Source organism: Flectobacillus rivi (assembly GCF_030056655.1).
Classification (GTDB): Bacteria; Bacteroidota; Bacteroidia; order Cytophagales; family Spirosomataceae; genus Flectobacillus; species Flectobacillus rivi.
In genome coordinates this window covers 230,687-288,357 of record NZ_JASHIE010000002.1, presented here as the reverse complement: position 1 = coordinate 288,357, position 57,671 = coordinate 230,687, and the positions used below count along the sequence as shown (strand labels likewise).

Below are 57,671 nucleotides of genomic sequence, written 5' to 3'. Positions count from 1 at the left end.
TCATTACTGTAAATGGTACTTTTTCATCGTAACGATCATACATACTGTTGATTTTGTTACGAACCATATTTAAGTATTGACCCAATGGAATCAAATCGTACATCACTTGCATGTGACCAGCTGCATACTCGGTCATACCTTCGTACATCCACAAATGTTTTGACATTTTTGGCTTGTTGAAGTCAAAGTCTCCAATTTCTTCAGAGTGAATGCTTAGAGGAGTTACAATATGAAAAAACTCATGCGCACAAACATCCTTAACTGTTTGAGATAATTCTTCAGCAGAAGCCTCTGGCAAATAGTAGAAAGACGAGTACGAATGTTCGAGTGCGCCATAGCTACCATTTTTCAAATTGTCTGACAAAATAATCAAGAAAGCGTATTTTTTGATGGGCAAAGTGCCTCCCAAATATTCTTTTTGAGCTTCTAACAAAGTTTTTACATTGGCTGCAATCTCAGCAGAACTTGCTTTTTTGTTGGGCGAATACACTGAAATCAAAATATCAGCACCACCTACTTTCAATACAGTGGTATCTGGTTTTGAATACATGATTGGCGCATCTACCAAATCATTGTAATTACCTGCCGAAAACAAATCACTGCTTGCATCGCTTTTGCTTGCAATCATAGACGTGGCACCATAAAAACCCTTTGGTTTCGAGAAATTGACGTTGTAGGTTACATTTTTCAAATTGTCGAAATAGCCAAAGAAACCGTGTGTGTTAACGGCAAACAAAGTATCCTTTTCAATATCTGTTCCCGCAGGTTCAAACACATATTCACCACTGATTTCTGGAGAATCCCAAGTGTCATCTACCAAATAAGTGATTTTGTAAAGACTTTTAGCTTTAGCAATCTTATAACTGTTTTTGTCAAGCTTTTCCACTTTGAGGGCTTTGCCAGCAGCGTCAAAAGCTTTGAAGTCTGTAATGTAACGACCAAAGTCATAGTTAGCGTAAGTCCCTGGAACAATCTTTGGAAGGTTATACGTGATTTCGTCCTTATTGATTTTTGGTGCAATTAATGATACTTCTAGTTTATCATTTTTGACGGTAGTTAAGTCAACAAAGAATTGATACGAAGCATTTTGGGTAACTTTTTGCGCAAAAGACCCAACACACATAACGAGTGCGCAGAGCGTCAAAATAGTTTTTTTCATTGAATAAAAAATTAAAGTTCTTGAAGCGAACAAAGGCTCAATTTGTTCCTACAACGGAATTTGTATGTGCATGTTGTATGAACTCAGAAAGTATTAGCCAAGGGCGCTTTGCTCAAATATACAAGATTCTGGGCGTTTATTGCTTTTTGGATACGATAGATTGTGTCAAAACGTCGTATTGTATGATGAGTGGAGGAGGGTTTTCTGAGGAAGTACTCAAGTATGAAGTTTTTACTACAAAAAAAAACTGCGCTAGTGTTTTGGACTTAAACACTAGCGCAGTGGGTATTTCTAGAAAATCTATCTCAATTAGTTTTGAACAAATTCGCCGTTTGCTTTCAATTCGATTTCGTCGCTAACTACTGCTGTAGGAGTTTTGCCACCAACACCAAAGTCAGAACGTTTGATAGTACCTACTACTTTGAAACCAGCTAATTTTTTCTTCTGACGGTTTTCGCCAAGACCATTCAACGTTACATCAAAAGTTACAGGTTTTGTTACACCGTGCATGGTCAAGTCGCCAGTTACTTTCAAGGTTTTTGCTCCTGATTTTTGAACAGAATTACTTTTGAATGTGATACTAGGGAAGTTAGCTACATCAAAGAAACCGTCGCCTTTGAGGTGACCATCTCTCATATCGTTATCTGTACTGATTGTATTTGCGTCGATAGTAAATTCAAATGTAGCATCAGAAAAATCATCTTTTGAAGATGTGATAGTAGCATCAAATTTTTTGAATGAACCGTCTACATCCGAAAGCATCATGTGTACAACACTAAAGCCAACTTTAGCGTGTGCTTTGTCTACTGACCATTTTTGAGCAAATGTGCTTAATGAAGCTACTAAAAGAAAAGAGAGGATAGTGATTTTTTTCATGGTAATAAAAGTTTTTGGGGTTAAAAAAAGTATAAAAAGAAAATAATTCGTACTTGAAAAAGATAATTAAACAGCTCGCAAGAGGGAATCTGCTCAATTGTGTCCAACTTAAAAAATTAAATTTAAGTGTTTCTAAAATTTAGCTATAAGCCTAGAATATCGGTATATACAGCGATATTTTTCTCATAGTTGACAAATAGGCTTAATAGATTATAGCGGCTAATGAATAACAAATGCTATACTATTTTAGAAAATCTTGAAAGATCAAATGGTTAAACGAAAAGGAGTTACAATTCTGGCTGAAAGCGTGATTAATAACTTTATAAATGAATCTTGAGAGTGAAACAGAATAGGATTAATGGGGTTTAGAGGAGGTATTTTATGTTATTTGAAGTCTTGTAATCAAACGCTATTAACTAAAAGTACTTCAATCGTTTGGTCGATGAAAATGATATGAGAAAGAAAAGGCTCGTCTCGAATAGGACGAGCCTTTCTAGATTATTATCCAAAAAACACAATTATATAGATTGTGTGCCCTAGATAAGAGGATTAGAAAACTCGTAGTTTGTCTTTCCTGGGGTTATATCATTACTTGAAGATTAGGCTTCAAGAATACAATCGGGTTTCATTTGTTCAAAGATGAAAGAATCTGAAAAAAGTCCAAAATGCTTTTATCTTTAAAGGATTTTTTCCTAGAGAACAAAGTCAGAATTAAATCGGTTGCAAATTTACTAATAAAGAGTAATATTACCGAATTATACTCAAAATTATCTTGGGCGATTGCCACTATTTCCGCCACTTGCAGGAGCAGCCTGTCCACCACCGCTATTATCGCCACCTCCGTCGCCTTTTACGTCGTCGTTACTAACCGACTTGGTTTTTTTAGGGCTAGAGAAGCTCATTTTGCCAATTTTATAACTGAATGTTAATTTAACGCTTGAGTTATATATTTTATTTTCACTCGTCTGCTTAAAAGTTTCTGAATTCAAATTCGTCGCCATAACAAAGCCATTCGTCATGAAATTTTCGGCTGCTATCCCAATACTTCCCTTCTGATTTGGTAAATCTTTTTTGATACCCAATGAGTACATTCTAAATCCACTCTGCGAACCTTGAAGTTGTATCTGTGGTCCACGGAAAAATCCAAATCCTTGAATGCCCCATCCGTTTGTCAACGATAACGATGTCATGATACGTCCACTTACAACAAATCCTGAGTTGCTAGTTGTATAAGAGGTTCCGCTTAAGCTCTGCGCCTGACCTTCGAGGTAGGTATGCAATAAGTCAACACCGCCATTTAAACTCCACTTTGGTGTGATAAAAATATTGGCAAATACATTGGCACCATAGTTTTGTTGTTTACCAATATTTTGAAATGTCGTAATCAAAGCTCCCGACAAAGTATCTGACAATACTCTGATTTGTGAAATCGAATTATTGGTTTGACGCGCAAATAATGAGGCATTGATATACGTCTTATTAATGTTGGTACTTGCTCCTAATTCAAAGTTATCAGTCAATTCAGGACTTAAGTTGGGGTTACCAATTCTAATATCTTGTGGGTTGGCTGCATTAAAGTTCGGGTTTAACTGCTGTAAACCTGGGCGCTGAATACGACGATTGTATGCAGCTTTTAACGTAGTACCAGCAAAGGTTTTTGAAACATTGATACTTGGTACTAAGTTGCTATAATCTGGTATCGAAATGGTACTCTTTGCATCATTTGCGGTGATACTTGTGTATTCGTAACGGCTACCTACTTTGAAAGTATACTTGTTGTCTGTCGTATAGGTATAAGACAAATAACCTGCTGCTACATTTTGTTGATAGTTCAACAAACCTGCTGGACGAGTCGCATCGTTATAATATATAGAAGAGTTACCAGTGGCAGCTAAATACTCATAATTACTGTTTACTTGTCTAAAAATTCCTTTAACGCCGAATTCTAGTAATTGATTCTTAGTCAGTGGAGTAGTGTAGTCTGTCTGTACCGTAAACTCTTTATTGGTATTCAAGTTGATGTTTTTCTGACGAGAAAGAATATCGTTACCTGTTCCCAACAAATCCGAAGTAAAGTTGTTGGTCAAATTGTTCTGGCTATACTGCGTCGAAATCGACCATTCTTGTTGTGGCTTGAAGGTATGCAGGTAGTCAATGTTTAAGTCTACAGAGTTTGACAAGTCTTGAGAATTGATACCTCTCAATGCAGTACTTTTTAAGGCTTCATCGGCGAAAATAGAAGTTGCTTGTGTTTGGTCACGTTTGAAGTTTCTAACACCAAAACGAACACTTGCTGATAGAGATTGATTTTTGGCTAAATCATAATCAAAACCTAAGGTATATTGTCCAAACAAACCGTTGTCTTGTGCATCAGTGCTTTGTTTTGTCGTAATTGTAGAGCCTCCTTGTAAAGTAGATTGTGTCAAAGTACCTGAAGCAGGGTTATAAAATGCACGTCCAAAACCACTCAAACTCACGCCTAATTTTCCTTTGCGGTAGTTGCCATTCAAGCCTAAGTTGGACGAACGGTTACCTACACCAGAATCCACATTGAGTGTAAGGCCTTCTAATGTTGTTTTCTTGGTAATGATATTGATAATACCTCCCGAACCTTCAGCATCATATTTGGCAGATGGAGATGTAATTACTTCAACGGTTTTAATCATATCAGCAGGGATTTGCTTCAAGGCATCAGCCACACTGCTAGCCATAATTGTTGAAGGTTTGTTGTTAATCAAAACTCTGATATTTGAACTACCTCTCAACGATACGTTACCATCCAAATCCACAGTAAGCATAGGTACTTTTTTCAATACATCCGAAGCATCGCCACCTTTTGAGGTTAAATCTTTTTCAGCATTAAAAACCAAGCGGTCAACTTTTTCTTCGATGAGTGCTTTTTGACCTGTTACTGTTACTTCCTGAAGCATTTTCATTTGAGGTGTCAATTTGATAACGCCCAAATCTAGGTCATCACCTTTTTTGATTTTGATACCATCAATGGTTTTATTGATAAAGCCAACAAATGAAATTTGAATTTTGTAATCACCCGCAGCCAAACCTTTCATCGTAAATTTACCTTTATCGTCGGCAACGGCTCCATCTACAATTTTATTAGTAGCTTTATTAAAAAGAGCAATGTTGGCAAATTCAACAGCTTGTGTTGCTGCTGAGTCAATCACATAGCCTGTGATTTTGGCATTGCCTTTGGGTGCAGGATTTGCCACAGCATTATTTTCAGTAGCAATACGCTGGCGACCTTGCCCATCAGAGCCTGGTCCTGGAAATTGCGCTTGTGCCAATTGGATGGTGATGACAAACGCTAGGAAAGTGAATAATGATTTCATATTTTGAGAGATTAAAAATCTGCGTGCCTTTGTGTTTTTTGATGGAACAAAACAAATACAAAAAATCGGACTAATTTTTTGTATTATACCTTTCCGACAATAGACTCGACAACTCGGTGTATTCCTCGATTTTACCGAATGATGGAAAAAATAAGGGGGATTGTCTGACACAAAAGTCAAATTGTAGAATAATAGGGCTTGTTTAAGGAGATTATATGCTGAATCTTTTAACTTTCTGTCGAGATTTGAAAATAAAGGTAAAACAGACTCGCAGAAGAAGAGAGCAAATGAAGTTTTTTTCTAGCCTTTATAGTTCAAATGAATTGACGAGGTACCAAAACTATACTTTATTATAATGAATCCACAGAAAAAACAACGAATACTATATATACACATCGCATTTTGGTGCGTGTATTTTTCCTTTTTTTATTATCAGTTCACTTATCCTAAGCACGGACAAGAACCTGATTTATTAAAAGCATTTTTAGATGCAGGCTTTCAGGCAGTTTGTATTGCTGTGATTGCGTATTTCAATTATTTCGTGTTGTTACCCAAATTTTTGGCTAGCAAAGATTTATCCTCTTATCTGCTTAGTATTATACTTCCTTTGTTTGTGAGTGTCGAAATATTGGTTCATGGCAAGCGATGGATCGTAGATGGGTACGCCCATGAAGCATGGTTTTTATATACTGATAGATTTTGGGTAAGCTCATCTCTTTCTACCTTGTTTATTGTGGCATTTATCAGTATGTTAAAATTTGTAGAAGATTGGTTTGAGTTAGAGGCAAAAAAGAAAGAGGTTGAAAATGAGGGTCTTATGGCAGAGCTTCGTTTTTTGAAAGCACAGATTAACCCTCACTTTTTGTTCAATACCCTCAATAATCTGTATTACCTTGCTTTTACCAACTCACCCAATACAACCGAAGTAATTGCCAAACTTTCGCAAATGATGCGATATATGATTTATGACTCCAATCACCCGAAGGTGTCTTTATCAAAAGAAATCGAGTATATGCAAAACTATATTAGTTTGGAAGAACTTCGCTTAAATAACGACATACCGATTCGGTTGGAGGTGAAAGGCGAAACAACAGGCATTATGATTGTGCCACTGATTTTGATTACGTTTCTTGAAAATGCCTTTAAACATGGTGTAAGTAATAATGTGTCGGATTCGTTTGTATATGCAGTTCTTGAAATGAATCGTCAAAGCTGTACTTATATCGTAGAAAACCCTAAAATTCCCAAAAATACCAATAACGAAGAAAAATCAGGGATAGGTCTACAAAATGTAAGACGTCGTTTAGAACTAAGCTATCCCAATCAACATGAACTTATCATTGAGGATACCCCAACTCATTATCGTGTACATTTAACCCTCAATTTGGCATGAATATCACCTGCATGATTGTTGAAGATGAGCCATTGGCACGCAATCTTTTGACCGAATACGTAAAAAAAGTACCCTACTTAAACTTGTTAAAAGCATGCTCAAATCCTTTGGATGCGATTGAGTTTTTGAGAGAAAATACAGTAGATGTGCTATTTTTGGATGTGCAAATGCCCGAAATTACAGGTATTACTTTGCTCAAAATTCTACAAAAAAAACCATTGGTAATTCTGACAACCGCCTATTCTGAATATGCACTAGAAGGATATGAGCTCGATGTGATGGACTATCTACTCAAGCCTATTACTTTCGAGCGTTTTTTGAAAGCTGTCGAAAAAGCTAGTCAACGATTGGGTGGTAATGAGCATACGAATACCCAGATACCCACAACTGTCGAGCGAATTATTCATGAAAAAGTGCCTATCATGGATCATAGCCCAGCGTATATTTTTGTAAAAGATGGTACAAAATTGGTCAAAATAAGACTTAATGAAATCCTTTATGTAGAAGGCTTGAAGGATTATGTAACTATTTTTACCAAAACCCAAAAAGTGGTCACCTTACAACGTTTGAAGACTTTGGAGGAACAATTGCCTGAACAAAAATTTATTCGAATCCATAATTCATACATCGTGTCGTTGGATGCCATCGATGCTATTCACAAAGAAAAAGTCCTAATAGGGCAAACGTATTTACCTATTAGTGATACCTATCGTCGAGCTTTTAAGGAGTTTATCGACAAAAATCAGCTAGGCGAAATGTAATGGTTGAATTAGAGTATGTTTGAAAATTTTATTTGGTTCTCATCAGAAAAACGAAATTTCCCTTCGCCACACCTTACTTTTCTTGTCTTGACACAAGAAAAGTAACAAAAGAAAGTCAAGAAATCCTAAACTCGCCTATGGCTCAAACAATAGGATTTCAGAAAAATAAATATAAACTTATTTATTTTTAAGGACTTATAGAATGTAAACATGCTCTTAGAGGATTTGAAGATGAGTCATGTACTGTGACAATTTTTCAAATCTTTTTCATTCTCCAACCTGAAAATTACCTGATGTTACTGCTTCCTTCCAATATATTTTCAGGTCTATCCAGTCACATCTCCTCATTTGCTTGTACTTTTGTATTATGCAATTAGATGATAAAATTCAATCGCTGTTAAACAATTTAGAAATTGAACAGCTCAATCAAATCCAAGAGGATTCTTTCCGTAGTATTCAGAATCGCCCTGATACCCTGTTACTTGCGCCTACGGGTTCGGGTAAAACGCTTGCCTTTTTATTGCCAATTTTTACCAAATTAAAACCAGAGGAAAAACGAGTACAATGTTTGATTTTGGCGCCTTCGCGTGAGCTTGCCTTACAAATTGAACAAGTTTGGCGCAAAATGAGTACAGGTTTCAAAGTCAATATCTGTTATGGAGGTCATAACATGGCTGTCGAAATTCAGAACTTGAGCGAGCCTCCTGCCGTACTGATTGGTACGCCTGGGCGTATTGCTGACCATATTACCCGCAAAACTTTTGATTTGTCAGGTATTCAGACATTGGTTTTAGATGAATTTGATAAATCTTTGAGCTTGGGTTTTCATGACCAAATGGAGTTTATTTATGGGCATTTGCGTAAACTCAAAACAAGGGTATTGGTATCGGCAACATCCAAAATTAAGATTCCTGAGTTTACGAAAATTACGCAACCTTGGGTGCTGAATTTTACCAGAGAAGAAGATGAAAAGCCAGACTTAAAACTCTATAAAGTAATTTCTGAATCAAAAGATAAAATTGATCGTCTGTTCGAATTGATTTGTCATTTGGGTTCGGAGCCGAGTATTATTTTCTGTAATCACAGAGAAACTACCATGCGAACTTCCGATTTACTTTGGCAAATGGGTATCGAAAACGCTTATTTTCATGGAGGAATGGACCAGCTAGATAGAGAGAAAGCGCTGATTCGTTTCAGAAATGGCAGTGTGAAATTTTTAGTAGCCTCTGATTTGGCAGCTCGTGGCTTGGATATTCCTTTTGTAAAACACGTAATCCATTATCATTTGCCACTCAAAAATGAAGATTTTGTACATCGTAACGGACGTACCGCTCGTATGAATGCGGAAGGTTTTGCATATTTACTTTTACATAGAAATGAGCATCAACCAGAGTATTTGAACCAAAAAATAGAAGAATTTATTTTTCCTGAAAATACTACTCCACCTGCGTTTTCTGAATTTACTACCCTGTATATCAATGGAGGTAAAAAAGATAAATTGAGTAAAGGAGATGTGTTAGGCTTTTTGGCCAAAAAAGGTAATTTACAAAAAGAAGATATTGGAGTGATTGAACTCAAAGATTTTATGGCCTTTGTAGCTGTAAAGAAAAGTGTCGTAAAATCGCTCATCAATGCCATTCAAAATGAAAAGCTGAAAGGCAAAAAGTACAAATACGGTATCGAGTCTGAGCAGAAGTTTGCTTAAGGATAGGTTCAAAGTAACAAAGGCAGAGAGGCACAAAGTGATTTGTTTTAAACACTTTGTGCCTCTCTGCCTTTGTTACTGTTCACTTAATATTTTATCTCAACCCTTTCTGTGCTTTTTTGGGATCTACAACAGTTTGTGAAAAGCTTACTGCTGATGTACCAAACCAACCTATAGCTTTTTTGTTTGAGCTGCTGTTTACGTTGTTGACATTGGTTGGAATATTGGCAGAAGGTCTTGCAAATAGACCGCCGTTGTTTACTTCAAGTCTAGCTTGTGTCCAAAAGTCAAAATGTCCTTCAGTAATCGAACGAAGCTCAACTTTAATCGTGTCGCCTGCTAAGTAGAGTTGTGGAGAAATCGTCGAGCGTACAGGTAAGCTAAAGATTAATCCATCTGCGGCACCACTACTTTTCTGGATTGCAGCATCATAAGCAATAGCTACAGTATTGCTCATTTCGAGCATCTTTCCATTTTTATAAGCTATAATTCTGTAACAGTCGCCAATACCTGTAAAATCACGTGCATAAAATTGTGCGTCATATCCTTCCTTGGGATATCCTTTGTCATCGTCTCTTTGATTTAATCGAGCTTCGTCAAATTGATAGGCAATCGAATCGATTTTAGGCACTCTTTTGAGCGCTGAAACTGCTTGGTAGGTTTCACCATTTGCAGTGATTTTAAGCGTGTACGTTTTCCCAACCTGACCAATTTTAGGCTCTGAAGTGGTTGGAGTCCAAACATACTTGCCATCTCCTTTGAGATCTTTGAAGGTAAAAATCTTCCCATCGCTGTCAGTCACAGTAACCGTAGCTCCCAAAACAGGTTTGACAGTACCATTTGTAAAATAATCTTGAGATTGCGTAAGCGTAATGACTTGATTAGTAGATACATCGGTTACATTTCCGTCCACTACCAACATCGACGGAGCATTGGTAATACCTTGTAAATCAATGACATCTTCACAGCTTGTGAGGCTCAAAGTACCAAGTGCAATCAAAGTATTTAAAATATATTTTTTCATGATTTAAGTACAAGTTAAATTCTCTAAACATCATTAGGTATTAATGCGAAATAAAATGGCATTAATACGCATTAGGCAAACATTGTATTAGAAATACCTTCAGCTTACAGTATATATCCTAATGCCTATTGCGGGTAAAATTATTTCAATTTTGCCCACTAACTTATTACCTTCTCCAAGTTGGATTAAAGGTATTTTCATGATTAAAACTTAAAGTTATAAGTTACAGCTGGAACGAAAGAACCGATAATAGACAACTGAACTGCCTCTGTTTGGGCAGGGTTCGTTTCGTTTGGACGGGTGTAAATCGAGAATGGATTACGACGATTATATAGATTGTAAATCGAGAATACCCACTCAGATTCGCCTTTTCCAAATAAAGCTTTTTTGTTTTTCTTGGTAGCCGAAACGTCTAAACGGTGGTATGCTGGAACTCTGAAATTACCACGTGTACCTGCTGGAATATATGGATAAACTTGCCCTTCAACCACAAACTGCTGTTCGGGTAAGGTGTATGGTACCCCTGTGATATAGGCGAAGTTTGCTCCGAATGACCATTTTTTGTTGATTTCGTACTGAGCCAACATATTCAATGTATGAGTACGGTCATAACGACTGAAGTACCAGTTTCCATTGTTAAGGGCATCTATTTTCTTCTCCGAACGTTGTAGCGTGTAGCTAATCCAACCTGTCAACTTACCACGATTTTTCTTCACAAATAGCTCAAGTCCGTATGCACGACCTTTTCCAAACAATAAATCCTTTTCGAAATAAGGATTCAAAAATAAATTGGCGCGGTCAGCATAGTCAATTTGATTCTGCATCTCTTTGTAAAAAACCTCCGCTGAAGCTTCATACATATTGTCTCCAAAGTTTTGGAAATAGCCTAATGCAACTTGATCTGCCACTTGTGGTTTAATGTTATTCGTACTTGATGTCCATACGTCCAAAGGCGTAGACGCCGCTGTGTTAGACATTAAGTGAACATATTGTGCCAAACGGTTGTAACTAGCCTTGATTGAGCTGTTGTCACCCGTGTTGTAGTTCATAGAGAAACGTGGCTCTAGATTTTGGTAAGTCTGGATTGTTTTTCCTTTTGTATTCGGGATATATGTCAAATCATATCCTGAAGGGAAATCAGCACTTACACCTACATATTTTCTCTGATAGTAAAAGTCTTCTTGGCTCGAGTAGTCATATCTTGAAAAACGTAAGCCATACTGCACTGAGAATTTTGGTGAAATTTTCCATTCATCACCCACATAAATAGAAGACTCAATACCATTTTTACGTTCTTGACCAAACGAACGTGATTCTCCTTCTGAGGTTGCTGTAGCTGCGCCAGGTTTGAAATTATACGTTAATACTTGCCCACCAAAAGTAAGAGTATTATTTGGAGAGATATAATACGTAAAATCTGGCTTAATACTTAAATTAGTAATATTAGAAGACCATTTAAAAGCATTATTAGGACGCTTATTTTTCAAGTCGGAATCTAAGGCATAGTCGTAGTTACTATAAAATGCCGTAGTATTCAAGAATAACTTATCGCTAAATACATGGTTCCAACGACCAGAAAGCGTACTGTTACCCCAGTTAAAACCAAAATCTTGTCCAAAAACATCACGTCCAAAATAGCCTGAAAGGAAAACCGTATTTTTATTGTCGATATTATAGTTGACTTTAGCCGTTAAGTCATAAAAGTTAAAACTCGAACCAGCATTGTTTCCTGTGAGGAATGGTTTAGCTAAAATATCGATATAAGAACGACGAGCCGCTACAATAAAAGAGGCTTTATCTTTAACAATTGGAGCTTCGATAGATAAGCGGCTAAAAATGACACCAATACCACCATTGATTTCCAACTCTTTGGCATTACCTTCCTTCATTTTTACATCCAGAATCGAAGATGCGCGACCGCCATATTGCGCTGGAACACCCCCTTTGATGAGTTTTACGTCTTTTACAGCGTCGGGATTAAACACCGAAAAGAAACCAAATAAGTGTGATGAGTTATAAACTGGAGCATCATCCAATAAAATTAAGTTTTGGTCGACACCACCTCCACGCACGTTGAAGCCCGAAGCTCCTTCACCGACTGTTGTAACGCCTGGCAAAAACTGAATCGCACGTACTAAGTCTACCTCACCTAAAAGTGCAGGGATTTTCTTAATGGTTTTCATTTCGACCTTGTTCACCGACATTTCCATCGATTTCACGTTGTCATCTTCTCTTTTTGCTTTTACAACAACTTCTTCTAGTTCTTGTCCATCCTCTTGTAGTTCAAGATTAAGGCTTAAGCTTTGTTCTGTGAGTTTAATTTCACGGATACTTTTACGGTATCCTACCGAGCTTACCACTAAAGTATAGTTTCCTTTTGGTACTGTGAGTGAGTAAAAACCATACGTATTGGTGGTAGTACCCGTCATAAGTTCTTTTACAAAAACAGAAGCGCCGATAAGACCTTCTCCGTTTTTAACGTCCTTGATATAACCGCTGACAGTTAATTTTTGATTTTGTGCCTGTAGGCAAAGAGGAAATAATAAGAGGACTACCCAAATGTTTCTTAAAAATGCATTCATGGATAAGTGTTTAAGTGATTGATTGTGTAAAGAAAGTAACATAAAGAACGGATAAAAGTTTTTATGTTCAATTCAATGAAAGTGTGATTTATGGTTCAAAATTATACTAAAATGTATTGATTATGATAGAATAACTACCAAAAAGTAATTTTGTTTTCTGTTTTCGAATTTTTTTTCAAATAATAATTTTCAACCCTTCTTTATTTTTGACAAGCTAAAAACACAATGCCCCTATAGAAACCGTATTTATATATTTATTTTCCGAAAACATAATATTGAAATAATTTTATAGGTAAAATATTGCCGATTTTTATTTTTTAAAATAACAGGCTTAAAATACGAGCACCTAAAAATCGTATTTTTAAAAAATCACTAGAAAAATATTACTGATTAAATAAGGGGTAAAGTGTCTTTTAGAGAGATATTTGAGGGTTTTATGAAAAATATTTTAAAAATTTTAATGATTCGGTAATATAATACTTATTAAAATTTTTTATTTAATATTTTGTTTCTATATTTGTCATGAAATAAGTAATATATTATCAAGTAATATGAACTTCGAACAATTAGGCCACATAATCAGAGAAAGACGCAATGAACTTTCCTACAGTCAAGAAGTGCTGAGCGATAAGAGCGATGTTGCTATCAAGACAATTCATTCAATTGAACTTGGCAAAGCCAACCCATCGCTTAAGACCCTCGACAAGGTACTTGGTGTATTAGGACTGGAGCTAATTGTAGTAAGCAAAAAAGATTAAGAAGAACTATTCCCAATTTTCATATAAAAATATTTAAGTACGAAAACCAACCACGGCATCAAGTCGTGCAGCATAAACAACTATGGAACAGGCCATCAGCTACGAACGTATCCCTACAAAAATTTACGCAAACTCAGACGAAGCTTCTCGCTCAGTAGCGTTAGAAATTGCTTCCATCATCCGCCAAAAAGCTGGTGAAGGCAAACCTGCTGTGTTAGGTTTAGCCACTGGATCGTCTCCTAAAAAAGTGTATAAAGAATTAATTCGTATGCACAAAGAGGAGGGTTTGAGCTTCCAAAATGTAGTGACATACAACCTTGATGAATACTACCCAATGGAACCTGATGCAGTACAAAGTTATGTACGCTTCATGCGCGAGCAATTGTTTGACCATGTGGATATTCCGTCAGGCAACTGGCACTTACCTGATGGTACATTGCCATTAGAAAAGGTAGCAGATTTTTGTCGTGACTACGAAGAGCAAATCGAGCGCTATGGTGGTTTGGATTTTCAGTTGTTGGGTATTGGTCGTAACGGTCACATTGGTTTCAACGAGCCAGGGTCATTGGTAAATTCAAAAACTCGTTTGATGACACTCGACCTTACTACTCGTATCGATGCTGCTGGTGATTTTGGTGGTTTGGCAAAGGTTTCGAAAAAAGCCATTACCATGGGTATCAACAAAATTATGGAAGCGAAGCGCGTAATTTTGTTGGCATGGGGTGAGCACAAAGCCGAAAACGTAGCTCGTGCAGTAGAAGGTTCAGTATCTGCTGATGTACCCGCTTCTTACTTACAGCACCATACCAATGCAGCTTTTGTATTGGATAATTCGGCTGCTTCTCAATTGACTCGCATCCGTACTCCATGGATGGTGGATGCCGTAACATGGGATCGTCCAATGGTGAAAAAAGCCGTTACTCACTTGGCTTTACAAGTAGGCAAACCTGTATTGAAGTTGACAAACTCAGACTATAACGAAAATGGTTTATCTGATTTGTTAGCATTGTATGGTCAGGCTTATGATATTAACATCGAAGTATTCAACTATTTACAACATACTATCACAGGTTGGCCAGGTGGTAAGCCAAACGCCGACGACTCTAACCGTCCTGAGCGTGCTTACCCAGCTAAGAAACGTGTGATTATTTTCTCTCCACACCCAGACGACGATATCATCTCAATGGGTGGTACCTTCCAACGTTTGCATGACCAAGGTCACGATGTACACGTAGCGTACCAAACTTCGGGTAATATTGCAGTGGCAGATGACGAGGCGCTTCGTTTTGCGGAATTTGTGGTTGACTTTAACGAGAAATTTGAAGCAAACAATCCAAAAGCAAATCGTATCTATCGTGAAGCGGTGAAATTCTTGAAAAACAAGAAGGATTCGGAAGTAGATACTTCGGAGGTACGTTACATCAAAGGGTTGATTCGTAGAGGAGAAGCTAAAAATACTTGTCGTTATGTAGGTATTCCAAAAGAGAATGTACATTTCTTGGATATGCCATTCTACGAAACAGGTAAAGTGCAGAAAAACCCAATTGGTGAAGCTGACGTTCAAATCGTAATGGATTTGATTGAAGAAGTTAAGCCTCATCAAATTTATGCAGCTGGTGACTTGGCTGACCCACATGGTACTCACAAAGTATGTTTGGATGCCATCATGGACGCTGTAACACGTTTGAAACACCGCGAATACATGAATAGCTGTTGGGTATGGTTATACAAAGGCGCTTGGCAAGAGTGGGACATCGACCAAATCGAAATGGCGGTTCCAATGTCACCAGACCAAGTATTGAAGAAACGTTATGGTATCTTCAAACACCAATCACAAAAAGATGGTGTGCCGTTCCAAGGAACAGACTCACGCGAATTCTGGCAAAGAGCTGAAGACCGTAATGCGAGTACAGCAGAGTTGTACAACAAGTTAGGTCTAGCAGAATATGAAGCAATGGAAGCTTTTGTACGTTGGAAATTCTAATAAGAAAAAGCTTGGCGTCAGCGCCAAGCTTTATAAGTTATTGAGGGTGCAAAAGAGAGTTTCTTGAAAAGAGTTTCTTTATTGAGCATCCGAATTTGGAAAAAGGAATTGATTATAGTGTTTGATTATCAGGCCTTGCGCCTGTGAATTTAGCCGTCGAACTTTGTTTGACGGCTACTTTGTTTTTAATAGCCTAACACATTGGTATATTTGTCCAAGTTTGAACTATTAGCTATATTGTTGACTAAAATATATATTGAATCTATGGAAAACTTTAGAATAGAAAGTTTAGAAATAAGTCAAGTTGGAGTGTTTAATAATTTAAAAATAGATTTTCCTGAGAAAAAAAATGCAGGATTAGCAGAGATACATATTCTTACGGGGGAGAATGGAACAGGGAAAACTACAATATTAGAAATGCTAGCGGAGTTGGGTTCTTACAGAATTTCAAAACTTAAACATGGGTCATCTTTGATAGAAAAGCTCAACATTAGCGAAAGTTCATTTCAAATTAAAAGTAATTACACAGATTACAAGTTAGTTATAACTCAAAAAAACTATAATAAATCAGGAGAGATAAATAAAGTAGGAGTAAGTCTTAACAAGGTTCTTACTAGGGGAGGAAAATTTTCATTTGCTATTTTTTCTTATTCTGGATATAGAAGAACCTCAAAAAGTACTGAAGTAAACTCAAGAGCAGATATTCCATACAGTCAAATATTGGAAGATTCAACCAGTTTTGACAAATCTATTAATACTGAAAAATTTTCAAACTGGATAGGTTCAATTTTGATAAAAGAGGCTCTTTTAAAAACAACCAATGAGATAGATAAATCTTTGGAGTACAGACGATACATATCAGTCATAGAAGAGGTATTATTTCAAATCACAGGTCAAAACTTTAGCTTTTATCTAAATCCTGAAACCATGTATCTAAATATGGTTCATGACGAGCAACGTATCGGATTAGATACATTGCCAGATGGAGTCAAAAGTATTGTCTCGTGGGTTGGTGATTTGATTATGCGAATGAGCCAAATGCGATGGATTGATGATTTGGATATTTTTGATAGAAGCTTTATTTTATTGCTCGACGAAATAGAAGTTCATTTACATCCAGCTTGGCAACGTAAAATATTACCAGTGATTCAAAAACTTTTTAAAAATGCGCAAATATTCATTTCTACACATTCACCTTTTGTCGTAGGATCAGTGGATGGAGCATGGATTTATAAATTTAAAAGAAATGATAATTTTGTAATTTTAGATGGGTTACCAACTTTATCAGAGGATGCAAAAAGTGTTAGGCGTATTCTGGATGAGGTTTTTGATGTAAAGCAACAATATGGTGTTTCTGTTGAAGAAGACCTCCAAAAGTTTAGAGAGATACGAAATAGAATTTTAAAAGGGGAATCTTATAATCTCCAAGAATTTAGAGATTTAACAAATAGCTTAGCGAGTCAGAGCACAGAGCTTTCACACTTATTAGGAAGTGAAATCAATCAACTTCAACGAATTTTAAATAAAGAGGTATTCTAACACTTATGCGTAAATTTCTTAGAGTAAATAGCCCTATAATTTTATTAGAAAACTATTCAGCTGCTATTCCTAAGCCTAGGTGGCAAGTATATGGAGAAAGGTATGCAGAACGAAGAGCAATTAATAAATCATTCGAATTTACTTGGCCTCAATATCAGAGAAAACCACTGAATCAACTTCTGATGTCTTCCTTGATTCAGCAAACAGACTCACACTGTTCTTATTGTGACGCTTATCCTCTCATGAGTGCTGATAATACAATTGACCACTTTAAGCCAAAGTCAAAGTATCCTATAGAAGTCTGTAAATGGGAGAATTTATACGTTGTTTGTGCTCACTGCCAAAAAGAAAAAGGAGTAAATTATGACGAAAAGCTTCTTCGACCTGATGAACAAGGATACGATTTTTATCATTACTTCTATTATGATTTTACTACTCATGAAATAAAAATATTATGGGGTTTACCTGAAGAAGAAGCACAACGAGCAGAAACAACCTTACAAATAATGAACTTTAATCATCCTGCTATGAAAGAAAGTCGACGTTTGTCGTATGAAGGTTTTGCAGACAGACCTGATTTTCCACCTAACCATAAAACTCATAGATTTATGTTTGAATAGCAAAATGGAAGATTATTAGTTACACCAGCCTACACTCAATTGTATAACTTCTTTTATTTTTGAATCATCTGAGTATATCTGAATTTAAAAAAGCTCTTGTTCTTAGCGTGTTTATTCACCAATTTTCAGAAATTATCAATTCTATTTTTATCCCCATGAAAAAAATCCTATTTACTTTGTTGACTTGTTGTGGCATGAGTCCAATATTTGCTCAACAAAAAGCTCCTTCACCTGTCTTACCTGGCGCTTTTGCCGATCCGCACGTAGCTGTTTTTAATGGCAAATATTATATCTATCCAACTACCGATGGATTTGAAGGCTGGTCATCTGACTATTTTACGGTATGGTCTTCAAAAGATATGAAGAAATGGAAAAAAGAAGGGACAATTCTTGACTTCAAAAAAGACCTTACTTGGGCACAAAAACGTGCTTGGGCACCCGCAATTGCTTTCAAAAACAATAAATACTACTTCTATTTTTCGGCAGATACCAACATCGGTGTAGCGGTGTCTGACAAGCCAACCGGACCTTTCAAGGATGCACTTGGCAAACCTTTGATTACAAAAGGACAATACCAAGCGCAGATTATTGACCCAATGGTCTTTGTAGATGACGATGGACAAGCCTATATCTATTTTGGACAGGGGAGATGTTATATCGCCAAGTTGAATCCAGATATGATTTCGATTAATGAAGCATCAATCGTTTCTTACAAGCCTGAAGGTTATAATGAAGGTTCTTTTTTGATTAAACGAAAAGGGAAATACTACTTGATGTGGTCAGAATACGACACCCGTGACCCACGTTATTCGGTAGCTTATGGCGTTTCGGATTCACCAATGGGGCCTTTTGTGAAAGCTCAAAATAATCCAATTCTAAAAGGGCATGATGAGGTAAAAGGCGCTGGTCATCACTCGGTAGTACAAGTACCAGGCAAAGATGAATGGTATATTGTTTATCACCGTTTTATCATTCCTAACGGAAATGGATATAACAGAGAAACTTGTATTTCGCCGATGAGATTTGATGCAGAAGGCAACATCTTACCTGTAGAGGTTTACGAGAAAAAATAAAAATACACGATAGGGCTTAGGCTATGAGTCATCGCTAATTGCGTGATTAGTTTAATTGTAGAGACGCAATGCTTTGCGTCTTTAGCAGAATAGTATCAAAAAAGCGGTCGGAAAACAATTTCCGACCGCTTTTTTGATAAAAATGGGAGACTCATCCTAATCCCGACATTCGGGATGAATCATATGTATATTTTTAGTACCTACAAGCCGAAAGCACAAGGTAAAGAGTTTTAACATTTTATAGATATGTTTTTGCCGAAAGCGTATTGCTGAAAGTCGAAAACCCATTCTTTAGCATACAACTTAAGGCCTAAAGCCTATTGCACATAACACACCTTATTTAAAAAAACCTTTTGCTATCAAGTAGGGGATAATCAACCAAAGAAGCCCTTTGATGAGAAAAAAAAGAAAACCTGCCAAGCCCAATTTCTTGAGCCAAGATTGAAATTTATTAGGATTTTGAGGTGATTGATTCATTTTTGTATGGGCAATTTCTTTAATGTATTAGGATGCTTTGGGCACAATGCTTACGGATTGATTGAAACACCTCTTTTAAGATGTACTATAAAAACGATTTTTGGGGCTATTTAATTTCTTACCTACTAAATTCTAATTCTCTTCCTATTTCGCCTCAAGCTAACTCTACAACGCAAAATACTGAAAAAAGGGTCAATTATTCTTACTTTGGCATAAATTTGGCGCAAGTATTTCTGGTTTATGAGTAATACTTTTCACACTATGCTGTAACCAATATTTCAATTCCAACTCATTTATTTTCAATCCGCTGATGGCAAAATCTAAAACTTCTAAAACCAAAATTCAACCCGTCTCCGAGCCTAAAGAAGCCCCTAAAATTAGGTCTGAAGTCATTTCAATTTTTGATAAAATTTCTGACTTGCAAGGGTTTGGCTTATTATGGGGCTGTGTGCTTCTGATTTCGGTTATCTTGTTTAAAGACTATCTTTTTCACAAAAAGTATTTCCTTTTTCTCGATCTCGGTGCCGATTCTATCAATATCATTTACACCAACTTGATGCATTATGCCGATTATATCAAGTCGGAGGGCATTCCCGCTTGGTCATTTAAGGCAGGAATGGGACAAAACATCAATCCATTTTGGTTAGATCCAATTGCAACTACTGTCTTGTTTTTATTTGGAAAAGAAAACATTGCTGGTAGTTTAGTATTGGTGGTAGTGATAGAGATATTTTTAGCAGCTACGTTCTTTTATGCCTTTTTACAAAGCCTTCATTTACATAAGTTTGCCTCAATAATAGGGGCATTAAGCTATGCTTTTTGTGGCTATTTGATTGTTTGTAGTACGTGGGATTTAAACAAATATCCTACCGAAGTATATCAAGCAGCGTTCTTACTTTTTGCTTTGGAACAATGGATAGGGAAAAGTAAATGGTATTTTTTCCCGTTGAGTATCGCCCTGATTGCTATTCATCAGCCTTTTTATTTGTACTTGTACGGAGTATTGATTTTGATATATGCTTTGGTGCGTCATTTTGAAGATGCTTCAAAGCCTGTATCTCAACTGTTGTGGCAACTGCTCGGTTTGATAGGATTCGGTATTTTGGGCTTGGCTTTGGCTGGTTTTATTTTACCAAGTAATATTTATCAAATTATCGAAAGTCCACGTGTGGCTGGAGGCGTATCTTACTTTGATACTCTTTCGGCGGCTTCCCCATTCGATATGTCGGATGGCGTACAGACGGCCTCGGCATTCCTACGCTTTTTCTCAAATGACCTTTTAGGTACAGGTTCGGATTATCGAGGATGGCAAAACTATATGGAGGCACCTGTTTTATACTGTGGCATTTTGACTCTGGTGGCTGCACCACAGGCATTTGCCTTAGCCAATCGCCGACAGACAATTATTTATGGTGCTATCACCTTCGCTTGTTTTCTGATACTGACTTTTCCCTATTTTCGATATGCTTTCTGGTTGTTTTCGGGTGATTACTATCGCACAGCAGGCTTTTTTATCGTAATATTCTTATTGTTTTTGGCATATCGTGGTATTTCCCAAATTGTACAAAAATCAGAAATCAACCTTGTGGTATTGGGTGCAACTTTGGTGGTTTTACTTTTTGCATTGTACGCGCCGTATGAAATTCCTAAAGAAAATATCAATAGCCGTTTGCGTACTTTGGTGAGCTTTTTTGTGATTTTGCAAGCGGGTATTTTGTATTTGTTGAGTCGTTCTTCGTTAAAAAATATTGCTCAAATCGGAGCTTTAGTATTGGTTATAGGAGAAATATTATTTTTGGATAATCCCGCACTCAATCGTCGTAATGCAGCATCTGTTTCGGAGTACAAGGACAAAAGTTCGTTGTTTGAAGATGCCACCAACGAAGCGGTAGCTCGCCTCAAAAAATCTGATACATCTTTTTATCGAATAGATAAGGATTACGCCTCAAGTCCTGCGATTTTTGCTGGGCTCAATGATGCCAAACTACAAGATTACTATGGGACTTCGTGTTATTCCTCGTTCAACCAAGTTAATTATGTCCGCTTTTTATTAGGTATGGGCTTAGTCAAAAAAGGGGACGAATTTAGCACACGATGGGTAAATGGTCTAGGAGGAAATACCTTACTAGAAAGTGTAAATGCTGTGAAATATGTTTTGATTAAAAATCCAACCATGGATTTGCGTCCGCAGGGTTTTACCCCAATTGATACGGTGGGAGAGGTGAAGATATTGAAAAACAATAATGCTTTGCCTTTAGCATATACTTATAACCAATTTGCAGATGAGAAGACATTTGAACAACTTTCGCCATTTGCTAGACAAAAAGTATTATTGCACGCCTGTGTTTTGAGTCAAGAAAAAGGAAAAGAATTAGGCTTGTCACTCTATCAACAAGCAGATACGACGAGCACATTGAATGGTGTAGAATATAACGATGCCATTGCTGCCAGAAAAGCTACTCCTTTTACAATGACTAAATTTTCGGATAATCATATCGAAGGAAACATCAAGTTGCAAACGCCACAATTATTGTATTGGAGTATTCCGTTTGATATTGGTTGGAAAGCTTTGGTAGATGGAAAAGAACAGAAGATAGAGCAAGTGAGCTTTGGTTTTATGGGTATTCCATTATCAGCAGGAAACCATCAGGTAGTACTTCAATATGAAGCGCCTTATGTGAGTATGGGTACAAAAGTTGCCCTAGTAGCGTGGTTGCTATATCTCGTAGGTTTAGTTTTCTTTTTGATACAGCAAAGAAAACTTATTTAGTGATTTGTGATTGAGCGAATGAGTGATTATTTTAATAAGTATATTAACAATAGAAATGTAAGTAAAAGGAAGTATTAAATTAATAATATATCTCTGACTCACTTTGGTAGTATATACCAATAACTGATATACAGTTAACTATTAACTTCTTTAAAATAATCACTCAATCACTAAATAACTTAAGCAAGCAAATCAGCTATGGCTTTTTCTACTTTTTCAAAGCCAAATTTCTGTTTTACTTCTTCCATCATTGCTGTAATTTCTACTGTACAGAGGTTACCAATACTTCCTTCGTGTGAATGTTGTAAATTACGATTTGGGTGGTATTCTCCTGAGTTGATTTCGTTTCCGATAATTTTGTAAGCTTCTCTAAAAGGTACACCTTGTAATACCAATTCGTTAACTCTTTCTACTGAAAACAATAAATCATACTTTGAATCGTCCAAGATACCTTCTTTAACTTGAATACCTGAAAGCATAAAATGTGTCATATCTAAGCAACTCAAAATTTCGTCGAAAGCAGGCATTAATACTTCTTTCAAAATCTGCATTTCACGGTGGTATCCAGAAGGCAAGTTGCTCATTACGAGCATGATATCATTTGGTAATCCTTTTAGCCTATTGGTTTTTCCACGAAGCAATTCTGCTACATCAGGGTTTTTCTTATGAGGCATAATAGAGCTACCTGTTGTCATTTCGTCAGGAAGTTTGATAAAGCCAAAGTTCTGAGAATTGTACAAACAGATATCCATTGCCAAACGAGATAAAGTTGAGGCAATTTGAGCAATAGCAGTTACCGCAAATAGTTCGGTTTTTCCTCTCGACATTTGAGCATATACTACGTTGTAATGCAAATGGTTAAAACCTAACAACTGCGTTGTCATGGTACGATTCAGGGGAAAAGAAGAACCATATCCAGCACCCGAACCAAGTGGATTTTTGTTGGCTAATTGATAGGCCGTTTGCAACATTTCCATGTCGTCAACCAAACCTTCGGCATAAGCCCCAAACCACAAACCAAACGACGATGGCATCGCAATTTGCAAGTGAGTATAGCCTGGTAACAAAACACTTTTGAAACGCTCACTAAGTTCAGTCAACAAGTCAAATAAGCGGAAAGTTGATTCTGCTAATTCTTGCAAACGTGCTCTGGTGAAAAGCTTTAAATCCACCAAAACTTGATCGTTACGTGAGCGACCAGAGTGGATTTTTTTTCCAGCTTCGCCCAATTGACGAGTAAGCATCAATTCTACTTGCGAGTGAACATCCTCGATACCCTCTTCGATAACAAATTCACCGTTTTGGATACCTTGATAAATATTTTTCAATTCAGATTGTACCTGAGCCAATTCATCAGCTTCGAGTAAGCCAATGCTTTCGAGCATACGTGTATGTGCCAAGGAGCCTAATACATCGAACTCCGCTAATAATAGGTCAAACTCAGGGTCGCGACCTACAGTAAATTTTTCTATTTTCTCGTTAACAGAAGTATTATCTTTTTGCCAAAGCTTACTCATTTTGAATCTTGAGTTTTAAGTGTTGGAATGGGGAATTAGTGAATTGTGAATGAGTGAGTTGTAAATTGTGAATGAGTGATTTTTAAATTGAAAATTTTATTAGGGAGGCTCAGATGCCTAATTTTGGTATTAATACAATTTTGGCTTCCATTGGACTAAACAATAACCAATTGGTCTAATTCACAATTCACTCATTCACAACTCACTCATTCACTCATTACAATGGTTTGTTTCAACATTTTGATGTACAAATCAATACCTTCTTCTATTTCAGAAAGGTAGATGAATTCATCGGCTGTGTGTGAGCGTTCAGAGTGTCCAGGACCTAGTTTTAGTGATTGACATGATAAAACCGCTTGGTCTGAAGTAGTTGGCGAACCGTAGGTTTCACGCCCTAATGCCAACCCTGCTTGAACAATTGGATGCTCCATTGGAATCGACGAAGGCTTCAATCGAATAGAACGAGGAATAGCCTCTGATTCAATATTTTGACGAATGGTTTCTAATATTTCCTCTAAAGTATATTGCTCCGTTACACGACAGTCAATGGTAAAAGTGCAGCTATCTGGCACTACATTATGCTGCTTACCTGCATTGATGACCGTTACCGACATTTTGATAGGACCAAGTACTGGCGAAACTTTCGGAAACTGATAGTTTTTAATCCATTCAATATCTTTGATGGCTTTATAAATAGCATTATCGCCTTCTTCACGAGCAGCATGTCCAGCTTTCCCGTGGGCAATACAATCTACTACCATCAAACCTTTTTCGGCAATAGCCAAGTGCATTTGTGTAGGTTCGCCTACGATAGCAAAATCTATTTCAGGCAAATCATTATCCTTAAGAAGTAATTCCAACCCATTTACGCCAGAAATTTCTTCTTCGGCAGATGCCACAAACAAGACATTATATTTGAGGTCGCTGCGATGATAGAAATAACAAAACGTTGCTAAAAGACTTACCAAACATCCACCTGCATCGTTGCTTCCCAAACCAAATAATTTTCCTTCTTGAACTACAGGTTCAAAAGGGTCGAGTGTCCATTTGGGATTGGGCTTTACAGTATCATGATGGGAATTGAGTAATACGGTAGGAAGTTCGGGATTAAAATGCTGATTACGAGCCCACAGGTTATTGATTTTTCTTCTAAAAGGAATATTTCTTTCTCTGAAAAACTCTTCAAGAATATCGCCTGTTTTATCCTCTTCACGACTAAATGATTGCGTAGCAATCAATTGTTTTAACAACCCAATAGCATCTTGGGTCAATTGTTCTTGTAGGGTCATTGGAATCAGCCCGTTTGAGATAAAAATAAAAATTTTGGGTCGAAATTATCATGAACACTTTTGTTAAGCAAACATCAAACAAAAGAATTCAGAAATGTGCCGACTTTTGAGCTAACAAGCCTGTCAATATTTGCTTGTTAAGTAAGATTGCATGATTGGGCATTGCGCTGTCAGGTAACGGCTTTCGGCGGTGGACCTTGGAAAAAAGCATGGCTGTGGTTATTAAAAACATCTTAACACTCTTTGCCTTGTGCCTGTTGCCTAAACAAATAACTCAAATCTTATTCTGCACGATTACTTCCTATGTTAAAATGTTGTATTTATTGTCCAAATTTCGCTGAAAATCGATTTGCTAAATCTTCAATCTTATCTTTTTGGGCGAGTTGTTCGATCCACTCACTCGGAATTTGTTCATAGCCATAATAAAAGCCTGCAATTCCACCTGTCACACTTCCAATGGTATCGGTATCATCACCTAAATTTACACCTTTTAATACCGCTGATTTGAAATTATCAGTTGTCAAAAAAGCCCAAAGAGAGGCTTCTAAGGTATGCAAGATATAACCAGAAGAAAAAACTTCGCTTTCATCAATTTTAGAAATATCGTCGAAAAGAAGTCTGCTATATAATTCTAATTCAGCTGGCTTTACTTGTACCGATAAAAGATAATCTCGTACCGTATTTTGTGTAATACTATATGCTTCGTGTTTCTCTTTACCTTTCATCAAGTTGAGCAAATACTCCGTAGCAAAAAAACAGCCAATTAAGGTTCGTGTGTGCCCGTGGGTAATACCCGACACAATTTTGATAATACTACAACGCTCCTCGATGGATTTATTTTGAGTATAGTACACAATCGGGAGTGTACGCATCAACGAGCCGTTTCCATTCGAATACTCATCGCATTCGCCAGAGTTTAGTGGCGAAACACCTTTTAGTAATCTATCGATGGCATTACGAGTCGCGATACCCACATCAAAAAATGCTCCGTGTGCTGTCCAATAGCCATTATCGTACCAGTCGCAAAACTTTTTGGCTAGACCGTCTAGGTCAAAACCTTCGACTAGTTGTTCTGCTAAACAAAAGGATAGAGAGGTATCGTCAGACCAAGTACCTGCTGGCTGGTGGTGAGTTCCGTAGGCACGCATACCCTCTACAGGATGTGCCTTGAGGTGTTTACGGCTCATAAACTCGACAGGAACACCAAGGGAGTCGCCAATAGCAATACCAAAAAGTAGACCTTTGCTTTTCATAGAAATAAAATGAATAATAATGTGGCATTGAGCTATCGGGTTACAGCTATTAGTATTTCTAATCACCTAAAACCGATACATTAATACCGAAATTTATATTGTAAGCTTTGTTCCAGCGTTACCATCAGTTACAGCTGCAAGAACTTCTTTGGCGTGGCAGATAGTTACTTGTTTAACTCCTTCGTCAAGCGCTTTGAAAGCATTATCTAATTTGGGAATCATTCCTTTGTTGATAGCGCCAGTAGCTTTGTAGGAAGAATAGGCCTCTGGTTGTAATTGAGGAATTACAGAATCGTCGTCGTCTGGGTTCGAAAGTACACCTTTTTTCTCAAAACAGTACACCAAATTTACTTCAAATTCTTTGGCCATGGCTGTTGCTACTGCCTGAGCTTGTGTGTCGGCATTGGTATTAAGCATATTGCCATCGAGATCATAAGTCAAAGGGGCAAATACAGGGGTTAGTCCTTGCGAAATCATTCCTGCAATTTGACCTGCATCTACACGCTCGATGTCACCCACAAAACCATAATCGATTTCTTTGACAGGGCGTTTTTTAGAAAGAATAACACCTCCATCCGCACCAGTCAAACCAATAGCATTAGTGCCAAATTTTTGTAGTTGTGCTACGAGATTTTTGTTTACCAAACCACCATACACCATTGTTACGACGTTGAGCATAGATTGATCGGTAATACGACGGCCTTCTACCATTACTGTTTCGATACCTAATTTTTCAGCAATTTGCGTAGCGATTTTACCACCTCCATGAACCAAAATTTTAGGACCAGCGATTTGCGCGAAATCAGATAAAAATTGACTACATAATGTTGGGTTATCGATTACATTACCCCCAATTTTCACAACAGTGAGTTTCATAAAGATTATTTTGATTTGGTTAAACAGAAACGTTGCTTTCGCCTTTTTGACGAGCTAGCGCTATTAAACAACAAATGTACAGACCGTAAGACCTGTACATTCGAAAATATGATAGATTGATGGAGTAGTGGAAGAGTGGGCGAAAATGATTATCACTCATTCACTCAATCACCATTAGAACAAGTACGGGCTTTCTTCGCGGATAATGCTCAGAAGCATTTGTTTGATGACAACCTGTGCTGACCATATACGGTTACCAGCTTGTTGTACTACCACCGAATTAGGAGAGTCTAATACAGCATCTTCAACAACCACATTACGACGAACTGGCAAGCAGTGCATAAATTTGGCGTTGTTAGTCAAGTTCATTTTGTCCATTGTTACCATCCATGATGGGTCTTGGTTCAAAATTTGACCATATTGAGAGTAAGATGACCAGTTTTTAGCATAAATAAAATCTGCATCTTTGAATGCCTCTTCTTGATTGTAAGTTACTTTGGCATTGCCTACAAATTCAGGAGCAAGTTCGTATCCTTCAGGGTGTGTGATGACAAAATCCACATCAGCGGCGTTCATCCACTCGGCAAAAGAGTTTGGTACTGCTTGAGGAAGCGCTTTTACGTGTGGAGCCCATGTCAAAACCACCTTTGGACGAGGTTTTGTCTTTAGCTCTTCAATTGTAATTAAGTCGGCTAAAGACTGTAATGGGTGACGAGTAGCAGACTCTAAGCTCAAAATCGGACGACCAGTATGTTTAACAAACTGATTCATGACGTTTTCAGAATAATCTTCTTCACGATCCACTAAGCCAGGAAAACTACGAATACCAACGATGTCACAGTATTGACCTACCACGGGTGCAGCTTCTTTGATGTGCTCGGCTTTGTTGCCATTCATAATCGCGCCATCTTCAAACTCCAATCCCCAGCTATCCTGTCCGACGTTCATTACGATTAGTTCCAACCCTAAGTTTTGAGCGGCTCGTTGTGTACTTAAGCGTGTTCGTAAACTTGAGTTAAAAAACAATAGACCCATGGTCCTGTTTTTGCCCAAATGCTTATCCGCATAAGGAGTTTTTTTATATAAAAGGGCTTCTTTAACTAGAGCCTGAACATCAACAGCATCTTTAACTGAAAGGAAGTTTCTCATTTTTTAAATATCCGATAGCAGTTCGTTGCAAGTTTTAAATGGAACAATTGATTAAAAGATGATTCTTCGACATTGCGATTGTCTTGAATTCAAACTACAAAGTTATTCCTAAATATGAGAATCACGTTAGTATTTTTGTAAAACTCCTTGATTTTAATGGCTTATTGCCACTTTTTGTGAAGATTTTTGAATAAATACGCAAATTGAAGGATAAACAGGGGACAAAAAATTTGGCGAACCCTACTAGAGCCCGCCAAGATTGTATCACTAACACACCAAAATATAGTTTTGCTTATTAGATTTTTGAAATACTATTCCACAAAACCTATTTCTACTATGAAAACTACTCATTTAACGTATGAAACTGAGAGAAGTCACAGTATATCTGAAAATTTTTAGATTTTTTTTGAAAAAAATAAAAAGCACATTTCCAAATCCTCTGAGCCTACTCAGATATACGAAAGAAGAGTTGAATTAGATTGCTAAGTAAGGAATTTTTTTTTGAAAAGTTATTACAAGAGAATTGTGAAAAATGATACTAACGACTAATGAGTAGTGTACGAAGGATTATAAAAACCATTTATTTCGGATTTAGGATGTTGGGTTTCGGAACAGTAACCTTCTGTATTTTGTAAAAACAAAGATGTTTTTCTTTATTTCCGAAATCCTTCATACAGTCCTAATGATTAATATTCAATTTCCAATGTCTAACTAAGATTGTTTCGATATGTTCTACTTCTTCGATTTCGCCAAATTGTTGAAAGCCATTTTTTTCTAACACTTTTCCTGAACTTGTATTGTCAACAGGAGTATCTGCCAAGATTTGTAAGAGAGATGTATCTTGTTTAGCCCAATCAATGAGTCCTTTCAATGCCTCAGAGGCATATCCTTTGTTACGATAGGGCATATCAATGAAATAACCTACCATTGTATTACCATTGTCGTCGGGTAATCCCGAAAAGCCAATACCACCAATCGAACGATTTTCTTCTTCAAGAATAATCTCCCAATTTGAGTACCAAGCAAAGTCCCAAGGAAATATTTGTGCCATCGGAATCCAGAAATGTTCAAGAGCTTCGAGGGTTTCAGCTTCAAAAAAGGGTTCAATTTGCCAAGATGTTGGAACAAGCTCCAGATGTTTTTCTAGCGCCTCACGACCATGACGATGCCAAATCAGTAATTCATTATGTTTGAGTGCTTGAAGTTTGAGTCTTGAAGTGCGAATAATAGCCATATATTAACTGGACAGGGTTAGTTGTGAAGCATTTTAACGTAATGCTACAAAAATGACAAAGCGAATTTAGGATTTATTTTTAGTCAATGTTTTAGCCATAAGTCAAAAAAGGATTTTCAGCAACCACAAATATACCAGCAATCACTCGACATCTCTAAGATTTTCAATCTTGAGTATCACGATGAGTCAGCATTCTACATTGGTAAACCCACCCCTACAATAGATGATAAAAAAGGAAGAAAGGTATATTAAATTTGAAGATTCTAGGATAGTAGAGCCTGAAAATAAACACCTTGCATAGGCAGAATAACAAGTCCTTTGATTAATGTTATTCACCGATGAATTATTTTGTTTGGTCGAAAAGTGGCCTTGTGTCCCATCTTTCAGTGCAACTTTTGTGTTGTAAATCTATCATTAGTTAACATTTGGGCAATAGTCCACTCATCTTTATTAAGAACCACTGATACTTTTTGTTTTTATAAAAGAATAACTTATCAACAACTTTGTCATCTATTTGAACATAAAGTTCAGGGCTTTCTAAAACATCATCATGAAAAAAGTTTTATTGTTTTCAGTATTAAGTTTTATCGGGTTTAATACTATGGCGCAGTTCCCTGGCGCAGGCATGGGAATGGGGGGAGGACAGCGTCAGCAGCCACAACAACAGGCGATTCCGGGAACAGCTCAGGCTGCACCCAAAGGATCTGCCAAGATTGTGGGTTTTGTGATTGACTCTGCTGCTACCAAAGCAGTCGAGTTTGCAAGTGTTGCTTTAATTAACAAAGCTACTAATAAACCTATCGATGGTACTGTTGCAGATGAAAAAGGTAAATTTACCTTAAATAAAATCGCAACAGGAGATTATGTGATTTCTGTATCGTTTTTGGGATATGTATCGAAAAGAATCCCAGTTAAAATTCAGAATAAAAATGACGAGATTGATTTGGGCGTAATTCGTTTGAGTCAGTCAAATCAGGTATTGCAAGAAGTAACCGTAGAAGGGCAAAAAGCAGTAATCGAAGACAAAGTAGACCGTTTGGTGTATAACGCAGAACGTGATGCTACCTCGAAAGGTGGCGACGCTTCGGATGTATTGCGTAAAGTACCAATGCTTTCGGTTGACTTAGATGGTAACGTTTCGTTGCGTGGTAGCTCAAATGTTCGTGTATTGATTAACAACAAACCATCGACAATTGTAGCAACAAGTATTGCAGACGCCTTGAAGCAAATTCCTGCTGATATGATTAAGTCTGTAGAAGTAATTACTTCTCCTTCAGCTAAATACGATGCGGAAGGTTCTTCTGGTATTATCAATATTATTACGAAGAAAAACAATTTGCAAGGTTTGACCTTGAACATGGATTCAAGTGTAGGTATTCGTGGAGCTAACCTTTCTTTGAATGGAAATTACCGTAAAGGTAATATGGGCTTCTCTCTAGGTGGATTTGGTCGCTCTAACTATAATGTAAATGGTACATTCGAAAACAGCCAACTTACGACTAATAACGGCAAACAAACTTTGAATACCCAGAGTGCAGATACTCGTAGCAACGGTTTGTTTGGTAGCTATCAATTGGGTTGGGATTGGGATATCAACAAGTATAATGCTATCACAGCTTCGGTTCGTTATGGTGTTCGTAATCAAAATAGTTTCCAAGATAAATTGTTGAGTCAAAGCTATTCAGCTTCATCATTGATGTCAAAAACGCTTCGTGATGTAGATACAAAAGATTTGTCAGGAACGATTGATGCTAACATCGACTATACTCATACGTTCAAAAAGCCACAACAAGAATTTAGTTTGTTAACGCAGTTTAGCCGTAACAACCGTACTAATGACTTTGTGAATAATTTGTTGAACTTGACTGATAATAGCGTGACAAGTCGTTTGAAAAACAATAACGATAGCTATAACCAAGAAGTAACAGTTCAGGCAGATTACCAAACGCCAATTACTAAAACACAATTGGTTGAAGTAGGTGCTAAAGGGATTTTCAGAACAGTAAATTCAGACTATCAGTATTTTACTGCTCAGGGTGCAACGGGTGCTTATGTGCCAACGACAAGCTCAGCAACAGCATCAAACGTATTTAATTATACTCAAAACATTGCTGCTGCTTACTTATCATATACTGCTACTTTATCAAAATTATATACCTTGAAAGTGGGTGGTCGCTATGAGCATACTGACATTTCTGCAAACTTCAAGAGTGGAGACCAAACTTTATCGATTCCATCTTATGGAGTATTGGTACCAAGTTTGAATATCTCTCGTAAGTTAGGTACTGTAAGTACGTTGAAATTAGGTTTCAACCGTCGTATTCAACGTCCATCAATTCAGTTCTTGAACCCGAACATCAATGCGTCAAACCCATTGAATATTTCATCAGGTAACCCGAATTTGAGTCCAGAGTACACAAACAACTACGAATTGACTTTGAATACCTCTATCAAAGGTACATTCTTGACAGTGTCAACTTTCGTACGTAATACAACAGGAAGTATCGAAAGTGTTCGTGATGTAATTGGTGATACTATTCGTACGTCGTACCAAAACATTGGTAAACAAGATGCTTATGGTATGAATGCATTCGGAAATATCAATTTCTCGAATAAGTTAACTGTTGGTTTGGGTGGAGATGTGTATTATGCAAAATTGGCCAACAATGTACCAAATCCATTATATAATGCTTCAAACTCAGGTTGGGTAGCTAATTACCGTATTTTTGGTAGCTATAATTTGGGTAATAACTGGGGCTTGCAAGCATTTGGTTTCTATCGCTCTACACAAGTACAGCTACAAGGTTTCCAAGGAGGATTTGGTATCTATAGCTTGAGCGTGAAGAAAGATTTCAAAGACAAGAAAGGAAGCATTGGTTTTGGTGCAGAAAACTTCTTTACACCAAATGGCTTCAAAATTCATAGCGAAATTAACTCACCTATCATTACTCAAAATAGTACTAATACCATGCGTAACATGAACTTTAAAATTAACTTCAGTTATCGTATTGGTAAAATGTCGTTTGACGCACCAAAACGCAAGAAATCAGTTAGTAATGATGACTTGAAAGATGGCGGTGGCGATAATAACGGCGGCGGTAATGGTGGCGGTCAGTCTCAAGGCGGTGGCGGTATGCCAAGCGGAGGCGGTGGTCGTCCAAGATAGTACGGTGATTATGTAGCTATTTTATGTTTGAAAATGCTCAACCATTAAAAACAGAATTGCTAGATAATTACAATAAATTGATGTTAGTAATGAATAAAATTCCCCAGTTGTTCGACTGGGGAATTTTTTTTAGTGAGGAGTTGGGAGTTTTGAGCGAGGAGTTGTCTTTGCCTAAATAAAATTACATTAATACGTTTTAGGCATTAGGCAAAAATCTATTCATGCTTCTATGACGAACACTTTTATATTTTTAGGTACTTCTGTGCCTATTGTTAGAAAAAGAAAATTCGTTATGAGTTCTGTAGTAGCGATAGTTTCGTAATCATTATTATGAAGGTTTTCAAGCAATTTCTGACTTTGTAAGTATTGCTTCTTTCCGAAATAAAGTAAAATACCTTTATTATTTACAAAATATAGAAGACTACACTTCCACAATCCAACATCCGATATCCGAAATAAATGGTGTTTATAATCCTTCTACACTCCTAATCCCAAATCCACAATAGCAAAAAAATCCCCTACCCGCAAGAGCAAGTAGGGGAATATACAATCAGTCAAAATTGCAATATTAAAGAACGATTACGTAGTAGTAACGAGTGCCGTCCATATCTACACCCTCGATTTTTACACGACCTTTACGGTTTTGTAATAAATCAGCTGCTTCCTTGGCATCTTTTACTGCTTTGTCATCAATTTTTGAGATAATCAAACCGCTTTCAACTCCTTGATAACCCAAACGACCTTCTGGATTTACATCGGTTAATTTAACACCACCCGAAAGTTTCAATTTGGCTTTTTCTGCTTCTGAAAGGTTGGTGATTTTAGCTCCAAGATATTCGCTAGCAATAGCAGCACCAGCAGATTCACCTTTTACAATGTTGGTGTTGCCATCTTTATTTTTCAAAACAACATTGAAATCTTTCGTAGCACCATCACGGTTTACAGTTACAACTACTGTTTCGCCTGGACGCTTACGACCTACTAATTCCATTAATTTTGAATTCGATTTAGTTTCAATGCCATCTACTTTGACGATCACGTCGTTTACTTTTAACCCTGCAGACTGTGCAGAGCTATTATTGGCAAAGCCGCCAACTAATACGCCCTCGCTCACTTTTAGCCCTTTCTCCTCTGCAACCTTCGCTGAAACATCTTGGATACTCACGCCCAAGTAACCACGCTGAACGTTACCATACTTAATCAAATCGGCTGATACTTTTTTCACAATACTTACAGGTACTGCAAACGAATACCCCGCAAACTGACCTGTACGGCTGTAAATGGCTGTATTGATACCAATAAGTTCACCTTTCAAGTTCACCAAAGCACCACCTGAGTTGCCTGGGTTTACCGCTGCATCTGTTTGGATAAACGATTCAAGTGGATTTACATCTTCTTTATCACGGTCGATAATGTTTTGACGACCTTTTGCTGATACGATACCAGCCGTTACTGTTGACTCAAGGTTGAAAGGGTTACCCACTGCCAATACCCATTCGCCAACTCTCAAAGCATCAGAATCACCGAATGTTAAAAATGGCAAATTCGTAGCTTTTACTTGAATTACGGCCAAGTCGGTAGAAGGGTCAGTACTTACTACTTTAGCCTTCAATTCACGCTTATCGCCAAGGATTACAGTTACTTCATCGGCATCTTGCACTACGTGGTTATTGGTTACGATATAACCATCAGCACTGATAATTACACCGGAGCCAGAAGCTTCTTGCGCTTCAGGTTGACGACGACGCCCACCGCCCAAATCTCCAAATCCGAAGAAATCTTCAAATGGATCTACCATTTGACGGTTTACTTGACGAGTCATTTTTGTTTTGATATGGACAACCGCAGGCGTAGCTTTTTCTGCTGCGAAAGTAAATTCTGTTAATGAACCTGCCGCCGCTCCACTATTCGACACCATGCGAGTAAAGGCAGATGGAGTATCTGAAAATACAGCGTCAGATGAAGACTTTTCGATGAATAACTTATAGGCTCCGAGCGTGGTCGCACTGCTCAAAGCACCAACGATGGCAAGGGTTTTTAAATTATTGTTCATTTCCATTTTGAATAAAGTGTTTTTAATGTGAACCAGACTCGTACTTTATTTCCTAAACGGTCTAGTGGAATAGATTGTTTTGTTGAAATTTGTAGCTGTTGGCTCTTGTTTACTTAAGCTTTTTGAAAAACAATCGGCCTGTATTTTTGAGCCTCTAACCAGTAAACTAACTGAGCGAGTTTTTTTGATTTCACTACGCTAATTTAACGCAAAATCGATATTCAAGGTGCACACATTAAAGGCATTTTAACATATTTTAAGAATTCTGTTACTTTCTGTATTTCGCTAGATAAAAAAATTGGGGAGTACCCGTCCAACTGTTTCTCCAAATTGAAAAAAAGTCAAGGATATTCCCCAATGTTACATGTTAAAAGAAGCAATCTTTATTTACGTCTATTCTTTATGATTACAAAACTGCAATCTCTTTTACGGCTGGTTTAAGCTCTTCTTTTTTCGGTAATCCAACATGAAGAATGCCATCGGTATAAGTAGCTTCAATTTTTTCGCCGTCTACATTTTTAGGTAGTGTAAATGTGCGTTGGAATTGGTTATAGTTAAACTCTTGACGAGTATATTTTTCGGTTTTTTCCTCCTGTTGTTGTTCCTGAACCGCCGATATCGTCAAGCGATTTTCGTGAAGACTCAATTTGAAATTTTCTTTTTTCAAACCTGGTGCTGCCACTTCAATTTCGAATCCTGTTTCAGATTCTTTTACGTTTACGGCTGGAATTGATTGATACAATGAGTTATGGAAATGTGCTTTTGGTAACATGGTGTCAAATTGTTTAAAAAGGTTGTTGAAATCGTTGTTGAAATTTGAATTTCTTTTTACTGCTGGGTTTAGTCTTACGAATGTCATGGCTGTAAATGTTTTTTTATTTTGTTAATTGAAAAAATCACTTTAAAAGAACTACCACTTGTTGCGGTGGTAATATTTTTTTTACAAGTTCTATACCAATTGAAAAATAAAGACATTTTGGCATGATTGTGGGCGTTTTGTTGATATTTTTACTGTCAAAATGACACTTTAGGTGTTTCGACCATATAAAAATTGTCAGTCATTCGTATTTTTGTCGATTATTGTTTTGGAGAAAAAAACTACTTTAGCTTAATTTTTGCTGTAGAAATAAAAGATATTATTGTCATGAGTCGGTTGAAATCAATAAAATGACTCAACTCTAATCAACTAACACACAACATAAACTATATGTATCAACTGAAATCTTTACTTACTGCCTGTTTCATATTATTAGTTGTCCAACAGGATATTTTGGGACAACAAAAAAAGAAAACTGAACCTACAAAATCTGTAAAAAGTACAAAGTCTGAAACGCCCAACAATGTAAGCGTTAAACAGTCGGCAGGACCACAATCTAATTTACAAGGATTTAAGGCCAATAAGATGTCGACCAGAGACGGACGTTTTGGCGTACCAGAAGAAATCGCACCTGATAGGTTTGGATTAAGAGGAGGAATAGGGCAGGTAATTCTTTTTGAAGGAGAGCAATCAGATTTGATTCCAACTTTTGAAATCGGTGCTTTTGCTAACATTGGTTTTACACCAAGAAGCCGCTTTCAACCTGAAATTTATTACCAGTCGAAAGCAACACAAAAAAATGATATCACGCTCCATATAAATATGCTCAATGTTCCCTTATTATACCAGTATCGATTCGGGTATGACGCAAAGAGCTTTTTTATAGAAGTAGGACCTTATGCATCTTACCTGACAAGCATGAACTATTTTTCTTACTCTGTCAATAATACAATTGACTTGAGCGGATTATCTTTTGGTGACCGAGTGGAAATGGGAGTAGTGGCAGGAGCAGGATACCGCTTCGACAAGCGATGGTTTGTAGATTTGAGAGCTAATTATGGCTTGAAAAAAATCAAAGATTTCAACAATTTCGCAACCGTATCGCTTGGAGTAGGATACGGGTTTTAAGTATTAGTGCTGAATTATGAGTTGTGAATGTAAAGTTTTAATTATCAATATCTTACACTTTAAATCGATTAAATATTATTTTGTACGATTACTTGAGAGAAAAATAGAATTTAGAGTGAGACTTATATTTTGGATAAGAAAATTATCAAGCTACTCACTCTAAATTTATATTTCATTTTATACGTCTACTTCTACCGTATTACGTAAAATATCATCAAAGTTCTCGCGACGACGAATCAATTTAGCTTCACCATTGATCACCAAAACCTCCGCAGGGCGAATACGAGAATTGTATTGTGACGACATCGAGAAACAATATGCACCTGCATTTTTCATTGCAATAATATCACCTTTATTCACTGTATTCATACGACGTTCGCTTTGCTGACCTTCAGCCGACCAACTAAAAGTATCTGTTTCGCAGATATATCCCACCACACGATAATCATCTTGTTGACTGTCGTCTTGGTTAGAGGCGTTAAAAATATCATGATAAGCGCCATACATCATCGGACGTCCCAAGTGATTTAGACCTGAGTTTACACATACAAAAGTCTTGATTGGGTCTTTTTTAACAGTATTAGCAGTTGTCAAAAATGTTCCAGCCTCACTAACCAAAAATTTACCAGGCTCAAACCATAATTGTAATGGACGACCGTATTCTTGGCAGAAATTCAAAAATGCTGAACTCAAAACAGCTCCCAATTCAGCCATGTTTGTGGTAATATCACCGTCTTTATAAGCTACTTTAAATCCACCACCCAAATCAATGATTTCTAAATCTTTGAAATCTTTAGCCATTTCCAAAATAGCTGAAGCTGCTTGCGTAAAAGCATCGGCATTTTTTACATCAGAACCCGTGTGCTGATGTAAACCGATGATTTTCATATCATACTTTTTCACGATTTCTAAAATTTGGTCTTTCTGATGAATCGAAATACCGAACTTAGATTCAGGGTGAGCCGTCATGATTTTTTCATTACCACCTCCAAATACGTGAGGCTTGATACGGATCAAAGCACCTTTTTTGTTGCCATACAATTTTCCAAAGGCTTCCAGTACATCCAAGTTATCGAGATTGATACGTGCACCAATTTCAGCTGCCAACTCGATTTCATCAAACGAAACACCACTTGGCGTAAAGGTAATTTGTGCACCCTCATATCCAGCCATCAATGCCAAACGCAGTTCTTCAGGAGATACCACGTCGATTTCGACCCCATGTTTGCGCATGAGTTTTAGGATAGATAAATTGGTGTTAGCTTTACAAGCGTATTTTATCTTTATATTAACATCTTTGAATGAATCACGAAGAATGCCTATTTTTTCGATAATTTTGTTGGCGTCATATACATATAAAGGCGTATCAAATTTTTCGGCCAACTCTGTCAATTGAATCCCTTGGATGTCGTAATAATGCATTTTTTTGCTATTGTTAAATTCTATTTGTGCCTTTTGTGATAAATTAACAAAATATATATGCCGTTTAGATAGAAATTCAGAATACTATTTTGTCATTGTTTTCAATAAAAGCTAAATACAAAGATACCCCAATCTTATCACCAACTAAAAACATCCCTCATGAAAAAATTCTTATTATTCATTTTATTATTTCAAATAGTACAGTTTGCAGTCACAGCGCAGATTCAGTGTGGGCCTATGGTGGGCTATTCTGAAATGAAGGAAGTAATGCTTTGGGTACAAACTCAAAAGCCTTCAAAAGTGAAATTTGTGTATTGGGATAAAGAAAACCCAGCTATCAAATACAGTACCGCTGAAGCTATTACCAACAAACATGATGGAAATGTAGCCAAGTTGGTTTGTGACCAAGTAACAATGGGCAAAAAATACGATTATGAAGTTTGGGTAAATGGTAAAAAAGTAGCACGTAATTACCCACTCTCGTTTCAGTCGCAGGAGTTGTGGCAATATCGTAAAGACCCAGCCAATTTTAAGTTTGCTTTCGGTAGCTGTAACTATATCAACGAACCAGAAACAGACCGCCCTGGACGTCCTTATGGTGGTTATCAAGAAATCTTTAGTGCGATTTACCAAAAACAGCCTGATTTTATGATGTGGGGTGGCGACAATTTCTATTACCGTGAGCCAGATTGGAACACTCGTACAGGGATGATTCACCGCAATACTCATTCAAGAAGTATTCCTGAAATACAGCCATTGTTGGGTAGCGTTCACCATTATGCTATCTGGGACGACCACGATTATGGTCCAAACGATGCTGACCGCTCTTTCTGGAATAAAGATATGTCACTAGAAATGTTCAAGCTTTTTTGGGCAAACCCTAATTATATTTTCGAAAATGAAGCTTGTACAGGTACTTTCCAATGGAATGATGTTCAGTTCTTTATGTTAGATAACCGTTGGTTCCGCACACCCAATGACAACCATACAGGAGATAGAGCGTTTTTAGGTCAAAAACAAATCAACTGGTTAATAGACGCACTTACAGGAAGTAAAGCGACTTTCAAATTCATCGTTTGTGGTGGGCAAGTTGTTAATCCAGCTAAGGTATTCGAAAATATGGCAACGTATGATGCAGAAAGAGCCGACCTTTTGAAAAAAATTGCAGATGCTAAAGTACCAGGCGTATTTTTCTTGACTGGCGACCGTCATCATACTTGTTTACAGAAATTAGAAAGAGCAGGAAATCTCTATCCTTTGTATGATTTGACAATTTCACCATTTACTTCTGGTCCGTCAAAACCTATTAAAGACGAAAATAATTCGCCAATTGTTGACGGTACATTATACACAGAACGTAACTTTGCAATCTGTGAGGTCACAGGATCCTTGAAAGACAGAGTTTTGAAAATCACAGTGTACGATACCAAAGGAACACAAGTTTGGGATAAGGATATTCATGCCAATGAGCTGAAATAGAGGTTTATTAGGCTTGTTTGTTCTCCAGCCCATCTATTGGGGCACTAAGTGGTATCGGTTTCTGTTATATCAAAAAGAGATAGAATTTTCAAAAATTCTATCCATCATTTAATTATCGAGAACCATGCAAGTAGAATTAGTTAGAGTAGATGATGCTTTCCATTTTGAAGCATCAGGAATGTCAGGAGTACCTGTACACATCGATGCAGCCGAAAATATTGGTGGTACCAACTCAGGCGCGCGTCCAATGGAACTTTTGTTGATGGGTTTAGGTGGCTGTACAGCCATTGATGTAATTATGATTTTGAAAAAACAACGCCAACGTATCGACGACCTTAAAATCTCGGTATCGGGCGAACGTGTCAAAATCGAAGGAACTGAAATGACTCCATTCCGTAGTATCAATATCCATTTTGCTATGAAAGGCAATATTACAGAAGCAAAAGCTCAAAAAGCGATTGAATTGTCAATGGAAAAGTACTGCTCTGCAACAGCTCAATTGAGTCCTTCGGCTACTATTACGCATACTTATAGCATTGATTTTGCTGAATAGATTTAACTTGTTTACATTAGGCGTTAGGCAACAGGCACTAGGCAAAGAGTTTTAACAACTACAGATATGCTTTTGCCGAAAGCCAAATAGTTGAATCACTAACTTAGAAATACCATCGACAAAACCCTTGCTGACTTTGGTCAAGCAAGGGTTTTGTGCTAATTTTGGGGTCATTTTGAGAAAAAATCAAGCAGAAATTATCCTAAAAATATTGAATCAATGCACATCCTATTGATGTTGCTTCAATATCAGCTATAAATATTCATTATCCCATGCAACAGTATCACGATTTACTCCAACATATTATGGACAACGGTGCGGTAAAAACAGACCGTACTGGTACAGGAACAAAAAGTGTATTTGGTTATCAAATGCGTTTTAACCTTCAAGAAGGTTTTCCGATGGTAACTACTAAAAAAGTACACCTAAAATCGATTATTCACGAATTGTTGTGGTTTATTCAAGGTGATACCAATACCAAATATCTTAAAGATCATGGTGTGAGTATTTGGGACGAATGGGCTAACGAAAATGGTGATTTAGGTCCTGTATATGGCAAACAGTGGAGAAGCTGGACAGCGCCAAATGGTAATGTGATCGACCAATTGAAAGAGGTGATTGATACCTTGAAAAAAAGCCCAGATTCACGTCGTATCATTGTTAGTGCATGGAATGTAGGAGAATTATCAGAAATGGCCTTGATGCCTTGTCATGCATTATTCCAGTTTTATGTAGCTGATAACAAACTTTCGTGCCAATTGTACCAACGTAGTGCTGACGTATTTTTGGGTGTACCATTCAATATTGCTTCTTATGCTCTTTTGACAATGATGGTAGCACAAGTTTGCGATTTAGAACTTGGTGATTTTATTTGGACTGGTGGAGATACGCACATCTATTCAAACCATTACGAACAAGTAGCTACACAGCTTTCACGTGATATTCGTCCATTACCAACTATGAAAATTAATCCAGAGGTGAAAGATATCTTCTCTTTCAAATTTGAAGATTTTACGTTGGAAAACTATAACCCACACCCAGCGATTAAAGCTCCTGTTGCGGTTTAAGTAATTACTGTTTTACCTAAGGTCATGATTTGATCAGACCTTAGGTATTTTTTGACTACAAGATTCTACACTAATGGCAAACACCTATTCTCAAGTGAATATTCATTGTGTATTTGCAGTGAAAGGACGAGAAAATATCATATCCAAAGCTCTTCAAAAGAGATTATTTGAATACATTTCTGGTATTCTATCTGGTAAGAATGCTTATCCACTAGCTGTTGGAGGATGGAAAGACCATATTCATATTTTATTTGAGCTTCCCACAGATAAAAACATTGCAGAGATTGTAAGAGAAGTAAAAGCCTCATCAACGAATTGGATTAATTCGTTGGGTTTGATTAAAGGCAAATTTTCTTGGCAAGCAGGGTATGGGGCATTCTCCTATGCAAAATCACAGCGAAATAATGTTATAAATTATATTCTCAATCAAGAGCAACATCATCGTGTAAAAACTTTTAAAGAAGAATATTTAGAGATATTACAAAAGTTTGAGATTGATTTTAATGAACAATTTGTATTTGAATTTTACGAAGAATAAAACCATTATAACTTTAGTTCAATTGGAATGATATAAAATATATCGTGAGTTCTGTCACCCCTACGGGGTTCGTGATTATTCAGCATGGATTATTTTATCTACCAAACTGTCGCTCCTACGGAGCTAATAGTATTCATAAATAGATTAATCTTTCAAAAGAGTATTTTGTAAAAAATAATTACGTTCTCAGCCCCGTAGGGGCGTAAGTTTGGTAGTATATAAGAGAGTGTAAACTAGTCTAAAAAGCCCCATCGGGGCGACAGAATTATAGCATAAAACAAAAAGCGGAAACCAATTTCTTGATTTCCGCTTTTAAAATATATTATTCAATCCTATTTCGAGAACAGCGCAACGTCTGCTTGCATCATATCGTCTACGAGAGCATTCAAGTCAAATTTTGGTTTCCAGTTCAACTTCGTTTGAGCTTTAGTTGGGTCACCAATCAACAACTCTACTTCTGTTGGACGGAAATAACGAGGGTCTACTGCCACTACCTCTGTACCAATTGCTACTTGATAAGCGGGATTTGAACAAGATTTAACGATTCCTTTTTCATCAACACCTTCGCCAGTAAACTCTACTTCGATACCAACATAAGCAAATGCCATACGTACAAACTCACGTACACGTGTTGTGATTCCTGTCGCAATTACGTAATCTTCTGGTGTATCTTGTTGCAAAATCAACCACATAGCTTCTACGTAATCTTTGGCATGTCCCCAGTCACGTTGAGCGTCCAAGTTACCTAGGTATAATTTATCTTGTTGTCCTAAAGCAATCTGAGCTACAGCACGCGTGATTTTACGAGTTACGAAAGTTTCGCCACGTAATGGAGATTCGTGGTTAAACAAAATACCATTCACCGCAAACATATCATAAGCTTCGCGATAGTTTACTGTAATCCAGTAGCCGTATAATTTAGCAACAGCATAAGGCGAGCGAGGATAGAATGGTGTATTTTCTGATTGTGGCACTTCTTGTACCAAACCATAAAGTTCAGAAGTGGAAGCTTGATAAATTTTAGTTTTTTTCGTTAAACCAAGTAAACGTACTGCTTCCAAAATTCTTAACGTACCAATACCATCTACTTGTGCGGTATATTCTGGTTCGTCGAATGAAACTTTTACGTGCGACATCGCCCCTAGGTTATAAATCTCGTCGGGCTGAACTTCTTGAATAATACGAATGATATTGGTAGAATCACTCAAATCGCCATAATGCAAAATAAATTTTACATCACCTTTGTGTAAATCTTCATACAAATGGTCGATTCTTTGCGTATTTATCAACGAACTACGGCGTTTGATACCATGAACTTCGTAACCTTTCGAGAGGAGCAGCTCTGCCAAATAGGCTCCGTCTTGTCCTGTAATACCTGTAATTAGGGCTTTTTTCATTTATAAAATTAGAATACGTTATTTCAATTTTGCCATTTGCCGTTTAGGCATTTTGCAAAAATAATAAATCCATTCACCAATCTCAAAGTTTTTACTTACTGGTTAGTAGATGGTTAAAATTTATACGTAGTTAAAAGATGTTTGTCACGGTCTAAATAGTACTTTTCAAAGAAAGGAAGTTGCTTGAACGTGTCGTAATATGCTTCTTCTCTGAAACCTTATTTTACAAACATTCCTTTTTTGATTTCTACTTTATCTGGTAAAATCAAGGCGCTTGGGTACGTCTCTTTGATAGAGGCAAAGTATCTTTCAGCATCCATTCTGTTTAAAAAATCTCCTACTTTTACTTTGTAAACAGGCTGTTGAAATGTCAAATACGGAAAAATTTCTGGGTAGGTCTGATACGTATATACCTTGGCATCGTCGGCAGACTTACGATCATTTCCAACATATATCTGAATGCGAAAGCCATTTGCAAACTTAATATTCTTGTTTTGCGACGCAATTGTATCCAAGATTGGGTCTAAGCGCTTGTTGATGTATAATGGAACATCTCGATTGTCAAAAACAATCTTAGAGGCTTTGGCTGAATTTACGACCTGATTTGACTCATCTTGATCCTTGAATTTGGGACGAAAACTAGACAAATCTTGCTGGAAAACGTGATGTTCTGTACTTCTAGTCTCTCCACTTTTTGTTTTGCTACTCGCAATACCTGTTTGGGTCGAAGCGGTTGGGCTTTGCGAAGCACAAGCTGAAGTCAACAACAGTATTCCATAAAAACCTATTATTCCAATGTGTTTTTTCATACAATTTGCTCAGGATTATAATGACTTAATTTTTGCGAGAGGTTATCAATATCGACTAAGATTGAAATAAAGAGTCTGAATAGCAAGAGATAACTCACACGGAAGTCTTGTCAAAGATACAATTTTATTAAAATAATTGAAAAGCACTTTACTCATTGTAACTTTGCTTTACGTTTATTTTAAATTTTCATTCGTTCCAACAACAACCTAATGAATATTCAAGAAAATATTTCTTTAAAAGCCTATAATACTTTCGGGCTTGAAGCTACGGCTCAATACTTTACTGAGGTCAAAACAGTTGAAGCATTGGTAGAAGTTTTATCACTCGAAACTTTCAAAGATACCCCAAAATTGTTTTTGGGTGGCGGAAGCAATATTTTACTAACAAAAGATTTTGAGGGCTTGGTGATTAAAATAGATATTCAAGGAATCGAGAAGGTCGATGAAAATGAAAATCATGTGTATTTGAAAGCAGGAGCGGGAGTAGTCTGGCACGAGTTTGTGATGCATTGTATTGCCCATGACTGGGCAGGCGTCGAAAACCTTTCCCTGATTCCTGGTACAGTGGGGGCAGCACCAATGCAAAATATTGGGGCTTATGGAATTGAAATCAAAGATGTTTTTGAAAAACTCGAAGCGCTTAATTTAGAAACTCTTGAAATAGAGACTTTTACACTGGAGCAATGTCATTTTGGTTATAGAGAAAGTATTTTTAAGAACTCTCACAAAAATCAATATGTTATTCTTAATGTAACGTTTATCCTTAGTAAAACGCCCAATTTTCATGTCGAATACGGTGCTATTAAAGACACTTTGAAAGAAATGGGTATCGAACAACTTAGTATCAAAGCTATTAGTGATGCAGTGATTCATATTCGTCAGAGTAAATTACCTAATCCAGCTGAAATTGGTAATTCGGGCAGTTTTTTCAAAAATCCAGAAATACCCAAAGCACAGTTTGATACATTGAAAGAAAAATTCCCACATATCGTGTCATTTCCGAGTGTAAATCCTGAGTTGATTAAAGTGCCCGCAGGTTGGCTTATTGAGCAAGCTGGTTGGAAGGGTTACCGAGATGGACAAATAGGAGTACATGCCAAACAAGCTCTCGTACTTGTAAACCATGGTGGAGGCAATGGCAAAGCGATTAAAGAATTAGCCTATAAAATTCAAGATTCAGTCAACGAAAAATTCGGTATTTTGCTACATCCAGAAGTGAATTTTATATAAGATTAAGCGTTATAACGATACGATCACTAATAGAACTCAATCAAAGTTTTTCTCCCAAAAACAAATATCCAACATGAATATTCCCAAATTAAAAAACTTAGATAAAAATAATTTCTTCTTAATGGCAGGTAGTTGTGCCATCGAGAATCGTGATTTGGCTTTTGAAATTGCTGAAAAAATAAAAGGGATTACTGACCAATTTGGTATTCCATTTATTTTCAAAGGTTCATACCGTAAAGCAAACCGTACAAAATTGAACTCTTTTACAGGTATCGGGGATATTCCTGCCTTGGAAATCTTGAAAGAAGTTGGCGAGTATTACGACCTTCCTACGGTAACAGATATTCATGAGTCTGACGAAGCGGCTATGGCAGCTCCGTATGTAGATGTATTACAAATTCCAGCATTTCTGTGCCGTCAGACAGACCTTTTGGCTGCTGCTGCCAAGACAGGTAAAGCTGTAAACATTAAAAAAGGACAGTTTATGTCTGGTCCTTCTATGGGGTTTGCTGTAGAGAAAGTATTGCACGAAAACCCTAATGCTCAGGTATTTTTGACAGACCGTGGTAACTCTTTTGGCTATGGTGACTTGGTGGTTGATTACCGCAATATTCCTGAAATGCAAGCTCATGGTGTTCCAGTGGTGATGGATTGTACTCACTCGTTGCAACAACCAAACCAAGGAACTGGTGTAACAGGTGGCAAGCCTCAATTGATTGAGACTATCGCCAAAGCTGCTATTGCAGTAGGAGCAGATGGTTTGTTTATTGAGACACACCCAAATCCAGCTGTTGCTAAATCTGATGGTGCCAATATGTTGCCATTAGACAAGTTGGAAGCTTTATTAGAAAAATTAGTACGTGTGAGACAAGCTATTGTTTAAACATAATTCAGTTCTAACTGAGGGAATTTTGAGTGTTTTACCAGTAGAGACGCAATGTTTGCGTCTTGAGCTGAATAAAATCTAGTATAATAGTATCAAAAAAGCGGTCGAAAAATAGTTTTCGAGCGCTTTTTTGATGAAATGTTAAGTTTGACATTCTGTATGACTCATGTTGATGTTGATACTACAATACAAAACGGCACTTTTTAGACGCAAAGCATTGCGTCTCTACTGGTGAATTTCTTCTTAAAACAATCACTCAATTGGGCGTAACTCAACGCTATTTACGTTCCCTCAAATAACAGATACCCTGCTAACAACTAACTTCCCCTCAATAATTCTTCATTTCATCTCTCCCTTGTTGGTAGCCCAACAAAATGAGTCTTTCTATGTCATCTTTATCAAACGATTGGATATCGATATTCAAGGGTTGTTGTGGGCGAATAATTTTTAATTTGATTCTTTTTTGACCTTTCAAAATTCCTGAAGTAGCACAGCTTCCATCTTCGGGCAAACATTCGTTTCTAAACTCAGCCCAATCCAAATCTGCATTGAGACATTCGTTTACGGCAATGTCCATCACCCTGTCTACCAGCGCCAGCAAGTTGCCATAAGGAAAATACCCGCCGTCAAGTTTTCGAGTGTGGCAGGCGATACATACAATCTCATCTGCACCATCGTCGATGGCTTTTTTGACTGGAGCTACATCGCGCATACCCCCGTCCAGAAAAGCCATTTTTTTGTGGTCACCAATATTGATAACAGGCATCAAAATCGGAATCGCCGACGAAGCCATCACATAATCCAAGAAATGCTCATAGCTTGGGTCGGCATAAATCATATTGCCATTGATAATGTCGACAGCACCAACTTTGAGAGTAACAGGACTTGCATTGAGATTTCGTAGATGAATATTGTTATGGAGAATTTCCTTGAGTGGTGTCGTATCCAATAAGCCTTCAAAGTTTCTACGAATAGCACTTAACCCTAACTCGTAAGTGCCCCTACGTAACGCCAGAGAATCGGGGGTAGTGATATTATTTGCCCAAAATTGACAGAGGTCTAATGCAGTTTCTGTATAGTCAATAACACCATTCTCAAGCATTTGTCTACCAATGGCATTGACCAAATAGGAAGCATTCATACTTCCTGCCGAAACCCCATAAATAGCATCTGGATAAAAACCAGACTCAAATACCGCACGAACAACCCCTGTTTGATAAGCCCCTTTGACAGAACCACCTGCCAATACTAATATTTTACTCATAGAGGTATTTCAATGATATTGGTTCATAGTTAAATAATTAGGTAACTTTGGATAGAGAGAAAGATAGCCTTTTTTGAAAGCTAAAGTTTTACTTTATTTGATCAAAATGATAACTAAACTTGCTAATAATCAATAGGATACTTGTCATTTTTGGGAAATATTTTTCTCAAAGCGTATGATTTTTTTCTAGAAAAAAACCATAATCAGTAGCCTTTTTTGTGAAAAAAACTAAATCTTCTAACAAACTAAAATACAGTTTTTATGTTATAAAGTCAGGTTAAATTACCTGTTTTTTATCTAAATCGACTAATTTGCGTCGGAATTAAGAACGGTACCTGTCTTTGTCATAAAATATACCCAAACTAGGTGCCCAGCAATTGAACAAATGTCTTTATCAATCAAGGAAATACAAGCTCCCATCGCTGCCGAAATGGATGCCTTTGAAGGCAAATTTCGCCAGTTTATGAAAACGAAAGTGATGCTGTTGGACACAATCATGAATTACATTGTCCAACGCAAAGGGAAACAACTCCGACCTATGTTTGTATTTTTGTCGGCGGGAGTGTTTGGCAAAATCACAGAAGAAACCTATCGTGGTGCAGCGCTTATCGAGCTTCTTCACACGGCTACACTTGTGCATGACGATGTGGTAGATGATTCTAATTATCGCCGTGGTTTTTTCTCTGTAAATGCGCTTTGGAAAAATAAAATTGCAGTTTTAGTAGGTGATTATCTCCTTTCAAAAGGGTTGTTACTGTCTATCGATCACGGAGATTTTGAGATGTTGAAAATCGTTTCGACAGCCGTGCGAGAAATGTCAGAAGGAGAGCTTTTGCAAATCGAGAAAGCTCGTAAACTGGATATTACAGAAGATATTTATTTTGAAATTATTCGTCAAAAAACAGCCACTTTGATTGCTGCTTGTTGCGCCGCAGGCATGTCGTCGGCAGGAGCTAATGCCGAAACAGTAGAAAAAGCAAGATTATTTGGGGAGAAAGTCGGTATTGCTTTTCAAATCAAGGATGACCTTTTTGATTATGGCGATGCTGAAATAGGTAAACCTTTAGGTATCGATATCAAGGAAAAGAAAATGACTTTGCCTTTGATATATGCTCTTAACCAAGCAGATTGGAGTACTAAGCGTCATGTAATCAACACGATTAAAAATGATTCTGAGAACCCTAAAAAGGTAGCAGAGGTGATTGATTTTGTAAAAAAATCGGGAGGTTTGCAATATGCTACCGAAGTAATGCAAAATATTGTTCGTGAAGCACTAGCTATTTTGGATTCATTTCCAGAATCTATCTATCGCACATCCTTGGCAGGATTGGTACAGTTTACGATAGAAAGAGCTAAATAGTCAAGTTTTCATTGAGTGAATTGTGATTGAGTGAATGAGTGATTATTTTTTACATGATTTTTACTTTTAGAGACCCAATACATTGTCTCTAAAAATCCAATATCGAACATGAGTTACCCCTAATTGTGGGACTAGGATGATTCTACAAATATCAAAAAAGCGCTCGGAAATAGTTTTTCGAGCGCTTTTTTGATGCTATTATACTAGATTTTATTCAGCTCAAGACTCAATCATTGCGTCTCTACTACTAGAATACAAACTTTAAAATAATCACTCATTCAGTCAATCTCAATTCACTAAATCAAGGATAAATCAGCTATTTGGATTCAGTCTTTTCTTTGGCTTCTGCCAATTTCCACCAAGGCAAATACGGATAAGCATGGTGTTCATGATGATACCCAAAAAAGTAACAAGAGAAAAAGGCAATCCAGTGATTTAAGCCTTGACTCCTGGCTTTATGTTTATCTGAGGGGTCGTGTTCGCCACGATGTGGCAAATACGTGCCAAAATAGAATAATTGCAAAGTGCTCAAAATAGCAGGTACTTCCCAAAACAGGATTAGATTCCACATCGGAAAGACTAATTTGAGTAAATTATAGGTAATTGCCATTAGAACTATTTGCCAAACTGTGACATATTCTAAGGCAAACTTAAGATACCATCGAAAAAAATTACCTGCATAATAATCAGGGTCTTGTTCACTTGCTGCATGCTTGTGATGCAAGTGGTGCTTCGAACTCAGTTTGTTATAATTATTAAAGGCAAACAAAGTAGCACAAAGCCAGCCAATCCCATAATTAACCTTTGGGCGATGTGGCATCACTACACCATGAATGGCATCATGTGCGGTGATAAATACACCCGTGTAGAGGTGCGTTTGTATCAATAGTCCCAAATAAATTAAAGGATCATCGAAACGAACAGGATAATGTAGAAAATACCAAAGATTTGCTCCCCACAAGAGTAAAATCAATGCGGCATAATATAAACCTTTATAATTTTTGAGTGAGTTCATATTGGTTAAACAAGTAAGCCTATAACTTTGTTACAAACATCAAATGTAAAGTTAATTGTATTTTCATGGCTAAAATTGAAAAAAATCTCCAACAAGCTATTCTTGATTTACCTCAAAAGGAAAAAGATAAACTTTTGATTCGCTTGATTGGAAAAGATAAGTTATTGATTGAAAAATTCGAGTTTGAATTACTAGAAGCAGGCGAAACCTTGCAAGAACGCAGGGCAGATTTACATGAGGCATTTGAGATGATGTATCATTCTCACATAACTTCTCCCAAAGCATTGCTTTATGAAGTTAGAAAAATGAGCAGTGCTATTACAAGACATCTAAAAATTACAAAAGATAAATACGGAGAAGTAGAGCTTACTATTGCCCTTATCAAAGGATGCTTTGAACATAATACTTATATTGTTGAAAAATACAGTTCTTATGCAGATGCATTATTGCAATATTTAGCCAAAAGAACGGAGGCTGTAGTGAAGAAAGTGGAAAAATTGCATCCCGACGAGCAGTTTGATTTTCTGGAAAACCTCAATTTGCTTTTACATTACAATTACGAGTATGCTACCGCTTACTATGCGAAGGAGCTAAAATTGCCTAAGAAATTTGATTAATTAGTATATTTCGCATGAAAATGAGTATAGTAGTATTACTTTTTGCGAGAAAGATTTATTTTTATAGAAACATACCACTCCCAACTCAGCTTCAAACTACCACTAATGTTTTTGATGAATTATAATTGCCTTACTCTTCTATCTTGATAGAAGGCCAGAACTAACACACGCACAATTATGTCAAAAATTATTGATGCTATTAAGAACTCTAACTACCTGTACATGGTAAAAATTGACCTAGAAGGTTTTATCACGTACGTATCACCATATTTTCAAAAGAGATTTGAGTATGTAGGTAAAAATTTGGTGGGAGTATTCAGTCTTGATACGGTCTATATGGAAGATCATCAAAAATGTGCTGAGGTGATTCAGCTATGTTTTGCTGAGCCTGAAAAGCCTTTTCCTGTGATATTAAGAAAACCTCATATTGCCAATAGTTTTCTTTGGACACAATGGGAGTTTTCATTACAATTAAACGCCAATCAAGAACCCCATGAAATTCTTTGTATCGGTCATGATATAACCCACGTGGAGGAGCTAAATGAGCAAACTGTCAACATGAATGCCTTGTTGCTCGAGCATCAAAATAAGTATAGTAGCCTTTTTGAGTTATCGCCTGTAGGTATCGCTGTGAATTCGATGGATGGGCGTTTTCTGGAAGTGAATACCGCATTGTCTACCATGACAGGATATTCAAAATCAGAACTTTTGAAGGTAGATTATTGGGCATTAACTCCTCAATCCTACGAAGAACAAGAACAGGAACAACTCAGAAATTTACATAATTTAGGGAGTTATGGCCCTTATGAGAAAGAATATATCCATAAAGATGGACATACCATTCCGATTTTATTACATGGAAGACTCGTGTTGGACAAGCATGGAAAACCTCGTATATGGTCAATTATTCAAGATATTAGCAAAGTAAAAGAGCGTGAGCAGATTATTATTGACCAAAACTCCAAACTCAAAGAGATTGCCTATACCCAATCGCATGTGATTAGGCATCCTGTGGCAAATATCTTAGGTGCTGTGGATTTGTTGGAAAACGAAACAACAATTCCACCCGGTATTCAAATATTGGTTGAAATGCTCAAAATTAGTGCTCAACAACTAGATGATATTATTCGTGAGACAGTCCTCAAATCAAGAGCTCTCGAATCTAGCGAAGAAGAAATAAGCCAACTTCACACGAAAGACAGCGCTTAGTTTGACAAAAACTTTTCATCCATTCCAAAGCACCCTGCGAATCAGCCGCATTTTTGATAGGTAAGCGAAGTTCTTGCCAAATATCCAAAATATGGTTTTTCTCAGGGTGTATTTCTTCAAGCATAGCAATTGCTTTATCTACTAACATTGGCTCGTTTTTATACCTGCCATATCCAGCCATCAAAGGTACAACGGTATTGATTAGGATATTTTCAAGAGAACTTTTTCCAAAACTTTTCACCTTTGTTTCAGTAGACTTTCCGAAACGATAGTGATTTCCCCAATACGATGAGGTGCTAATGTTAAAAAGTGATTCTATGGTTTGAGTATCATTAAAGTAAATCATTAAGGAAAAAAGATTAGCATTTCTCCCAATTAAGGCTGCCCATTGCGCTAACCTAACCGTTGGAAAGTTGGCAGGTCGCATTCTCAAAAACTTCCACTCATGTTTTTCTACAACAGGTTTTAGCTGATACTTTGCGGACAAAAACTTAAATTCCTGCTTTAATTTTTGCTGATATTCATCATTTTCCTCAATTACTTCCAACAAACCAGCTACCCCAAATACCATGGCTTCAATCTGAAAAAGACTATCTCGATGCTTATGAATACATTTGAGAGGTAAATTTTCGGCTAACCTCACAAAGGGTTCGGCATTGACGACAAAACCAAAATTTTTGGCTAATAATCGATATGCTACTTCCTCCCAATCTTGATTACATTTAGCAAAAATCTCCATGATATAATGAGCCTTTTTTTCAAGTCTTAGTAATAAAGCTTTATCTAACATCCCTAGTTTTCTAATATAGGGAACTTCCTCGAATTGACCTTGACAGAGAATTTGAGTAGGTTTAGCCATAAAATCTGCATAAGATTGTAACAGATGTGTATCAACGAGGTCTTTTACGACCAAAGTGGGCATTATGGTACCATCGTGGCGATGTACCTCGCGGTCATTTTCCCAAACTACGTGTAAAATTACATTGCCATAAGCTTGGTCGTGCTGATGTGTATGCTGTTCCCAGTCCGAAGATTTGAGGTGTATTTCCACACTTCCTATCCATTCGACATCGTCAATTTGAATATGCGCTTCTAAGAAATCTGCTCCAGCATGAGCGTTGTGATAGCCAACTTTCAGAACCTGAATAGGCTCAGCTTGTGTGCTTAATAGAGAAAGACTATTAAATTTTTGAAATTGCCAAACATGGTGTAAAAAGGCTTCTTGCATCATTATAAGGTGTTTGATAGATTAAGAACTAAAAGTTTGTAGTAAAAATAGAAAAATCTATCAAAATGCTCTATTTTTTAACAATATTTTCTCTAATCGTATTAAAAAAATAAGGAATGATGCTCAAAACACCATTCCCTATAAAATCAAACGCTTAAATGTGATAAGGTAATTTTATTTTTCCAGCTCAATCACCGTGTCTAATTCATCTCTTTGAGCTGGATTAATATCAAAAACAACGAAGTTGTTATCTAATTTTTGGAACTTCACTGGTGCTCCAGATTTAAAATATTTAGCCGTTTTGAATGCTACAGGTATTTTAATCATCCATTTATCTTCTTTTTGTTTTAGTAAATGAAGATATACTTTATTGCCTTTTTCGGTTACAGCACCCCAATCTTGCGGGCGAACAAATCCGCCTTGCGTGCCATAAATCGTTGAGCCGTATATTTTCATGAAATCACCTACCTTGGCTAATCTTTCGACAAATTCTGATTGTATTTCGCCATTAGGCATTGGTCCAACATTCAACAAAAAGTTGGCGCCATAGCCTGCTGCTCTAACCAAGTAATCAACTAATTCTTTTGGAGTTTTGTAACTGTTATCTTTGATATTATATCCCCATGAGCCATTGAGTGTTTCGCAGGTTTCGAGAGGTAATTTACCAATTTCTTGTCCCGATAAGCCCGATTTGTTTTCGCCAGGAAGATCACGCTCAAACATCTGGAAATCTTCACCATCAATTGGTAACAAATGATGATTGTTGCCAATCAAACACTGTGGTTGAAGTTTGTGAATTAGTGAATAGATTTCATCGTATTTCCAGTCTATTTTAGATTGTAATGTTTTATCATGATCGTTGTCTAACTGGTCCCAATGTCCATCAAACCAGATAGTTGACACTTCTCCATACTTGGTGAGTAACTCGGTAAGCTGATTTTTCATAAACTGTAAATAGCTGGCATAGTTACTTTTTTCGGTACGTCCAGTACCCTTACCTGTTTTACCAGTTTCGTAAGGATAATCGGTGCGATACCAATCCAATAGCGAATAATAAAAACATATTTTGATACCTTGCTTATGACATTCATCTGCGATTTCTTTAACAATATCTCTTTTAAAAGGGGTGTTTGCAATGCCCCAATCTGAATATTGCGTATGAAAATTACTAAAGCCGTCGTGATGGCGAGTAATGAGGGTAATGTATTTCATACCAGCGTTTTTGGCAATACCAACCCATGTTTTTGCATCAAAATCTACTGGATTAAAAGCTCTTTGGAGTCTTTGGTAATCTTTTATTTTAATATTTTTGTTGTTCATAACCCATTCACCATCGCCCAAAACGCTTGATGCGCCCCAGTGGATAAACATTCCGAAGCGAGCTTCATCAAATTCTTGACGAGCTTTGAGGTTTTCGGGACTAGGCACATATTTTTGTGCAAACATGGATGCCGTTGCTAGAAAACAACACAATAAAGCAGTTGTAATTTTTTTCATGTTTTATAATAGTTTGTAAAGATAATTTGGTGTTTTTAAAAGATATTTTTCTCAAAAAATACCTATACATTTATGAAATAGTGATTATGATGAATGGTGAAGTAGGACTGTAACAAAGTTTGTAAGCCATTGTATATTTGGAATTTCTGATTTCGGAAATAAAGTGAAATACCTGTATTTTTTACAAAAAACAGAAAATTACACTTCCGAAATCCGACATTCGATATAAACAGTTTTTATAATCCTTCATAAAGTACTAATACCCAATGGATGATTTTAAAATGCTTAGTACACTACAAATTCATAATTCGTCGAATAGCACTAATACTTAATACCCAATATATGAGTCAAGAAAAAGAATCTTATCAGGTTGTGGGGGCTGTTTGGATTGAAAAATCTGATGGTACCGACCGATTTTTAGGAAAAGGAAGAATCCAATTGATGGAGCTTATCATCGAACATGGTTCTATTTCACAAGCTGCCAAAGCCATGAATATGTCTTACAAAAGAGCATGGGAATTGATTAATTCGATGAATGTCCAGTCTTCTAAGCCTTTTGTGATTACCCAAGTGGGTGGAAAAAGAGGAGGTGGGGCAGTAGTCACAGACGAAGGAGTAAAAGCTATTGTCGAATATAAAGCTTTGCAACAAAGGTTTAAAGATTTTTTGAAACAAGAAACAGAAGCCTTCAATCAAAAAAGTCACATCTTAGGTATCGTTTAGCTACAAGTCTCATTTTTCATTTATACTTCTTCAAGTCTTGTCTTTTTAATTCATACGTTATATTTTTACAAAAATAGCGAAACGAGTACTCATGAAAAATTAATTGAATTTTTCGAAACCGCTAAACTTGCTTACAACTTATAATTGAATTCATGGATATTTCCCAAATGATCTTAATGCTGGCAATGCTGGCAACAGTGGCTTTTTTATATGCTTCCGTAGGGCATGGTGGCGCTAGTGGATATCTTGCTGTAATGGCCTTGTTAGGTTTTGCTCCCGCATTGATGAAATCTTCAGCACTGATTATGAATTTGGCGGTATCATTATTTTCGTTTATTGGTTTTTATCGCGCAGGGCATTTCAAAATCAAACTTTTTTGGCCTTTTGCCATTGCCAGTATTCCTATGTCTTTTTTGGGAGCCACTTATACACTTCCCGATAGTATTTACAAAAAAATATTAGCGGTATGTATTCTTATTTCGATTGTAAGAATGTTGGTGAAATTCGAAAAGTCCGAGCATGAAGTAAAAGAGATTCCATTGTTTGGGGCCTTGTTGACTGGTGCAGTGATTGGACTTTTATCTGGAATGATTGGTATTGGCGGAGGCATTATCTTGAGTCCTGTAATGCTTGTAATGGGCTGGGCAACACTCAAACAAACGGCTGCGGTGTCGGCATTATTTATCTTTGTCAATTCCGTTTCGGGATTGATCGGAGCTATCTCAAAAGGAACGTTGGTGATTCAGCCAGATTTGATTTATGCAGTGATGGCAACTATAGTAGGAGGTACCGTTGGGGCTTATTACGGTAGTCATAGATTCAATATCCCAACCTTACGATATATGCTGGCATTGGGACTAGTAATTGCTTGTCTGAAGCTTATATTTACCTAGAGAATGGTGAGTTGCAAATGGTGAATTAGCGCTGCACTAAGGATTTCAAACTATTGTAGATTGGGGATTTCTGATTTCGGAAATAAACAAAAAGACCTTTATTGGTCATAAACAATAGAAGCCTACACCTCCGAAATCCAACATCCGATAAACAGTTTTTATCATCCTAAGTACACTACTAATTCACCATTGATACTCAAATTCTATTGAATCATCATTGGGCGTGCGGCACGTCCTTCTGATTGGGCAAAAATTTGATAACCAATAATTTCAAGATTTTCTTTTCCTGTGAATGAAGCAGCTTGATATTCACTTAGTACTTTTATATAAGTATTATCAAAGCTATTATTGACAAAATAGTTGAATGAAAAAGTAGGTTCGGCACTAAACAAGAATACTACTTTTTGAATTTTATTTTGCGCCTTAGCTGCTTTTCCTAACCATTGCAAACGGCTCTGCATATAGCTAAAAGTAGGAGTGGTTTGGTAATCGTGTACCAATACTCGGTCTGTATTTGTAACAATTCCTGTTGCTTGTGTCAACTCTTGACCAGTAGGGTTTTGAAACCATCCTATGTAGGTTTCCGTAGGTACTGGCGTTGTTTGAGCATCTCCCCAAGCATTGATTCCTTGTAATTCTTTTAGGTAGCTTTTAAAGGTTGCAGCTTTATTCCACCATTCAAGTTCCAAGTTAGCATAATCAAATTTTTCGAGGGCATCTGTACGGCTAGCATTATAATTATTGATAGTAGTCGTAAAGGCACTAGCCGAACCCATGCAAGCGGTAACGGTAGTGATGCCATATTGTGTACGTGCTTTACGAATAAACGCCGCTACTTTAGGATACCCCGCCGATGTTGCTAATAACGTGTACAAATCGTAGCAAGTTACCGTAGTAAAGTTGTTGTATTGGCACCATTGAAGCAAAGCATTTTCTTTACCTTGGTTACCGACAATGTATTTCAAACTGTCAAGATATACCCCTCTGTAAATAGAGCTAAGGTCAATTTTGAGACCACTGTGCTCAGGGCTTGATGGTTCTACCGATGGGTCTTCGCTACATTGTGTAAACAGAAAGACGGAGGACAAAAGGATAATAAATAGATAGTGATTCTTCATGAGTATAAAATTTTATGGGCTTTGTAACTCTAAAATAGACATTGAAAATCACTATTCCAAATACATTAGTGCTTAAAAATGGTTATAATTGATATAAATCATATTTTAAAATTTGTACTTTGTTGATAGCAAATGAGTTGAGCACTATAAAGAAATTTTGTATAAGAGTATTAAATAATTATGAGCGAGTGAAAATTGGTTATAGGCGAAGAACGGTATCTGTTGTTACATATAATTATAATAGTATTAAAACAAAAAAAATCTTAGCCTGTGAAGACTAAGATTTCTTAAAAAAATCTATGAATAAAAATTCAGTTACTGGAATTAATTACCGAACTCAATTTTATCAGTAGAAATTAGTTTTTATAAAGTACTGCCTTCACAGCATCAACTGTACGCTGAATGCTTGGCAAAATTTCATCGATAAGCGTTGGTGCATAAGGTAGAGGAAGGTCTTTTGAGTTTACACGGATTACTGGAGCATCCATAAAATCAAATGCCCAACGTTGAATATTGTAAGCAATCTCAGAAGAAAGTCCTGCAATTGGGTTAGCTTCTTCAACTACCACACAACGGTTGGTTCTTTTTACAGAAGCAAGAACTGTTTCATAGTCGATAGGACGAACTGTTCTTAAGTCGATAACCTCAGCGTTGATACCCATTTTAGTCAATTCAGCAACGGCTGGCATAACAACACGTGACAACATTTTACCAAAAGTTACGATAGTAACATCTGTACCTTCTTTTACAACGTTTGCTTTTCCGATAGGAATAAGGTATTCGCCATCTGGAACAAGTCCTTTGTCACCGTACATC

At 37.0% G+C, this 57,671-nt stretch carries 44 protein-coding genes (2 of these 44 running past the window's edge); 22 read left to right on the top strand and 22 right to left on the bottom strand.

Going from position 1 to position 57,671, the window contains the following annotated elements:
- The 3 genes from QM481_RS03625 to QM481_RS03615 all read right to left on the bottom strand — a co-directional run.
- On the bottom strand, positions 1-1,159 hold the 5' portion of the coding sequence (locus QM481_RS03625; protein ID WP_166551370.1) for a M61 family metallopeptidase. Its footprint begins 713 nt before the window's first position; the window shows 1,159 of its 1,872 coding nt (coding positions 1-1,159); the start codon lies at positions 1,157-1,159; its stop codon lies off the left edge, out of view.
- A gap of 309 nt (positions 1,160-1,468) precedes the next feature.
- Positions 1,469-2,035 (bottom strand): YceI family protein, encoded by a 567-nt coding sequence (locus tag QM481_RS03620; RefSeq protein WP_283380684.1) that lies wholly within the window; start codon positions 2,033-2,035, stop codon positions 1,469-1,471.
- A gap of 767 nt (positions 2,036-2,802) precedes the next feature.
- Entirely contained in the window at positions 2,803-5,382 is a 2,580-nt protein-coding gene (locus QM481_RS03615; RefSeq protein ID WP_283380683.1) for a TonB-dependent receptor, read from the bottom strand.
- Between the two features lie 355 nt (positions 5,383-5,737).
- On the opposite strand from QM481_RS03615, the gene QM481_RS03610 reads away from it, so the two are divergent.
- The 3 genes from QM481_RS03610 to QM481_RS03600 all read left to right on the top strand — a co-directional run bounded on the left by QM481_RS03610 (position 5,738) and on the right by QM481_RS03600 (position 9,241).
- A complete protein-coding gene (locus tag QM481_RS03610) occupies positions 5,738-6,775 on the top strand; it encodes a sensor histidine kinase (RefSeq protein WP_283370109.1) in 1,038 nt (345 codons plus the stop codon).
- A complete protein-coding gene (locus tag QM481_RS03605) occupies positions 6,772-7,536 on the top strand; it encodes a LytR/AlgR family response regulator transcription factor (protein ID WP_283370110.1) in 765 nt (254 codons plus the stop codon). Before QM481_RS03610 ends, QM481_RS03605 begins: the two co-directional genes overlap by 4 nt.
- 367 nt (positions 7,537-7,903) lie before the next feature.
- Entirely contained in the window at positions 7,904-9,241 is a 1,338-nt protein-coding gene (locus QM481_RS03600; protein ID WP_283380682.1) for a DEAD/DEAH box helicase, read from the top strand.
- A 94-nt stretch (positions 9,242-9,335) separates the two neighbouring features.
- Here the strand turns inward: QM481_RS03600 and QM481_RS03595 are convergent, their stop codons facing one another.
- Positions 9,336-10,265: a DUF4249 domain-containing protein gene (locus QM481_RS03595; RefSeq protein WP_283380681.1), complete on the bottom strand. Its 930-nt coding sequence runs from the start codon at positions 10,263-10,265 to the stop codon at positions 9,336-9,338.
- 203 nt (positions 10,266-10,468) lie between these two features.
- Positions 10,469-12,847 carry a TonB-dependent receptor gene (locus QM481_RS03590; protein ID WP_283325978.1) on the bottom strand — a complete coding sequence of 793 codons (2,379 nt, stop codon included), beginning with the start codon at positions 12,845-12,847 and terminating at the stop codon, positions 10,469-10,471.
- 551 nt (positions 12,848-13,398) lie between these two features.
- On the opposite strand from QM481_RS03590, the gene QM481_RS03585 reads away from it, so the two are divergent.
- The 6 genes from QM481_RS03585 (at position 13,399) to QM481_RS03560 (ending at position 22,068) form a co-directional block, all read left to right on the top strand.
- The gene (locus QM481_RS03585) at positions 13,399-13,605 is read left to right on the top strand and encodes a helix-turn-helix transcriptional regulator (protein WP_095160250.1); all 207 of its coding nucleotides are present in this window, start codon (positions 13,399-13,401) and stop codon (positions 13,603-13,605) included.
- Between the two features lie 82 nt (positions 13,606-13,687).
- Entirely contained in the window at positions 13,688-15,589 is a 1,902-nt protein-coding gene (nagB, locus tag QM481_RS03580; RefSeq protein ID WP_283380680.1) for a glucosamine-6-phosphate deaminase, read from the top strand.
- Positions 15,590-15,853: 264 nt separating this feature from the next.
- Positions 15,854-17,128 (top strand): AAA family ATPase, encoded by a 1,275-nt coding sequence (locus QM481_RS03575; protein ID WP_283380679.1) that lies wholly within the window; start codon positions 15,854-15,856, stop codon positions 17,126-17,128.
- 5 nt (positions 17,129-17,133) lie between these two features.
- A complete protein-coding gene (locus QM481_RS03570) occupies positions 17,134-17,748 on the top strand; it encodes an HNH endonuclease family protein (protein ID WP_283380678.1) in 615 nt (204 codons plus the stop codon).
- 155 nt (positions 17,749-17,903) lie between these two features.
- The gene (locus QM481_RS03565; protein WP_283380677.1) at positions 17,904-18,821 is read left to right on the top strand and encodes a family 43 glycosylhydrolase; all 918 of its coding nucleotides are present in this window, start codon (positions 17,904-17,906) and stop codon (positions 18,819-18,821) included.
- Between the two features lie 787 nt (positions 18,822-19,608).
- Positions 19,609-22,068, top strand: a complete 2,460-nt coding sequence (locus QM481_RS03560) for a YfhO family protein (RefSeq protein ID WP_283380676.1) — start codon at positions 19,609-19,611, stop codon at positions 22,066-22,068.
- A gap of 179 nt (positions 22,069-22,247) precedes the next feature.
- Here QM481_RS03560 and argH read toward each other — a convergent pair whose 3' ends face one another.
- The 6 genes from argH to QM481_RS03530 all read right to left on the bottom strand — a co-directional run bounded on the left by argH (position 22,248) and on the right by QM481_RS03530 (position 29,386).
- Positions 22,248-23,585: an argininosuccinate lyase gene (gene argH / locus QM481_RS03555; protein WP_283380675.1), complete on the bottom strand. Its 1,338-nt coding sequence runs from the start codon at positions 23,583-23,585 to the stop codon at positions 22,248-22,250.
- A 206-nt stretch (positions 23,586-23,791) separates the two neighbouring features.
- Positions 23,792-24,874 (bottom strand): M20 family metallo-hydrolase, encoded by a 1,083-nt coding sequence (locus QM481_RS03550; RefSeq protein WP_283380674.1) that lies wholly within the window; start codon positions 24,872-24,874, stop codon positions 23,792-23,794.
- A 320-nt stretch (positions 24,875-25,194) separates the two neighbouring features.
- Positions 25,195-26,127, bottom strand: a complete 933-nt coding sequence (locus tag QM481_RS03545) for an ADP-ribosylglycohydrolase family protein (RefSeq protein ID WP_166551355.1) — start codon at positions 26,125-26,127, stop codon at positions 25,195-25,197.
- A gap of 93 nt (positions 26,128-26,220) precedes the next feature.
- Positions 26,221-27,003, bottom strand: a complete 783-nt coding sequence (argB, locus tag QM481_RS03540) for an acetylglutamate kinase (RefSeq protein WP_283380673.1) — start codon at positions 27,001-27,003, stop codon at positions 26,221-26,223.
- A gap of 174 nt (positions 27,004-27,177) precedes the next feature.
- Positions 27,178-28,152 carry an N-acetylornithine carbamoyltransferase gene (locus QM481_RS03535; protein ID WP_283380672.1) on the bottom strand — a complete coding sequence of 325 codons (975 nt, stop codon included), beginning with the start codon at positions 28,150-28,152 and terminating at the stop codon, positions 27,178-27,180.
- Positions 28,153-28,831: 679 nt separating this feature from the next.
- On the bottom strand, positions 28,832-29,386 hold the full coding sequence (locus QM481_RS03530; RefSeq protein WP_283380671.1) for a GNAT family N-acetyltransferase: 555 nt from the start codon (positions 29,384-29,386) through the stop codon (positions 28,832-28,834).
- A gap of 550 nt (positions 29,387-29,936) precedes the next feature.
- On the opposite strand from QM481_RS03530, the gene QM481_RS03525 reads away from it, so the two are divergent.
- Positions 29,937-32,552 carry a TonB-dependent receptor gene (locus QM481_RS03525; protein WP_283380670.1) on the top strand — a complete coding sequence of 872 codons (2,616 nt, stop codon included), beginning with the start codon at positions 29,937-29,939 and terminating at the stop codon, positions 32,550-32,552.
- Positions 32,553-33,120: 568 nt separating this feature from the next.
- Here QM481_RS03525 and QM481_RS03520 read toward each other — a convergent pair.
- Together QM481_RS03520 and QM481_RS03515 are read right to left on the bottom strand one after the other, a co-directional pair.
- Complete coding sequence (locus QM481_RS03520) at positions 33,121-34,605, bottom strand: Do family serine endopeptidase (RefSeq protein WP_166551350.1); 1,485 nt, start codon at positions 34,603-34,605, stop codon at positions 33,121-33,123.
- 406 nt (positions 34,606-35,011) lie between these two features.
- Positions 35,012-35,464, bottom strand: a complete 453-nt coding sequence (locus QM481_RS03515; protein ID WP_205690879.1) for an Hsp20/alpha crystallin family protein — start codon at positions 35,462-35,464, stop codon at positions 35,012-35,014.
- Between the two features lie 348 nt (positions 35,465-35,812).
- Between QM481_RS03515 and QM481_RS03510 the strand changes: the two genes are divergently transcribed.
- A complete protein-coding gene (locus tag QM481_RS03510) occupies positions 35,813-36,550 on the top strand; it encodes a porin family protein (RefSeq protein WP_283380669.1) in 738 nt (245 codons plus the stop codon).
- A 177-nt stretch (positions 36,551-36,727) separates the two neighbouring features.
- Here QM481_RS03510 and lysA read toward each other — a convergent pair whose 3' ends face one another.
- Entirely contained in the window at positions 36,728-37,972 is a 1,245-nt protein-coding gene (lysA, locus tag QM481_RS03505; RefSeq protein ID WP_283380668.1) for a diaminopimelate decarboxylase, read from the bottom strand.
- A 159-nt stretch (positions 37,973-38,131) separates the two neighbouring features.
- On the opposite strand from lysA, the gene QM481_RS03500 reads away from it, so the two are divergent.
- The 4 genes from QM481_RS03500 (at position 38,132) to tnpA (ending at position 41,609) form a co-directional block, all read left to right on the top strand.
- Positions 38,132-39,451, top strand: a complete 1,320-nt coding sequence (locus QM481_RS03500) for an alkaline phosphatase D family protein (protein ID WP_283380667.1) — start codon at positions 38,132-38,134, stop codon at positions 39,449-39,451.
- 124 nt (positions 39,452-39,575) lie between these two features.
- Complete coding sequence (locus QM481_RS03495) at positions 39,576-40,004, top strand: OsmC family protein (RefSeq protein WP_283380666.1); 429 nt, start codon at positions 39,576-39,578, stop codon at positions 40,002-40,004.
- A 272-nt stretch (positions 40,005-40,276) separates the two neighbouring features.
- Positions 40,277-41,071 (top strand): thymidylate synthase, encoded by a 795-nt coding sequence (locus QM481_RS03490; RefSeq protein ID WP_283380665.1) that lies wholly within the window; start codon positions 40,277-40,279, stop codon positions 41,069-41,071.
- Positions 41,072-41,144: 73 nt separating this feature from the next.
- Positions 41,145-41,609 carry an IS200/IS605 family transposase gene (gene tnpA / locus QM481_RS03485; RefSeq protein ID WP_283380664.1) on the top strand — a complete coding sequence of 155 codons (465 nt, stop codon included), beginning with the start codon at positions 41,145-41,147 and terminating at the stop codon, positions 41,607-41,609.
- A gap of 332 nt (positions 41,610-41,941) precedes the next feature.
- Here tnpA and gmd read toward each other — a convergent pair whose 3' ends face one another.
- Together gmd and QM481_RS03475 are read right to left on the bottom strand one after the other, a co-directional pair.
- The gene (gene gmd / locus QM481_RS03480) at positions 41,942-43,006 is read right to left on the bottom strand and encodes a GDP-mannose 4,6-dehydratase (RefSeq protein WP_095160266.1); all 1,065 of its coding nucleotides are present in this window, start codon (positions 43,004-43,006) and stop codon (positions 41,942-41,944) included.
- A 218-nt stretch (positions 43,007-43,224) separates the two neighbouring features.
- Entirely contained in the window at positions 43,225-43,815 is a 591-nt protein-coding gene (locus tag QM481_RS03475) for an SPOR domain-containing protein (RefSeq protein ID WP_283380663.1), read from the bottom strand.
- A gap of 210 nt (positions 43,816-44,025) precedes the next feature.
- Between QM481_RS03475 and murB the strand changes: the two genes are divergently transcribed.
- Both murB and kdsA read left to right on the top strand, forming a co-directional pair.
- Entirely contained in the window at positions 44,026-45,045 is a 1,020-nt protein-coding gene (murB, locus tag QM481_RS03470; RefSeq protein ID WP_283380662.1) for a UDP-N-acetylmuramate dehydrogenase, read from the top strand.
- A gap of 73 nt (positions 45,046-45,118) precedes the next feature.
- Positions 45,119-45,928: a 3-deoxy-8-phosphooctulonate synthase gene (kdsA, locus tag QM481_RS03465; RefSeq protein WP_283380661.1), complete on the top strand. Its 810-nt coding sequence runs from the start codon at positions 45,119-45,121 to the stop codon at positions 45,926-45,928.
- 331 nt (positions 45,929-46,259) lie between these two features.
- On the opposite strand, the gene QM481_RS03460 is transcribed toward kdsA, so the two are convergent.
- Positions 46,260-47,195: a patatin-like phospholipase family protein gene (locus tag QM481_RS03460; RefSeq protein WP_283380660.1), complete on the bottom strand. Its 936-nt coding sequence runs from the start codon at positions 47,193-47,195 to the stop codon at positions 46,260-46,262.
- Between the two features lie 385 nt (positions 47,196-47,580).
- On the opposite strand from QM481_RS03460, the gene QM481_RS03455 reads away from it, so the two are divergent.
- Positions 47,581-48,555 carry a polyprenyl synthetase family protein gene (locus QM481_RS03455; RefSeq protein ID WP_166553453.1) on the top strand — a complete coding sequence of 325 codons (975 nt, stop codon included), beginning with the start codon at positions 47,581-47,583 and terminating at the stop codon, positions 48,553-48,555.
- 316 nt (positions 48,556-48,871) lie between these two features.
- Here the strand turns inward: QM481_RS03455 and QM481_RS03450 are convergent, their stop codons facing one another.
- Positions 48,872-49,570, bottom strand: a complete 699-nt coding sequence (locus QM481_RS03450; protein ID WP_166553454.1) for a fatty acid desaturase — start codon at positions 49,568-49,570, stop codon at positions 48,872-48,874.
- Between the two features lie 65 nt (positions 49,571-49,635).
- Between QM481_RS03450 and QM481_RS03445 the strand changes: the two genes are divergently transcribed.
- Positions 49,636-50,187 (top strand): hypothetical protein, encoded by a 552-nt coding sequence (locus QM481_RS03445; protein WP_166553455.1) that lies wholly within the window; start codon positions 49,636-49,638, stop codon positions 50,185-50,187.
- 177 nt (positions 50,188-50,364) lie between these two features.
- Positions 50,365-51,396 (top strand): PAS domain S-box protein, encoded by a 1,032-nt coding sequence (locus QM481_RS03440; protein WP_283380659.1) that lies wholly within the window; start codon positions 50,365-50,367, stop codon positions 51,394-51,396.
- On the opposite strand, the gene QM481_RS03435 is transcribed toward QM481_RS03440, so the two are convergent.
- Complete coding sequence (locus QM481_RS03435) at positions 51,350-52,627, bottom strand: DUF2851 family protein (RefSeq protein WP_283380658.1); 1,278 nt, start codon at positions 52,625-52,627, stop codon at positions 51,350-51,352. The genes QM481_RS03440 and QM481_RS03435 overlap by 47 nt on opposite strands.
- Before the next feature lie 171 nt (positions 52,628-52,798).
- Positions 52,799-54,121: an alpha-L-fucosidase gene (locus QM481_RS03430; protein WP_283380657.1), complete on the bottom strand. Its 1,323-nt coding sequence runs from the start codon at positions 54,119-54,121 to the stop codon at positions 52,799-52,801.
- Between the two features lie 342 nt (positions 54,122-54,463).
- Between QM481_RS03430 and QM481_RS03425 the strand changes: the two genes are divergently transcribed.
- Entirely contained in the window at positions 54,464-54,844 is a 381-nt protein-coding gene (locus QM481_RS03425) for a winged helix-turn-helix domain-containing protein (RefSeq protein ID WP_166553459.1), read from the top strand.
- A gap of 152 nt (positions 54,845-54,996) precedes the next feature.
- Positions 54,997-55,737 (top strand): sulfite exporter TauE/SafE family protein, encoded by a 741-nt coding sequence (locus tag QM481_RS03420; protein ID WP_283380656.1) that lies wholly within the window; start codon positions 54,997-54,999, stop codon positions 55,735-55,737.
- 203 nt (positions 55,738-55,940) lie between these two features.
- On the opposite strand, the gene QM481_RS03415 is transcribed toward QM481_RS03420, so the two are convergent.
- Together QM481_RS03415 and QM481_RS03410 are read right to left on the bottom strand one after the other, a co-directional pair.
- Positions 55,941-56,855 carry a hypothetical protein gene (locus tag QM481_RS03415; protein ID WP_283380655.1) on the bottom strand — a complete coding sequence of 305 codons (915 nt, stop codon included), beginning with the start codon at positions 56,853-56,855 and terminating at the stop codon, positions 55,941-55,943.
- A 356-nt stretch (positions 56,856-57,211) separates the two neighbouring features.
- Positions 57,212-57,671, bottom strand: partial view of a pyruvate dehydrogenase complex E1 component subunit beta gene (locus QM481_RS03410; protein WP_283380654.1) — the final stretch only. The gene runs 524 nt beyond the window's last position; the window shows 460 of its 984 coding nt (coding positions 525-984); its start codon lies beyond the right edge, outside the window; the stop codon is at positions 57,212-57,214.

What these genes read in the sequence shown, in the direction of transcription:
- QM481_RS03620 (WP_283380684.1), bottom strand. Translation starts at nt 2,035, where the DNA reads ATGAAAAAAATCACTATCCTCTCTTTTCTTTTAGTAGCTTCATTAAGC.
- QM481_RS03615 (WP_283380683.1), bottom strand. Translation starts at nt 5,382, where the DNA reads ATGAAATCATTATTCACTTTCCTAGCGTTTGTCATCACCATCCAATTG.
- QM481_RS03610 (WP_283370109.1), top strand. Translation starts at nt 5,738, where the DNA reads ATGAATCCACAGAAAAAACAACGAATACTATATATACACATCGCATTT.
- QM481_RS03605 (WP_283370110.1), top strand. Translation starts at nt 6,772, where the DNA reads ATGAATATCACCTGCATGATTGTTGAAGATGAGCCATTGGCACGCAAT.
- QM481_RS03600 (WP_283380682.1), top strand. Translation starts at nt 7,904, where the DNA reads ATGCAATTAGATGATAAAATTCAATCGCTGTTAAACAATTTAGAAATT.
- QM481_RS03595 (WP_283380681.1), bottom strand. Translation starts at nt 10,265, where the DNA reads ATGAAAAAATATATTTTAAATACTTTGATTGCACTTGGTACTTTGAGC.
- QM481_RS03590 (WP_283325978.1), bottom strand. Translation starts at nt 12,847, where the DNA reads ATGAATGCATTTTTAAGAAACATTTGGGTAGTCCTCTTATTATTTCCT.
- QM481_RS03585 (WP_095160250.1), top strand. Translation starts at nt 13,399, where the DNA reads ATGAACTTCGAACAATTAGGCCACATAATCAGAGAAAGACGCAATGAA.
- nagB (WP_283380680.1), top strand. Translation starts at nt 13,688, where the DNA reads ATGGAACAGGCCATCAGCTACGAACGTATCCCTACAAAAATTTACGCA.
- QM481_RS03575 (WP_283380679.1), top strand. Translation starts at nt 15,854, where the DNA reads ATGGAAAACTTTAGAATAGAAAGTTTAGAAATAAGTCAAGTTGGAGTG.
- QM481_RS03570 (WP_283380678.1), top strand. Translation starts at nt 17,134, where the DNA reads ATGCGTAAATTTCTTAGAGTAAATAGCCCTATAATTTTATTAGAAAAC.
- QM481_RS03565 (WP_283380677.1), top strand. Translation starts at nt 17,904, where the DNA reads ATGAAAAAAATCCTATTTACTTTGTTGACTTGTTGTGGCATGAGTCCA.
- QM481_RS03560 (WP_283380676.1), top strand. Translation starts at nt 19,609, where the DNA reads ATGGCAAAATCTAAAACTTCTAAAACCAAAATTCAACCCGTCTCCGAG.
- argH (WP_283380675.1), bottom strand. Translation starts at nt 23,585, where the DNA reads ATGAGTAAGCTTTGGCAAAAAGATAATACTTCTGTTAACGAGAAAATA.
- QM481_RS03550 (WP_283380674.1), bottom strand. Translation starts at nt 24,874, where the DNA reads ATGACCCTACAAGAACAATTGACCCAAGATGCTATTGGGTTGTTAAAA.
- QM481_RS03545 (WP_166551355.1), bottom strand. Translation starts at nt 26,127, where the DNA reads ATGAAAAGCAAAGGTCTACTTTTTGGTATTGCTATTGGCGACTCCCTT.
- argB (WP_283380673.1), bottom strand. Translation starts at nt 27,003, where the DNA reads ATGAAACTCACTGTTGTGAAAATTGGGGGTAATGTAATCGATAACCCA.
- QM481_RS03535 (WP_283380672.1), bottom strand. Translation starts at nt 28,152, where the DNA reads ATGAGAAACTTCCTTTCAGTTAAAGATGCTGTTGATGTTCAGGCTCTA.
- QM481_RS03530 (WP_283380671.1), bottom strand. Translation starts at nt 29,386, where the DNA reads ATGGCTATTATTCGCACTTCAAGACTCAAACTTCAAGCACTCAAACAT.
- QM481_RS03525 (WP_283380670.1), top strand. Translation starts at nt 29,937, where the DNA reads ATGAAAAAAGTTTTATTGTTTTCAGTATTAAGTTTTATCGGGTTTAAT.
- QM481_RS03520 (WP_166551350.1), bottom strand. Translation starts at nt 34,605, where the DNA reads ATGAACAATAATTTAAAAACCCTTGCCATCGTTGGTGCTTTGAGCAGT.
- QM481_RS03515 (WP_205690879.1), bottom strand. Translation starts at nt 35,464, where the DNA reads ATGACATTCGTAAGACTAAACCCAGCAGTAAAAAGAAATTCAAATTTC.
- QM481_RS03510 (WP_283380669.1), top strand. Translation starts at nt 35,813, where the DNA reads ATGTATCAACTGAAATCTTTACTTACTGCCTGTTTCATATTATTAGTT.
- lysA (WP_283380668.1), bottom strand. Translation starts at nt 37,972, where the DNA reads ATGCATTATTACGACATCCAAGGGATTCAATTGACAGAGTTGGCCGAA.
- QM481_RS03500 (WP_283380667.1), top strand. Translation starts at nt 38,132, where the DNA reads ATGAAAAAATTCTTATTATTCATTTTATTATTTCAAATAGTACAGTTT.
- QM481_RS03495 (WP_283380666.1), top strand. Translation starts at nt 39,576, where the DNA reads ATGCAAGTAGAATTAGTTAGAGTAGATGATGCTTTCCATTTTGAAGCA.
- QM481_RS03490 (WP_283380665.1), top strand. Translation starts at nt 40,277, where the DNA reads ATGCAACAGTATCACGATTTACTCCAACATATTATGGACAACGGTGCG.
- tnpA (WP_283380664.1), top strand. Translation starts at nt 41,145, where the DNA reads ATGGCAAACACCTATTCTCAAGTGAATATTCATTGTGTATTTGCAGTG.
- gmd (WP_095160266.1), bottom strand. Translation starts at nt 43,006, where the DNA reads ATGAAAAAAGCCCTAATTACAGGTATTACAGGACAAGACGGAGCCTAT.
- QM481_RS03475 (WP_283380663.1), bottom strand. Translation starts at nt 43,815, where the DNA reads ATGAAAAAACACATTGGAATAATAGGTTTTTATGGAATACTGTTGTTG.
- murB (WP_283380662.1), top strand. Translation starts at nt 44,026, where the DNA reads ATGAATATTCAAGAAAATATTTCTTTAAAAGCCTATAATACTTTCGGG.
- kdsA (WP_283380661.1), top strand. Translation starts at nt 45,119, where the DNA reads ATGAATATTCCCAAATTAAAAAACTTAGATAAAAATAATTTCTTCTTA.
- QM481_RS03460 (WP_283380660.1), bottom strand. Translation starts at nt 47,195, where the DNA reads ATGAGTAAAATATTAGTATTGGCAGGTGGTTCTGTCAAAGGGGCTTAT.
- QM481_RS03455 (WP_166553453.1), top strand. Translation starts at nt 47,581, where the DNA reads ATGTCTTTATCAATCAAGGAAATACAAGCTCCCATCGCTGCCGAAATG.
- QM481_RS03450 (WP_166553454.1), bottom strand. Translation starts at nt 49,570, where the DNA reads ATGAACTCACTCAAAAATTATAAAGGTTTATATTATGCCGCATTGATT.
- QM481_RS03445 (WP_166553455.1), top strand. Translation starts at nt 49,636, where the DNA reads ATGGCTAAAATTGAAAAAAATCTCCAACAAGCTATTCTTGATTTACCT.
- QM481_RS03440 (WP_283380659.1), top strand. Translation starts at nt 50,365, where the DNA reads ATGTCAAAAATTATTGATGCTATTAAGAACTCTAACTACCTGTACATG.
- QM481_RS03435 (WP_283380658.1), bottom strand. Translation starts at nt 52,627, where the DNA reads ATGATGCAAGAAGCCTTTTTACACCATGTTTGGCAATTTCAAAAATTT.
- QM481_RS03430 (WP_283380657.1), bottom strand. Translation starts at nt 54,121, where the DNA reads ATGAAAAAAATTACAACTGCTTTATTGTGTTGTTTTCTAGCAACGGCA.
- QM481_RS03425 (WP_166553459.1), top strand. Translation starts at nt 54,464, where the DNA reads ATGAGTCAAGAAAAAGAATCTTATCAGGTTGTGGGGGCTGTTTGGATT.
- QM481_RS03420 (WP_283380656.1), top strand. Translation starts at nt 54,997, where the DNA reads ATGGATATTTCCCAAATGATCTTAATGCTGGCAATGCTGGCAACAGTG.
- QM481_RS03415 (WP_283380655.1), bottom strand. Translation starts at nt 56,855, where the DNA reads ATGAAGAATCACTATCTATTTATTATCCTTTTGTCCTCCGTCTTTCTG.